Annotated in this window: 45 protein-coding genes and 2 pseudogenes (1 of these 47 running past the window's edge); 19 read left to right on the plus strand and 28 right to left on the minus strand. The window is 69.7% G+C overall.

Annotated features, from left to right (window positions below; translation table 11 throughout):
- Positions 1–645: 645 nt before the first annotated feature.
- The 3 genes and pseudogenes from AB0I94_RS06570 to AB0I94_RS06580 form a co-directional block, all read left to right on the plus strand.
- A pseudogene (locus AB0I94_RS06570) lies at positions 646–2,532 on the plus strand (glycoside hydrolase family 48 protein); the annotation flags it as partial.
- A gap of 8 nt (positions 2,533–2,540) precedes the next feature.
- Positions 2,541–4,832 (plus strand): xyloglucanase, encoded by a 2,292-nt coding sequence (locus AB0I94_RS06575; RefSeq protein WP_363308326.1) that lies wholly within the window; start codon positions 2,541–2,543, stop codon positions 4,830–4,832.
- A 119-nt stretch (positions 4,833–4,951) separates the two neighbouring features.
- Positions 4,952–5,965 (plus strand): LacI family DNA-binding transcriptional regulator, encoded by a 1,014-nt coding sequence (locus AB0I94_RS06580; RefSeq protein WP_363308327.1) that lies wholly within the window; start codon positions 4,952–4,954, stop codon positions 5,963–5,965.
- Positions 5,966–6,039: 74 nt separating this feature from the next.
- On the opposite strand, the gene AB0I94_RS06585 is transcribed toward AB0I94_RS06580, so the two are convergent.
- On the minus strand, positions 6,040–6,165 hold the full coding sequence (locus tag AB0I94_RS06585; RefSeq protein WP_363308328.1) for a hypothetical protein: 126 nt from the start codon (positions 6,163–6,165) through the stop codon (positions 6,040–6,042).
- 546 nt (positions 6,166–6,711) lie between these two features.
- On the opposite strand from AB0I94_RS06585, the gene AB0I94_RS06590 reads away from it, so the two are divergent.
- Complete coding sequence (locus AB0I94_RS06590) at positions 6,712–7,146, plus strand: DUF4352 domain-containing protein (protein ID WP_363308329.1); 435 nt, start codon at positions 6,712–6,714, stop codon at positions 7,144–7,146.
- Between the two features lie 105 nt (positions 7,147–7,251).
- Here the strand turns inward: AB0I94_RS06590 and AB0I94_RS06595 are convergent, their stop codons facing one another.
- The 3 genes from AB0I94_RS06595 to AB0I94_RS06605 all read right to left on the minus strand — a co-directional run bounded on the left by AB0I94_RS06595 (position 7,252) and on the right by AB0I94_RS06605 (position 8,938).
- Positions 7,252–7,431 carry a hypothetical protein gene (locus AB0I94_RS06595; protein WP_363308330.1) on the minus strand — a complete coding sequence of 60 codons (180 nt, stop codon included), beginning with the start codon at positions 7,429–7,431 and terminating at the stop codon, positions 7,252–7,254.
- Positions 7,432–7,449: 18 nt separating this feature from the next.
- Positions 7,450–8,238 carry a hypothetical protein gene (locus AB0I94_RS06600; RefSeq protein WP_363308331.1) on the minus strand — a complete coding sequence of 263 codons (789 nt, stop codon included), beginning with the start codon at positions 8,236–8,238 and terminating at the stop codon, positions 7,450–7,452.
- 226 nt (positions 8,239–8,464) lie between these two features.
- A complete protein-coding gene (locus AB0I94_RS06605) occupies positions 8,465–8,938 on the minus strand; it encodes a hypothetical protein (RefSeq protein WP_363308332.1) in 474 nt (157 codons plus the stop codon).
- A 37-nt stretch (positions 8,939–8,975) separates the two neighbouring features.
- Here AB0I94_RS06605 and AB0I94_RS06610 point away from each other — a divergent pair, with 37 nt between their 5' ends.
- Positions 8,976–9,158, plus strand: a complete 183-nt coding sequence (locus tag AB0I94_RS06610) for a hypothetical protein (protein ID WP_363308333.1) — start codon at positions 8,976–8,978, stop codon at positions 9,156–9,158.
- The gene (locus AB0I94_RS06615; protein WP_363308334.1) at positions 9,155–9,325 is read left to right on the plus strand and encodes a hypothetical protein; all 171 of its coding nucleotides are present in this window, start codon (positions 9,155–9,157) and stop codon (positions 9,323–9,325) included. Before AB0I94_RS06610 ends, AB0I94_RS06615 begins: the two co-directional genes overlap by 4 nt.
- A gap of 71 nt (positions 9,326–9,396) precedes the next feature.
- Here AB0I94_RS06615 and AB0I94_RS06620 read toward each other — a convergent pair whose 3' ends face one another.
- Positions 9,397–11,304 (minus strand): rhamnogalacturonan lyase, encoded by a 1,908-nt coding sequence (locus AB0I94_RS06620; RefSeq protein ID WP_363308705.1) that lies wholly within the window; start codon positions 11,302–11,304, stop codon positions 9,397–9,399.
- Between the two features lie 324 nt (positions 11,305–11,628).
- On the opposite strand from AB0I94_RS06620, the gene AB0I94_RS06625 reads away from it, so the two are divergent.
- The 3 genes from AB0I94_RS06625 (at position 11,629) to AB0I94_RS06635 (ending at position 13,974) form a co-directional block, all read left to right on the plus strand.
- On the plus strand, positions 11,629–12,162 hold the full coding sequence (locus AB0I94_RS06625; protein ID WP_363308335.1) for a SigE family RNA polymerase sigma factor: 534 nt from the start codon (positions 11,629–11,631) through the stop codon (positions 12,160–12,162).
- The gene (locus tag AB0I94_RS06630) at positions 12,162–13,037 is read left to right on the plus strand and encodes a hypothetical protein (RefSeq protein WP_363308336.1); all 876 of its coding nucleotides are present in this window, start codon (positions 12,162–12,164) and stop codon (positions 13,035–13,037) included. The genes AB0I94_RS06625 and AB0I94_RS06630 overlap by 1 nt, the downstream gene beginning before the upstream one ends.
- A gap of 94 nt (positions 13,038–13,131) precedes the next feature.
- Positions 13,132–13,974 carry a pectate lyase gene (locus AB0I94_RS06635; RefSeq protein WP_363308337.1) on the plus strand — a complete coding sequence of 281 codons (843 nt, stop codon included), beginning with the start codon at positions 13,132–13,134 and terminating at the stop codon, positions 13,972–13,974.
- Positions 13,975–14,041: 67 nt separating this feature from the next.
- On the opposite strand, the gene AB0I94_RS06640 is transcribed toward AB0I94_RS06635, so the two are convergent.
- Positions 14,042–14,731, minus strand: a complete 690-nt coding sequence (locus AB0I94_RS06640) for a TetR/AcrR family transcriptional regulator (protein ID WP_363308338.1) — start codon at positions 14,729–14,731, stop codon at positions 14,042–14,044.
- Positions 14,732–14,953: 222 nt separating this feature from the next.
- Between AB0I94_RS06640 and AB0I94_RS06645 the strand changes: the two genes are divergently transcribed.
- Complete coding sequence (locus AB0I94_RS06645; protein WP_363308706.1) at positions 14,954–16,714, plus strand: ABC transporter ATP-binding protein; 1,761 nt, start codon at positions 14,954–14,956, stop codon at positions 16,712–16,714.
- Entirely contained in the window at positions 16,711–18,441 is a 1,731-nt protein-coding gene (locus tag AB0I94_RS06650) for an ABC transporter ATP-binding protein (RefSeq protein ID WP_363308339.1), read from the plus strand. The genes AB0I94_RS06645 and AB0I94_RS06650 overlap by 4 nt, the downstream gene beginning before the upstream one ends.
- On the opposite strand, the gene AB0I94_RS06655 is transcribed toward AB0I94_RS06650, so the two are convergent.
- From AB0I94_RS06655 to AB0I94_RS06715, 13 genes are all read right to left on the minus strand, one after another.
- Positions 18,402–19,514 carry a pectinesterase family protein gene (locus AB0I94_RS06655; RefSeq protein WP_363308340.1) on the minus strand — a complete coding sequence of 371 codons (1,113 nt, stop codon included), beginning with the start codon at positions 19,512–19,514 and terminating at the stop codon, positions 18,402–18,404. The two genes, AB0I94_RS06650 and AB0I94_RS06655, sit on opposite strands and share 40 nt — an antisense overlap.
- Positions 19,515–19,567: 53 nt before the next feature.
- Positions 19,568–20,845 carry a polysaccharide lyase family 1 protein gene (locus AB0I94_RS06660; RefSeq protein WP_363308341.1) on the minus strand — a complete coding sequence of 426 codons (1,278 nt, stop codon included), beginning with the start codon at positions 20,843–20,845 and terminating at the stop codon, positions 19,568–19,570.
- A gap of 17 nt (positions 20,846–20,862) precedes the next feature.
- Positions 20,863–21,675, minus strand: coding sequence for a rhamnogalacturonan acetylesterase (locus AB0I94_RS06665; RefSeq protein WP_363308342.1), 813 nt, complete (start codon positions 21,673–21,675; stop codon positions 20,863–20,865).
- On the minus strand, positions 21,672–23,033 hold the full coding sequence (locus AB0I94_RS06670) for a sugar ABC transporter substrate-binding protein (protein ID WP_363308343.1): 1,362 nt from the start codon (positions 23,031–23,033) through the stop codon (positions 21,672–21,674). The genes AB0I94_RS06665 and AB0I94_RS06670 overlap by 4 nt, the downstream gene beginning before the upstream one ends.
- A 64-nt stretch (positions 23,034–23,097) precedes the next feature.
- Positions 23,098–24,639, minus strand: a complete 1,542-nt coding sequence (locus tag AB0I94_RS06675; RefSeq protein ID WP_363308344.1) for a family 43 glycosylhydrolase — start codon at positions 24,637–24,639, stop codon at positions 23,098–23,100.
- Entirely contained in the window at positions 24,636–25,490 is an 855-nt protein-coding gene (locus AB0I94_RS06680; RefSeq protein ID WP_363308345.1) for a PmoA family protein, read from the minus strand. Before AB0I94_RS06680 ends, AB0I94_RS06675 begins: the two co-directional genes overlap by 4 nt.
- A 7-nt stretch (positions 25,491–25,497) precedes the next feature.
- Positions 25,498–26,727: a Gfo/Idh/MocA family oxidoreductase gene (locus tag AB0I94_RS06685; protein WP_363308346.1), complete on the minus strand. Its 1,230-nt coding sequence runs from the start codon at positions 26,725–26,727 to the stop codon at positions 25,498–25,500.
- Positions 26,724–28,061: a pectate lyase gene (locus tag AB0I94_RS06690; RefSeq protein WP_363308347.1), complete on the minus strand. Its 1,338-nt coding sequence runs from the start codon at positions 28,059–28,061 to the stop codon at positions 26,724–26,726. The genes AB0I94_RS06685 and AB0I94_RS06690 overlap by 4 nt, the downstream gene beginning before the upstream one ends.
- Positions 28,058–28,933 (minus strand): carbohydrate ABC transporter permease, encoded by an 876-nt coding sequence (locus AB0I94_RS06695; RefSeq protein ID WP_363308707.1) that lies wholly within the window; start codon positions 28,931–28,933, stop codon positions 28,058–28,060. Before AB0I94_RS06695 ends, AB0I94_RS06690 begins: the two co-directional genes overlap by 4 nt.
- A 32-nt stretch (positions 28,934–28,965) precedes the next feature.
- Positions 28,966–29,922 carry a sugar ABC transporter permease gene (locus AB0I94_RS06700; protein ID WP_363308348.1) on the minus strand — a complete coding sequence of 319 codons (957 nt, stop codon included), beginning with the start codon at positions 29,920–29,922 and terminating at the stop codon, positions 28,966–28,968.
- A gap of 99 nt (positions 29,923–30,021) precedes the next feature.
- Positions 30,022–31,737, minus strand: coding sequence for an L-arabinonate dehydratase (gene araD / locus AB0I94_RS06705; RefSeq protein ID WP_363308349.1), 1,716 nt, complete (start codon positions 31,735–31,737; stop codon positions 30,022–30,024).
- Positions 31,734–32,660, minus strand: coding sequence for a dihydrodipicolinate synthase family protein (locus tag AB0I94_RS06710; RefSeq protein WP_363308350.1), 927 nt, complete (start codon positions 32,658–32,660; stop codon positions 31,734–31,736). The genes araD and AB0I94_RS06710 overlap by 4 nt, the downstream gene beginning before the upstream one ends.
- Positions 32,657–33,301 (minus strand): GntR family transcriptional regulator, encoded by a 645-nt coding sequence (locus AB0I94_RS06715; RefSeq protein ID WP_363308351.1) that lies wholly within the window; start codon positions 33,299–33,301, stop codon positions 32,657–32,659. The genes AB0I94_RS06710 and AB0I94_RS06715 overlap by 4 nt, the downstream gene beginning before the upstream one ends.
- 311 nt (positions 33,302–33,612) lie before the next feature.
- Here AB0I94_RS06715 and AB0I94_RS06720 point away from each other — a divergent pair, with 311 nt between their 5' ends.
- The 5 genes from AB0I94_RS06720 (at position 33,613) to AB0I94_RS06740 (ending at position 40,199) form a co-directional block, all read left to right on the plus strand.
- Positions 33,613–34,914: an extracellular solute-binding protein gene (locus AB0I94_RS06720; protein ID WP_363308352.1), complete on the plus strand. Its 1,302-nt coding sequence runs from the start codon at positions 33,613–33,615 to the stop codon at positions 34,912–34,914.
- The gene (locus tag AB0I94_RS06725; protein WP_363308353.1) at positions 34,890–35,915 is read left to right on the plus strand and encodes a sugar ABC transporter permease; all 1,026 of its coding nucleotides are present in this window, start codon (positions 34,890–34,892) and stop codon (positions 35,913–35,915) included. The genes AB0I94_RS06720 and AB0I94_RS06725 overlap by 25 nt, the downstream gene beginning before the upstream one ends.
- Before the next feature lie 68 nt (positions 35,916–35,983).
- Positions 35,984–36,799, plus strand: a complete 816-nt coding sequence (locus AB0I94_RS06730) for a carbohydrate ABC transporter permease (protein WP_363308708.1) — start codon at positions 35,984–35,986, stop codon at positions 36,797–36,799.
- A 7-nt stretch (positions 36,800–36,806) separates the two neighbouring features.
- Complete coding sequence (locus AB0I94_RS06735) at positions 36,807–37,388, plus strand: hypothetical protein (RefSeq protein ID WP_363308354.1); 582 nt, start codon at positions 36,807–36,809, stop codon at positions 37,386–37,388.
- Positions 37,389–37,472: 84 nt separating this feature from the next.
- A complete protein-coding gene (locus tag AB0I94_RS06740) occupies positions 37,473–40,199 on the plus strand; it encodes a Tat pathway signal sequence domain protein (RefSeq protein ID WP_363308355.1) in 2,727 nt (908 codons plus the stop codon).
- On the opposite strand, the gene AB0I94_RS06745 is transcribed toward AB0I94_RS06740, so the two are convergent.
- From AB0I94_RS06745 to AB0I94_RS06765, 5 genes are read right to left on the minus strand one after another with little or no spacing between them, the layout of a single operon-like run.
- Complete coding sequence (locus AB0I94_RS06745; RefSeq protein ID WP_363308356.1) at positions 40,196–40,909, minus strand: hypothetical protein; 714 nt, start codon at positions 40,907–40,909, stop codon at positions 40,196–40,198. The genes AB0I94_RS06740 and AB0I94_RS06745 overlap by 4 nt on opposite strands.
- Entirely contained in the window at positions 40,906–42,942 is a 2,037-nt protein-coding gene (locus tag AB0I94_RS06750) for a beta-galactosidase (protein WP_363308357.1), read from the minus strand. The genes AB0I94_RS06745 and AB0I94_RS06750 overlap by 4 nt, the downstream gene beginning before the upstream one ends.
- 8 nt (positions 42,943–42,950) lie before the next feature.
- A complete protein-coding gene (locus tag AB0I94_RS06755) occupies positions 42,951–43,877 on the minus strand; it encodes a carbohydrate ABC transporter permease (RefSeq protein ID WP_363308358.1) in 927 nt (308 codons plus the stop codon).
- Positions 43,874–44,905: an ABC transporter permease subunit gene (locus AB0I94_RS06760; RefSeq protein WP_363308359.1), complete on the minus strand. Its 1,032-nt coding sequence runs from the start codon at positions 44,903–44,905 to the stop codon at positions 43,874–43,876. Before AB0I94_RS06760 ends, AB0I94_RS06755 begins: the two co-directional genes overlap by 4 nt.
- 1 nt (position 44,906) lies before the next feature.
- Positions 44,907–46,583 (minus strand): extracellular solute-binding protein, encoded by a 1,677-nt coding sequence (locus AB0I94_RS06765; RefSeq protein ID WP_363308360.1) that lies wholly within the window; start codon positions 46,581–46,583, stop codon positions 44,907–44,909.
- Positions 46,584–46,889: 306 nt separating this feature from the next.
- Between AB0I94_RS06765 and AB0I94_RS06770 the strand changes: the two genes are divergently transcribed.
- The 3 genes from AB0I94_RS06770 to AB0I94_RS06780 are packed head-to-tail and all read left to right on the plus strand — an operon-like array spanning position 46,890 to position 52,903.
- Complete coding sequence (locus AB0I94_RS06770) at positions 46,890–49,772, plus strand: glycoside hydrolase family 3 C-terminal domain-containing protein (protein WP_363308361.1); 2,883 nt, start codon at positions 46,890–46,892, stop codon at positions 49,770–49,772.
- A complete protein-coding gene (gene yicI, locus AB0I94_RS06775) occupies positions 49,769–52,063 on the plus strand; it encodes an alpha-xylosidase (protein ID WP_363308362.1) in 2,295 nt (764 codons plus the stop codon). Before AB0I94_RS06770 ends, yicI begins: the two co-directional genes overlap by 4 nt.
- A 9-nt stretch (positions 52,064–52,072) precedes the next feature.
- On the plus strand, positions 52,073–52,903 hold the full coding sequence (locus tag AB0I94_RS06780) for a pectate lyase (RefSeq protein WP_363308363.1): 831 nt from the start codon (positions 52,073–52,075) through the stop codon (positions 52,901–52,903).
- A 61-nt stretch (positions 52,904–52,964) separates the two neighbouring features.
- Here AB0I94_RS06780 and AB0I94_RS06785 read toward each other — a convergent pair.
- The 4 genes and pseudogenes from AB0I94_RS06785 to mmsA form a co-directional block, all read right to left on the minus strand.
- A pseudogene (locus AB0I94_RS06785) lies at positions 52,965–53,969 on the minus strand (glycoside hydrolase family 43 protein); the annotation flags it as partial.
- 39 nt (positions 53,970–54,008) lie between these two features.
- Positions 54,009–55,157, minus strand: coding sequence for an aldose epimerase family protein (locus AB0I94_RS06790; RefSeq protein WP_363308364.1), 1,149 nt, complete (start codon positions 55,155–55,157; stop codon positions 54,009–54,011).
- 39 nt (positions 55,158–55,196) lie between these two features.
- A complete protein-coding gene (mmsB, locus tag AB0I94_RS06795; RefSeq protein WP_363308365.1) occupies positions 55,197–56,426 on the minus strand; it encodes a multiple monosaccharide ABC transporter permease in 1,230 nt (409 codons plus the stop codon).
- 10 nt (positions 56,427–56,436) lie between these two features.
- Positions 56,437–57,671: the 3' portion of a multiple monosaccharide ABC transporter ATP-binding protein gene (mmsA, locus tag AB0I94_RS06800; protein ID WP_363308709.1), read on the minus strand. Its footprint extends 304 nt past the window's final position; 1,235 of the gene's 1,539 nt are visible here — the last part of the coding sequence; its start codon lies off the right edge, out of view; its stop codon occupies positions 56,437–56,439.

The following is a 57,671-nucleotide window of genomic DNA, read 5'->3' on the forward strand; positions in this document are numbered from 1 at the left end:
GGGAACAGCCGTCGAGCGCGGCCAGATGGCCGCGGAGGCCGACGCCGAACGGGGTGGGCGCGGCGTCGTAGAAGCTGCGGATGGTGGGGCCCGACGAGCGGTTCCAGGTGCTCCAGGTCCACCCCGGGCAGGAGGCCTGGCGGGCGTCGAGCCACTCCATGACGGAGCGGTCGACCCCGAGCGCGGCAAGGGTGCCGAGCAGACGCGGGGACGGGCATGAGCGACTCCTCGGACGGAACCGGAATCGCTCCCACTGGTGCCGTGGAAGCTAGCAGGAAGTCGCCGCCGAGAACAGAAAGGTTGGCGGGTCTTTCAGATTCTTCGGATCGCCGCTGTCGAATTCATTCGACAACTCCCTTTCCTGTGCGGGCTCTTGACATCCGGCCCGTCCGGCCTGAATTTTGGGAGCGCTCCCACTTGCGCTCTCACCGGTTACCCGGCTCCCCGAGCGGAGCTCGCCCCCATCGAGCCGTCAGGAGACACCCCCGCATGCCCGCATTCCCCCCATCCCCCCGCTCCGGCCCCTCCAGACCGGAAATCAGCCGCCGCAACCTGCTGGCCCTCGGCGCCGGAGCCGCACTGGCCCCGGCCATCGTGGCACTCAACCCAGCAGGTCACAGCGCCCATGCCGCCCCCGCGGCCACCGAGTACGAACAGCGCTTCCTCGACCTGTACGCGAAGATCACCGATTCCGCGAACGGCTATTTCTCGCCGGACGGTATTCCCTACCACTCCGTCGAAACCCTCATTGTCGAAGCCCCCGATCACGGGCACGAGACGACATCCGAGGCATACAGCTATCTGCTCTGGCTGCAGGCCATGTACGGCAAGGTCAGCGGCGACTGGACACGTTTCAACGCGGCCTGGGAAACCATGGAGAAATTCATGATCCCGTCCCATGCCGACCAGCCGACGAACAGTTTCTACAATGCGGCGAAACCAGCCACGTACGCCCCCGAACACGACCAGCCGTCCCAGTACCCCGCCCGGCTCGACCCCTCGGTCCAGGCAGGCGCCGACCCGATCGCCGCCGAGCTGAGGAGCGCCTACGGCAGCGACGACATCTACGGCATGCACTGGCTCCAGGACGTCGACAACGTCTACGGATACGGCGGTGACGCCGCGGGGCCCGTCTACATCAACACCTTCCAGCGCGGCTCCCAGGAGTCGGTCTGGGAGACCGTCCCGCACCCCACCCGCGACGAGTTCACCCACGGCGGCAGGAACGGCTACCTCGACCTGTTCACCGGCGACGCCTCCTACGCCAAGCAGTGGAAGTACACCAACGCCCCCGACGCCGACGCCCGCGCCGTCCAGGCCGCCTACTGGGCGCACATCTGGGCCTCGGCCCAGGGCAAGGAGTCCGAGATCGCGGCGACGGTCGCCAAGGCGGCCAAGATGGGCGACTACCTCCGCTACGCCCTGTTCGACAAGTACTTCAAGACCATCGGCAACTGCACCGACCCGTCCGGCTGCGCACCGGGCAACGGCAAGAACAGCTCGCACTACCTGCTGTCCTGGTACTACGCCTGGGGCGGAGCCACCGACACCTCCGCGGGCTGGGCCTGGCGGATCGGATCGAGCCACAGCCACGGCGGCTACCAGAACCCCCTGGCCGCCTTCGCCCTCAGCGCCTACGCCCCTCTCGCCCCCAAGTCGGCGACGGGCAAGGCGGACTGGACCAAGAGCCTGACCCGGCAGATCGAGTTCTACCGCTGGCTGCAGTCCGCCGAGGGCGCCATCGCGGGCGGCGCCACCAACAGCTGGCAGGGCCGGTACGCCAAGCCCCCGGCCGGCACCCCCACCTTCTACGGCATGGCCTACGACGAGAAGCCCGTCTACCACGACCCACCGTCCAACCAGTGGTTCGGCTTCCAGGCCTGGTCGATGGAGCGCGTCGCCGAGTACCTCCACGAGACCGACGACCCGGCCGCCAAGAGCGTCATGGACAAGTGGGTGAAGTGGGCCCTGTCCGAGACGAAGATCGCCGCCGACGGCACCTACACCTTCCCCTCGACCCTGAAGTGGTCCGGTCAGCCCGACACCTGGAGCCCCACGAGTCCCGGCGCCAACGCGGGACTTCACGTGTCCGTCGTCGACCACACCAACGACGTGGGCGTGGCCGGCGCCTACGCCAGGACCCTCACGTACTACGCCGCGGCCACCGGCCACACCGAAGCCGCCACCACGGCCAAGGCACTCCTGGACGGCATGTGGAAACACCACCAGGACCGCCTCGGAATCGCCGTGCCCGAGACCCGCGCCGACTACAACCGCTTCGACGACGCGGTGTACGTCCCCAGCGGCTGGACCGGCACCATGCCGAACGGCGACACGATCGACTCCGGATCCGACTTCACCTCCATCCGCTCCTTCTACCGCGACGACCCCGACTGGCCGAAGGTCGAGGCGTATCTCGCCGGGGGAGCGGCGCCGCGGTTCACCTACCACCGCTTCTGGGCGCAGGTGGACATCGCGCTCGCCATGGGCGCCTACGCGGAGCTCCTCGAACCCGGGCCGGGATCGCGGTGACCGGCCGTATGACGCGCGGCGGGAAACTGCTCGGCGCCCTCGGCCTGATCCCGGGGCTGCTGCTGGCGGCCGCCCCGTCCTCCGGGGCCGACGACGCCAGGAAGAAGCCGGCGGCCGCGTACACCTGGAAGAACGTCCGCATCGACGGCGGCGGCTTCGTCCCCGGCATCGTCTTCAACCGCGCCGAGAAGAACCTCGCGTACGCGCGCACCGACATCGGCGGCGCCTACCGCTGGAAGGAGTCGACGCGGAGCTGGACCCCGCTCCTTGACTCGGTGGGATGGGACGACTGGGGCCACACCGGGGTCGTCAGCATCGCGTCCGACACCGTCGAACCGGACAAGGTGTACGCCGCCGTCGGGACGTACACCAATGACTGGGACCCCGGGAAGGGCGCCGTCATGCGCTCGGCCGACCGGGGCAAGACCTGGAAGAAGACGGACCTGCCCTTCAAGCTCGGCGGCAACATGCCGGGCCGCGGCATGGGCGAACGCCTCGCCGTCGACCCGCACGACAACCGCGTGCTCTACCTCGGTGCGCCCAGCGGCCACGGCCTGTGGCGCTCCACCGACTCCGGGGCCACCTGGTCCGAGGTGAGCGCGTTCCCCAATCCCGGCAACTACCAGCAGGACCCGGGCGATTCGACCGGCTACGCCTCCGACAACCAGGGCATCGCCTGGGTCACGTTCGACGAGTCCACGGGAGCCTCCGGCAGGCCCACCAAGACCATCTACGTGGGCGTCGCCGACAAGGAGAACGCCGTATACCGCTCGACCGACGCGGGCGCCAGCTGGTCACGCCTGGCGGACCAGCCCACGGGCTACCTCGCCCACAAGGGTGTGCTCGACGCGGAGAACGGCTATCTCTACCTCGCCTACAGCGACAAGGGCGGCCCGTACGACGGAGGCAAGGGGCAGGTGTGGCGGTACGCGACCCGCACCGGTGAGTGGAAGAACATCAGCCCCGCCTCCGAAGCCGACACCTACTACGGCTACAGCGGGCTGAGCGTCGACCGGCAGCGTCCGGGCACCGTCATGGTCACCGGCTACAGCTCATGGTTCCCGGACACCCAGATCTTCCGCTCCACCGACAGCGGCGGCAGCTGGACCGGTGCCTGGAACTACGGCGCCTACCCCGAGCGCACCAACCGCTACACCATGGACGTCTCGTCCGTGCCCTGGCTGTCGTGGGGCGCGAACCCCGCACCTCCCGAACAGGCCCCCAAACTGGGCTGGATGACCGAGGCCCTGGAGATCGATCCCTTCGACTCCGACCGCATGATGTATGGCACCGGGGCCACCGTCTACGGCACGCACAACCTGCGGCAGTGGGACAGCGGCGGCAATTTCACCGTCACACCGATGGTGAAGGGCCTGGAGGAGACCGCCGTCAACGACCTCGCCGCGCCGTCCTCCGGAGCGCCACTGCTCAGCGCCCTCGGCGACATCGGCGGCTTCCGGCACACGGACGTCACCAAGGTGCCGCCCCTGATGTACACCGAGCCCAACTTCACGACCACCACCAGCATCGACCACGCCGAGTCCGACCCGGACACGGTGGTGCGCGTCGGCCAGCTCGACAGTGGGCCGCGCATCGCCTTCTCCGGTGACAACGGCGCCACTTGGAAGGCGGGCAAGGAGCCATCGGGGGTCTCCGGCGGCGGCACGGTCGCCGCGTCGGCCGACGGCAGCCGATTCGTGTGGAGCCCGGACGGCACGGGCGTGCACACCAGCGGAGACCGGGGCGCCTCGTGGACGGCGGCCACCGGCATCCCGCAGGGCGCCGTCGTCGAGTCCGACCGGGCCGAACCGAAGACGTTCTACGGCTTCAAGTCCGGGACCTTCTACGTCAGTACGGACGGCGGAGCCACCTTCACCGCGAAGGCGTCCACCGGCCTTCCGGCCGAAGGAGCGGTGCGTTTCAAGGCCGTACCGGGAGAAGCGGGCGACATCTGGCTCGCCGGCGGGAAGGCCGGAGGGACGTACGGTCTGTGGCACTCGACGGACTCGGGCGCGAGCTTCACCCGCGTCGACGGCGTCGAGGAGGCCGACACGATCGGCTTCGGCAAGGCCGCCCCCGGCTCCGCACACCAGACCCTCTTCACCAGCGCGAAGATCGACGGGGTGCGCGGCATCTTCCGCTCCACCGACGCTGGAAAGAGCTGGGTGCGCGTCAACGACGACGCCCACCAGTGGGGCTGGACCGGAGCCGCCATCACCGGCGACCCCCGCATCTTCGGGCGGGTGTACGTGGCCACGAACGGCCGTGGCATCGTGTACGGGGACAAGTCCCGCCGGTGACAAGCCAGTCGAAGCGCTTCGACACATCTATGGACAGCACATGGGTGTCCCTCTAAGGTCAAGACGGCATCCAGTCGAAGCGCTTCGCCACCGCCTCCAGACCTGTCCAGGAGAGCCGCATGGTCACCCTCGCCGAGGTAGCCCACCACGCCGGAGTCTCGGCCAGCACGGTGAGCTACGTACTCAGCGGCAAGCGGTCCATCTCCGCCTCGACCAAGGACCGTGTCGAGCGGTCCATCCGCGAGCTCGGCTACCACCCCAACGCCGGCGCCCGCGCCCTGGCCAGCAGCCGATCCAACATCATCGCGCTGATGGTCCCGCTGCGCACCGACATGTACGTGCCGGTGATGATGGAGATAGCCATCGCCGTCGCCACCACCGCACGCACCCACGGATACGACGTGCTGCTCCTGACCGGTGAGGAGGGCCCCGAGGCGGTCCGCCGCATCGAGGGCAGCGCGCTCGCCGACGCGATGATCCTGATGGACGTGGAGCTGCACGACGAGCGGCTCCCGCTGATCCGCGAGACCGACCGGCCCACGGTCCTCATCGGCCTCCCCGCCGATCCCACGGGCCTGACCTGCGTCGACCTCGATTTCACGGCGACCGGCGCCCTGTGCGTCGAGCACCTCCACGGCCTCGGCCACCGGGAGATCGCCGTGATCGGCGAGGCGCCCGCCGTGTACGAGCGGCACACCGGGTTCGCGGAGCGCACCCTGCAAGGACTGCGCACGCGGGCCGGAGAGCTCGGTGTGCGGGTGCTCCACCGGCCCTGCGAGGGGACGTACGACGCGCTGGCCGCGACCCTGGCCCGGATATCCGACGAACGCCCCGGCACGACGGGGTTCGTCGTGCAGAACGAATCGGCCGTGGAGCCGCTCCTGAGCCTCCTGCGCCAGCAGGGTCGCGCCCTGCCGGAAGACGTCTCCGTCATCGCCGTCTGCCCCGACCAGGTGGCCACCCAGGCATCGGTGCGACTCACCTCCGTCGCCATCCCCGCACAGGAGATGGGGCGACAGGCGGTGGAGCGCGTCGTCGCGAAGCTGCGGGGGCAGGTCACGGACGAAGTTGTTTTGCTGGCACCAGAGTTGACGGTACGGGCCAGCACGGGTCCGGCGCCGGCGACGGGCTGACCCGCGGGCGCGGGGGTTGGGCCCGCGGAGGGTTGCCAAGTTCCTGCTCGTGTATCTCTTCCGGCGCTGTTGGCCTACCGCCTACGCCGAAAGTGCAGCCACAGCCGGGCGAGGAACAGGCCAAGGACCACGACGCCGACCGTGATCTGCACCCAGCGAGGGAGGGCGTCCGCGCCGGGGAGGTACAGGGCGATCTGCATCGAGAACGTCATTCCTCACGGTTGAGCCCTCGTGACCGGAGAGACGAGGTGACGGTCATTCTCCTACGCGCGGCGTGCGGACACCTGTAGTGACGTCCCGCGCGGGGCGTACGGCTGTCAGGAGTCCACGGGATGTTCGAAACCGTGAGCCGTCAGGAAGCGCACCGCGTTCGGATAGCCCGTGAGCCATTCCCCCGCACACGTGCCACCTGCGCCGGGAATCAGAGAACTGGACCGTCACGACAGCGATGGGAATGTTCAGGCAGTCGCCCTTGGTGCGCACCGAACAGAACACCTTTCCGGTTCGTGCGACCGGAGCGAGGGGCTGGATCGACAGAATCGGCGACGTCATTTCAGGCAACTTCGACGTGGTGGTCCACGGTGCGAGCTTCTGGTCCCGGTGCGGTGGCCGGGCCACGGATCGCTCCGGTCGACCCAGCTCTATGGTGGGCGGATCCTGGAGGTATGAACGGCATACGCACCCGCGCGGTGGCCCGCCTATCGGTCGCTGCGATGACTGCATGCCTCCTGGGAGCCGGAAGCAGTGTGGCGGCAACAGCCCCTTCGCTGTCACCTACAGCTGAGAAGGCGGGCGCCTGGGGAGACACGAAGAAGTGGGATGGCGGCCTTGAGGTCACCGTTTCCAAGCCGAGCAAGTTCACGCCCGGCGACTACTCGATCGGTCACGAGTCCGGCAATCAGGCCGTGAAGTGGCGGATCAAGGTACACAACGGCACGGATGAGGCGTTCCAGGGGGCGCTGATGAGCGTGTACGTGAAGTCTGGAAGCGACGGCGACACCTGCGAGCAGATCTTCGACGGGGATCTCGGCGCGGGCATCGCGGGCAGCGTGTCGCCCGGATCTTCAGGCGCGGCCGACTTCGCGTTCGACGTACCGCGGGGCCAGCTGAACAAGATTGACCTGGAGGTGCGCCCCGACTTCGACAAGGACGGGAAACACTGGGTTGGCGAGATGAAGTAGATCAGGCCGCTGGCCGAGCATGCCGAGTTCAGTGCCCGGGCGAACTGCTGCCGTGAGGTGCGGTCCAAAGAGCACCCAGGAGGCAGGGAGAACGGCGTACTCCGTTCACGTGCCGAGGATGTCCATCAGGTGGTAGTCGAGGTCAACGACCCAGTCCTCGCGCCGCCACGGCCGCAACTCCTGACGGGCCCGCCGTAACCGGATCGCAGGTACCCGGCCGCCCGTCGGCGAGACGGCGCCCACGCACTCGTGCAGGAGGTCCGCCGCCTCCCGAGGCGACCCCATACGGATACGGGCCAGAGCCTAGCCGCTCGACGACGGATCCCCTGCATGGTCGCGCTCCATGTCGTACCAGGCCAGTCCCAACGCGGTCCGAACCTGACGTACCAATTGAGCGCGGGCCGCAACCTCTGCCTGCAGTGCGTGCGCACGCGCACGGACCAAGACGCTGTCGCCCGTCCTGGCCGCCCGCACCGCAGCCTCGACCAGGACCCGTGGGCGCTCAAGGCCGTCCTGCGCGTACATGGTCACGAGGGCGTGTGACATGTGGACGTCAGCTTGCCGCCACGGCTCCGACAGCCGCCCAGCCTGCTTGGTAGCTGCGGCATACAGGGCACGGGAGGCCGTGTCGTCGTGGGTCTCGAAAGCCAGCCGGCCAGCGAGTGTGGATGCCGCTACCGCGGTGGAGCGCAGCTGCGGTAGAAGGGGCTCAGGTGCAGGTCCGGCCAGCAGGATGCGGCAAGCCTCGACGGCGGGGGCCAGCATCAACTGCAGCCGCACGAACGGCAGGGAGCCTACCTGGGTGTTCACACCGTCGACCATTGCGGCCAGGTCGTCGATCACCGCGTCTTCCGCGCGGGAGGGGTCCGTGAGCGCTGAGACGAGAGCGTGGTGACAGCCGGGCGTCAGGAATGCCAGCAGGGACGACGCCCCGCGATCCGTGAGATGCCGGATCACCATGGTGCGCGTCTCGCCGATCTGCCGCTCGCCCTGACCGAGCAGGCTCAGCGCGTTCAGGAGTTCCGCGAAGTCTGAGCCGGATCCGAGAGAGATCTGTCCGCTTGGCGTGGTCGCGTACACATAGGCCAGCAACAGCAGGTAGCGCTCGTCTGGGACGGCTTTGCCTGCCTCTCAACGGGATACCGACCGCTGCACGTTCACGGCGGTCGGCATGTGCAGGATGTGCAGGTCACGGCCGGCATCCACCAAGGAGTGGGCCAGGACAGACAAGGACCAGCCACGACGCGTTCTTAGCCGTGCCAGCGCCGCCGATCCGCCTGTCCTCTCAACCACTCGGCCAGCATGTCGCAAAAGCTGCCTACACGGGGACGATGAGACGCGGAAGCCCCAATCCAGCGGCGTAGTTGAGGGTCTGCCATGTTCCCGAAGTTGACTCATCGTGATGTGGGAGACCGATCACCATTGATGACCGGTCGACCATGTGCCGGTTGCGTTCGTGGTAGGCGGGCGAATTCAGCTCGACAGCCTTCAGCTCGACGACGTCGTTGATGCGGTCCTGGCTGTGGACGATGGCTTGCCGGGCTTCGGCGGGCTGCTGGTCGAGGCGGCCCGGCACGACGATGGTGATGCGGGCGGCCGTGTTCCCGGCCAGCCACAACAAGGTGAGGGAGTCGATGCCCCGGGCGCCGCCGATGTAGAAGTGGCTGTCGGCGAACGGTGCGAGGTAGTCGACGAAGAGGGCCGTGTACTCGCCCGGTGGGCGATGACTCGTGTTGCGCGTGCCCGTGATCGCCACCGTCCGCATGATCCACTCCGTGTCATGGGTTGTCATATCCCGCACTCATCAGCGGAACTGAGATCGTCACAGCGTGGACATTGACGACCTGCACCGCCTCGGCAGGCTCGCCGAGGAGATTCTGCTCACCGGCGGCCGGTACATCACCGGCTTCGCCTACGAAGTCGGTGAGCGCGGAGCTGAGCCCGATTGTGCCGAACGTATCGCCCGCATCCTGGCAGTCGGCAGCGAGCCCAGGACGGAGCACCCCGCATGAGCACCCCCAAGTACGCGCGACCGGTGGCTGGCGTCCTTTGCTGGGACGAGAAGCCGGGCGACGTCTTGCATTGCACGCTCGGGCAGGACCACGGCGGTGACCACTTCCACGCGTACGCCAAGGCCCGCCGGCCGAATCGCACGCGACAGAAGCAGTCCCAGCGTTGAGAAGGAAGGCCGCCGCTAGGCAGCTCACCCAACTACCCCAAATCACCAGTTGGGAGCCGCACTTGCCCAGCTCAGGGAGTGGACACCACCGGGCGCGGCGCCTTCGCCATGCCGGAGCCGATGAAGAAGCTCGGGTGCGGGGGCTGGTTGTATGCCGTGTTCTGCCAGGCGAGCGCCGTGCGGTACTGGATGTCGTGGAGCAGCGTGGTGATCTTCGTCTTCGTCTCGTGCGGGGTGGAGTAGATCCGCAGCGCCTTGTTGTCCGAGGTGCGCCACACCACCTCCTCGCGCCAGTCGCCGAGGATGTCGCCCGAGAGCGCGGGGGTCGCCTTCGTGCCGTTGCCGGACGCGACGGAGGCCCCCGTCAGGAGCCGGGTGTCGCCGCCCGTGCCGTACTTGTCGATCCGCGTGCCGTCGAGGAGTTCGCGGGTGGTGTCGCCGTCCCACCAGTTCACGAAGTTGACGCTGGACGGCTCGCGGCCCACGGACGCCCCGGACGGCGAGCGCAGGGTGCTGTCGGCCGCGGACCACGACTCGGCGCCCGGCGAACCGGCGTAGACGTCCGCGGAGACGCCTCGGCCGTTGTCGGAGCCGGACGCCGTGGTCCACAGCCGCTGCCCCGTGCGGGCGTCGGCCATCCAGGACCCCGGCTTGGAACTGTCCTCGGAGACCTTGAAGTACTCCAGGCCCGCGCGCGAGGGATCGAGGTCGCCGACGTGTCCGGCGTCGCCGTGCCCGAGCTTGGTCGTCCACAGGCCGCTGCCGTTGTCGTCGACGGCCATCGCGCCGTAGACGATCTCGTCCTTGCCGTCGTCGTCCACGTCCGCGACCGAGAGGCTGTGGTTGCCCTGGCCGTCGTATCCCTTGCCGGTGTTCGTCGAGGAGTTGGTGTCGAAGGTCCAGCGCCGGGTGAACGCACCGTTCCGCCAGTCCCAGGCGGCGATGACGGACCGCGTGTAGTAGCCGCGCGCCATGATGAGGGAGGGCCTGCTGCCGTCGAGGTAGGCGGTCCCCGCGAGGAAGCGGTCCACGCGGTTGCCGTAACTGTCGCCCCAGCTTGCGACGTTGCCGCGCGCCGGGACGTAGTCGACCGTGTCGAGCGCGGCGCCGGAGCGGCCGTCGAACATGGTCAGGTACTCGGGCCCGGCCAGGACGTAACCGCTCGCATTGCGGTGGTCGGCCGAGGAGTTGCCGATCACCTTGCCCGCGCCGTCCTTCGTGCCGTCCGCGGTCTTCGTCGCGACCTCGGCCCTGCCGTCACCGTCGTAGTCGTACACCTGGAACTGCGTGTAGTGCGCGCCCGAGCGGATGTTCCTGCCCAGGTCGATCCGCCACAGCCGGGTGCCGTCCAGCTTGATGCCGTCGACGATCGTGTTGCCGGTGTAGCCGGACTGCGAGTTGTCCTTGGCGTTGGTGGGCTGCCACTTCAGGACGAAGTCCAGGGCGCCGTCTCCGTCTAGGTCGCCCACGGACGCGTCGTTGGCCTCGTACGTGTACGCCACGCCGTCCGGAGTCGTGCCCCCGGCGGGCGGAGTGATCGGCACGTCCTTGTACCCGGCGCGGAACTGCACCGCGTGCACGGAGTCACCCTGCTCGGCGCCGTCGACCACCGCGCGCACGGTGTAGTCGGCGCTGTTCGGGGCGCCCGCGTGGAAGTAGTTGGTCGAGCCGGTGACCGGGGACGAGTTGACCTTCGTACCGCCTCGGTAGACGTTGAAGGCCACGTCGTCGTCATCAGTGCCGAGCCAGCGCCAGCTGACCAGGTTCCCGGCGTCGGTGTGCACGCTGACCACGCCCCGGTCGAGCGCCTCGGCCTGGCGGGCGGTGGCCGCGGACGAGGTCGACGACAGGGCGATGAGCCCACCGGCGGCGAGGGCGCCCGCGACGACGGCGGTGATCAGGACCCGGCCGCGGGCCCGCCGTGCTCTTCGGCCCCCGAGGCGGTGGCGGTGACGGTCGGGGTGCGGGTGCTCGGCCATGGAGTACGCGGGCATGGGTGCTCCTGCGGGGAGAGGGACAGTGCCTCGGCTGAGTCGCCGCGGAGCGTGCGGAAGGTTGCCGCTCGTACGCATCCTTCGACCGGAGTCCGGGAGTTCGGGAGTTCCCCGAGTTCCGGAGTTCCGTCCCGCAGTGCCTGAACCGGGCCGGATGACCCCATACCGCTTGGCTCAGACCTGCCTGGGATTCCGGACGTTGTTCGATCTCTCGCACAGACGTTGCTATGCTCGCGCACCGCGCTTCGGCGGCACGGGGGGCCACCCAGCGCGCGGGCAGAGCCGCGCAGCACAGAAGAGAGGTCACCCGTGGGGACAGCCGTCGATGACGCCGCCGCCGCGGAGTTCCATGACTTCTTCGAGCGGCACTACAACGAACTCGCCCGTCTCGCGCACATGCTGACCGGCGAGAAGGACGCCGCGGACGATCTGGCGGCGGACGCCCTGGTCGCGCTCTGGAACCGCTGGGACCGGGTCAGGGCCGCCGACCACCCGGCCGCGTACGCCCGTGGTGTCGTCGCCAACATGGCGCGCAGCCGCATCCGCAGCGCCGTCCGCGAGCGTCGCCGCGTGGCCCTGTTCTGGGGGCAGCGTCCGGAGGGCGTCGACGACCCCGACGTACCGGCGGTCGTCGACGTCCAGGAGGCGTTGCGTACGCTGCCGTTCCGTAAGCGGGCCTGTGTGGTCCTGCGGCACGCCTTCGATCTGTCGGAGAAGGACACCGCGCTCACCCTCGGGATATCGGTCGGTACGGTGAAGAGCCAGACGTCCAAGGGGATGGCGGAGCTGCAACGGCTCCTGGGGCAGCGGGTCGCGTCGCAACTCGTGGGAGGGAGGCAGTGATGGACGACGTACGCAAGCAGCTGCGCGATGCCGCGGCCGAGCACCGCCCCGACAGGGAACGGATGCTCGCCCGCGTCGAGCGCGGCATGGAGCGCGACGCCGTCGACCTCGGTGCCTCCTCGCGCGGCAGGCCGCCGCGGCCCGCCCCCTGGCTGCGGATCGCCGGCGCGACGGCCGCCGTGGCCGGGGTCTTCGCGCTCGGCGGATACGCCGTCGCCTCGGTCGTCCAGGGCGAGGAGCCGCCGCCGCGCACCGTGGGCACGCCTGCCGCCCCCGATTCCCCCTCCGGACCGAGCCCCTCCGCCTCCGCGCCGGACGACGAGAACGCCGGACCCAGCTCGCCGGCCGAGCCCGCACAGCCGTCCGGCAAGGCCACGAAGGGCCCGCCCGGCAAGGACGAGGACCGGGGCGCGAACAAGCCGCCGAAGAAGTCCGGCCCCCCGCCCTCCACGCGGCGCCTGGCCCCGGACGCCGAGGCCGTCGAGGACGGCTACCTCTGGAGTGACGGCTCCATCGACCCGCAGAGCAACGACTTCTGGGCGCAGAGCACCCTGACCTTCAAGACCGGCAAACCGCTCACCGCGCTCACCGTCGAACTGCGTGTCGCGCAGACCGGCGGAGTCACCGACACGGGCAACTGGCGTTCCCTGCCCGCCGACGATTTCACCGTCTCCGTACGGGAGGAGGGCGGTGAGCTGGTCTACCGCTGGACGCTGAAGGCGGGCCGGACCGTCCCGGAGGGCGAGCACGTCTTCGCGGGCCAGTACAACCACGCCGAAGGCGGCAGGGACGCGGGGCAGGACACGTACGCGGCGGAGGCGACCGCGTCGGGCCAGGAGGCCGCGGTGCGCGGCGACTTCGCGCGTACGTCGTAGGCCCGCGGAAATCTCACGCACCCCGGCAACCTTCCGCACCCGGGCGGAGACCAGCAGACGCAAGGTCATCCCCCCAGCGAAAGAGCGGTCCCCCATGACCACGCAACGAGCCGAACTGCGCCAGAGCCGCAAGCGCCGCCTGACGCGCCGCCGCGTCGCGGGCGCGGCGGGCGGTGCGCTCCTGCTGACCGGCGCCACCCTCGGCGCCAACGCGCTGCTCTCCCCGGCGGGAGCGGCGACCACGGCTGCCGCTTGGCCGACCCCCACCGGCGACAAGCCCGTCACCAAGACGATCGAGGTGTCCGGCACCTACGACGGCGGACTCCAGCGCTTCTACGGCAGCGGAGACCTCGGTGGCGACGGGCAGGAAGAGGGCCAGGACCCGGTCTTCAAGCTGAAGGACGGCGCGGTCCTGAAGAACGTCGTGCTGGGCAGGCCCGCCGCCGACGGCGTGCACTGCTCGGGCAGCTGCACCATCCAGAACGTGTGGTGGGAGGATGTCGGCGAGGACGCGGCCACCTTCAAGGGCACCTCGTCCGGCTCGACGTACAACGTCACCGGTGGCGGCGCGAGGAAGGCCGACGACAAGGTCCTCCAGTTCAACGGCGCGGGCAGGCTGAACATCAGCGGCTTCCAGGTCTCGGACTTCGGCAAGCTGGTCCGCTCCTGCGGCAACTGCTCCAAGCAGTACAAGCGCACGATCGCCGTCAACGACGTGGACGTGACCGCCCCCGGCAAGTCGCTGGTCGGCATCAACACCAACTACGGCGACACCGCGACCCTGAGCAAGATCCGCATCCACGGCGACTCAGGCAAGAAGATCAAGCCCTGTATCCGCTACACCGGCAACAGCTCGGGCGACGAGCCCGAGGAGACGGGCAGCGGCCCTGACGGCACGTACTGCAAGTACAGCGCGTCCGACATCAGTTACCAGTAGGCGCGGGCCTGCCTCCAGCGACCGGCCGGTCGCTGGAGGCCGCGTCTTTCACCCCCGACACCCCCGGTCATGAGGGTGTGGCCGACGTGGCCTGGGCGAGCAGCCCGTCGACGAACGTGCGAAGTCCCTGGGGGTAGATGTCCCGTGCCGCAAGCGCGGCCCATCGGACGCCGATGGCGGCCAGGTGGGGCACCTGGGACGGGTCCAGGTCGTCGCGGTAGGCGAAGGGCCGGCCGGCGGCGTGCCGGCGGGCGGAGTGGGCGCGGACGAGCACCTCGCCGACGGTGTAGTACCAGAGGCTGCGGAAGATGTCGACGCTCTGCTCGGGTGTGCATCCGTGGTCGTCGGCTCCGGCCACGATGGCTTCGACCATCCACATCGCCGACTCGTCAAGGAGGCCGACGAAACCGTCGGCCGACAGGACTTCCGCGGCCCATGGCCAGGCCGCGAGCGCGTTGTGCAGCGCGGTGGTGGCCACGACGATGCGCTCCCTCGGGTCGCTGGGCAGGCGGGGGCGTTCGACCTGGGCGACGTGGTGATTGAGCAGCAGGAGCAGGAGATCGTCCTTGCTCCGGATGTGGTGGTACAGGGTCGTCGCGCCGATGCCGAGCTCGGCGGCGAGCCCGCGGATGGTCAGCTTCTCCCAGCCGTCCCGGTCGATCAGCCCGCGGGCCGCCGTCAGGATCTGTGCACGGGACGTCACGGGCGGCCGGCCGGTGCGGCCCTGTGGTGCGGGAGAGCGGGGCGATGCGGGCATGGCCCCATCATGCCGTCCCGCCGCCCCACGCCGTGCGGCCGGTGCAGGGCCCACTCCCTTTCGAGGTCGACAGAGGGCACCCTCGATGCTACTTTCGGAACGCGTTCGGAAAGTCGGGGAGCAGTGCCGAGAAACGGGGGCCGTGATGACGAACAGAGCGAGAAGAACGGGGAGTTACCAGGGCTCCGCTCCGCCGGCAGAGGCGGGGGAACGATGAGCGGCATGACCGGGCTGCTGCGCCCGCACGCCCGAAGTTTCGCCGCCGTGGTGATTTTGCAGGTCATCGGCGCCGTCGCGGGCCTTGCGCCACTGTTGGCGGTCGTCGAGCTGGGCCGGACCCTGCTGGGGCCGGCCCTCATCGACCACGGCCATGTCTGGAGCGTCGTCGGCGCGGGCGCGGCCGGCTTGTTCGTCCGGTTGCTGTTCACGGCCGCGTCGTCCGGGATCGGCCATATCGTGGACGGCCAGGTGCAATTGTCGTTCCGGCGGCAACTGGCCGCGCACCTCGGCCGCGTGCCGATCGGCTGGTTCTCCCGGCGCCGTACCGGCGAACTGGCCAAGGTGGTGGGGGAGGACGTCGGCGCCGTCCACCCGTTCATCGCCCACACTCCCGGCGAGCTCGTCTCCGCGTTCGTGGTGCCGTTGGTGTCGCTGATCTACCTGTTCACCGTCGACTGGCGGCTGACCCTGATCACCCTGATACCCGTGGTGCTCGCGGTGGCGCTGGTTCCGCTGATGATGACGCCGACCCGGCTGCGCGAACAGGAGGATTTCGACGCGGCCATGGGGCGGATCTCCAGCTCTGTCGTCGAGTTCGTGCAGGGCATCGCGGTGGTCAAGGCGTTCGGAGGGGCCGGACGCGCCCACCGCAAGTTCCTCGACGCCACCGACGACTTCGTGGGGACGTTCAACCGCTGGGTGCACGGCATCTCCCGGATCGCCGCGGCCATGCAGCTGGTGCTCTCACCGCCGTTCGTCCTGCTCGTCGTGGTGACCGGCGGCGCTGTCCGCATCACCGGGGGCGGCCTGGCCCCCGCCGACCTGCTGCCCTTCCTGCTGCTCGGCCTCGGCCTGACCGCCCCGGTGGCGGCGCTCGGCCACGGCTTCGACGAGACGCAGGCCGCCCGGCGCGCGGTCGGCCGCATCCGGGACGTGCTGGACGTACGGCCACTGCCGGAGCCCGCACGCCCCGTCGCCCCACAGGGGCACCGGGTGGAACTGCGCGACCTCCGCTTCGGGTACGAGGCCGGTCACGAGGTGTTGCGCGGGATCGACCTGGTCCTCGAGCCGGGGACGGTCACCGCGCTCGTCGGGCCGTCGGGAAGCGGAAAGTCCACGCTGGTGCGGCTGTTGCCGCGGTTCTTCGACCCCACGCACGGGTCGGTCGCCATCGGCGGCGTCGATCTGCGCGAACTCGGCAGCCAGGAGCTCTACCGCCTTGTCTCCTTCGTCTTCCAGGACGTCTCCCTGCTGCGTACCTCGGTCGCGGACAACATCGCGCTCGCCGTGCCGCACGCCGACCGCGAGGACGTGGTCCGCGCCGCCCGTCTCGCCGACATCCACGACCGGATCCTCGAAATGCCTCGCGGATACGAGTCGGTGATCGGGGAGGACGCCGGGCTCTCGGGCGGCGAGACACAGCGGATCTCGCTCGCCCGCGCCCTCCTCGCCGACACGCCCGTCCTGGTGCTCGACGAGGCGACCGCCTTCGCCGACCCGCAGACCGAACTGGCGGTGCGCGAAGCCCTGGCGACCCTGAAGGGCGAGCGGACCATCCTGGTCATCGCCCACCGCCCGGAGACCATCACGGACGCCGACACCGTGGTGATGCTGGACAACGGGGCGGTCGTCGAGCGCGGGAGCCCCGCCGAACTGCTCGCACGCGGCGGCCGCTTCGCCGCGTTCCGGCCATCCCACCGACCGAACCCCGCCGATGAGGCCGAAGCCCGCAGTGGCGTGGCGCAAGGAGACGAGCCCCGATGATCCGCCTGCTCCTGCGCGTCCTGGGACGCGAGTACGCCCGGCCCGTGCGACGCACCGTGGCCCTGATGACCGCGACCGCGATGGCCGAGGGCCTGTCCTACGTGCTGCTCGTGCCGGTGTTGCGCGCCCTCTTCGGCAGTGCTCCCGAGGACGCCTGGCCCTGGCTGACCGCGTTCGGCGCCGCGATCGCGCTCTACGCGGTCCTGCGCTACCTCAGCGACCTGTCAGGTTTCCAGGTCGGGACCACGATGTTGCGCGGCATGTACCACCGGCTCGGCGATCACCTCGCCCGACTGCCCATCGGCTGGTACGAAGCGGGCCGCCTCGGGGAGGTGTCCGTCCTGGCGGGCCGCGGGGTCCTGCAGGCGATGAGCGTGATCGCGCATCTGCTCGCACCGTTCATCTCCGCGAGCGTGACGCCGCTGACGATCGTCGCCGTGATGCTGGCCTTCAACTGGCAGATGGGTCTTGCCGCGCTGGCCGCCGTACCGATCGTGGCCGCGATCCAGCTCTGGACGGCACGGTCGACGGCGGCAGGCGACGCGGAGCGGGCCGTGCGCGACGAGGAGTCCACCGCGCGGGTCATCGAGTACCTCCAGGCCCAGCCGGTGCTGCGGACCGGTGGCCGCACGGCCGAACGCTTCCGGCTGCTCGACGACTCGCTCCGGGACGTCGAGCGGGCCTCGCGCCGCTCCACGCTGTCGGCGTTGCCCGGCGCGGTGGCCCTGACGCTCACGGTGCAGGCGATGTTCACCGGGCTGCTCGTCCTGGGCGCCTACCTCGCGCTCGACGGCGACACCGGTGTAGTGCAGATCCTCACGCTCCTGGTGCTCGCGGCGCGCTGCGCCGATCCGCTCCTGTCCCTGTCGGACATCGGAGGCAGGCTCCGCGGCGCGCGCTCCGTGCTGGCGAAACTCGACGCGGTCCTGCGCACCGAGCCACTGCCGGAGCCCGCCGAACCGGTCCAACCGACCCGCCATGACCTGGAGTTCGCTTCCGTCACCTTCCGCCGAGGGGAACGCACGGTCTTCGACGACGTGTCGCTGTCCGTGCCGCAGGGAAGACGGATCGCCGTCGTCGGACCCTCGGGCGCGGGCAAGAGCACCCTGCTGCAACTGCTCGCCCGGTTCCACGACGTGGACGCGGGCGCGGTCCGCGTGGGAGGCGTGGACGTACGCTCCATCGACACGGAGGTGCTCATGGCGCGGATCGCCGTCGTCTTTCAGGACGTGTACCTCTTCGACGGCACCATCGAGGAGAACATCCGCGTCGGCCGGCCCGACGCCGACGAGGCCGAGGTCCGTGCGGCGGCCACCGCCGCACACCTGGACGAGGTGATCGAGCGGCTGCCCGGCGGGTGGGCCGCCCATGTCGGTGAGGGCGGCGCAAGACTGTCGGGCGGCGAACGCCAGCGCGTCTCGATCGCACGGGCGCTCTTGAAGGACGCGCCCATCGTGCTGCTCGACGAGGTGACCTCCGCACTCGACCCGGCGAACGAGGCCGCCGTCCACGAGGGCATCGAGCGTCTGATGGCGAACCGGACGGTCGTGATGGTCGCCCACCGCATGCGGACCGTCCGGCGCGCCGATCACGTCGTGTTCCTGGACGGCGGCCGGATCGTGGAGCAGGGCACTCACGATGAACTGCTGAGCCGAGGCGGCTGTTACGCCGACTTCTGGAACATCGCTCAGCGGCCCCCGCGGGTCGGCGTCCAGTCCCTCAGGTAGGCGGAACGCGTCGCGAACCTGGCCTGGGCGCGGGCGAGTTGGGGGCGGTTCTCCGGGACTGCGACGTCCGCGCCCGGGCCCGTGTTGCGGTACTCGGCGAACCGCTGGGCCTGCCAGGGATGGGCGTCGCGCATGTTCGCGTACGGGGCCACCGCGTCGATGCCGGGCCCCAGGTGGGTGTCGCGCACCGTCAGCATGGGGCGGGCCGTCGTGTCGGAGCTGGGGACCCACGGGCGGGCCAGCTTGAAGTACGCGTCCGGGGCGCCGCTCGTCACCCGGCTGCGGGTGACCAGATATCCGCGCGGGTTGGCGACGGCGGTGGACGGCGCGAAGACGAAGCCGTACGGCGCCGCGGCCAGGTCGCTGCGGGTGAGGGTGTGGAAGCGGCAGTGCTCGAAGACGGCGGTGGCCCGGCCGAAGACGAAGTCGACGTCGCCCTCCACGTAACAGCCGCGGAAGTACTGACGGGCGAAGGCGCTCAGATCCACCGTGTCGGCGTAGAGGGTGTCCTGGTGGCCCAGGAACCGGCAGCGGAAGAACGCCGAGCGATCGCCCGTCACCTTGAGGGCGACGGCCTGCGTCCCGGTGTAGTCCGGGTGGTCGGCGCGCAGCCAATCGTTGGCGAACGTGAGGGCGTGAGCGGTGAAATCCGCCGCGCGCACGGTCGTGGTGGCCGAGCCGCTGGTGCCGTAGGTGCCGGACCCGTCGGGCTTCGGGGTGCCCGCCGCGTTGTCGTACACGATGACCGTGTCGCGCGGGTCGCCGCTCGCGCCGATGAGCGTGAGCCCGGTGCTCGTCTCGGGCACGCTCACCGTCTCGCGGTACGTGCCCGGGGCGAGGACCAGCGTCCACCCGGGGCCAAAAGCGGCGTTCACCGCGGCCTGCACGGTGGTGTGGTCGCCACCGCCCGCCGGATCGACATACAGCGTCCGGCGGGTGGGACGGCGCTCGGCGGCATGGGCGAACGGCGTCCGGCCGAGGGCGAGAGCGGCCCCGGCACCCGCCCCTGCGGTGAGCAACGCACGTCTGCTGACGGGGAGTTGGCGGGCAACGGGGGAGTGGTGCGGGGGCATGGCTGCTCCTTCGCCGTGCGGATCGGAAAGGAAGGTGATCGGGGGAGGGCGGCTCAGTGGCGCTTGCCCGCGCCCGCGTGCCGCGCGAGCAGGCCCGGCAGTCTGCGCGGGTCGTCCACCCGCGTCCGGAGGTCCGGCGTCCAGCCCGCACCCGACTGGAGGGTCTCCTGCGGCATCTCCGCGTTGTGCACGGCGATGAGATCGACGCGCTTGCCGTTGACGTAGTTGGCGTCAGCGGTGACCGGTGCCTCCTTCCACTTCTTGAGGATCTTCGCGGCGCTGACGCCGCGCGGGAGCGTGAACGCGTTCTTCTGGGCGACCAGCCGGGATTCCTGACCGATGCCGAACGAGTACTGATAGCCGCCCGCGGGGACCACGTAGTGGTTGTTGTAGACGTCGACCTGCCCGAAGCGGACGCGCGGCGCACGCTCGACGATGTCCCTGAAGACGTTGTGGTGCAGGGTGACCCGCAGCTTGCCGCGGTCGGTGGCGCCCGCACTGTCGCTGTTGCCGATCATCAGGGTCTTGTCGTGGTCGGCGAAGACGTTCCAGGAGGCGGTGACCAGGTCCGCGCCGCGTACGATGTCCAGCTCGCCGTCGTGCTGCTGGTAGATCTCGCCGTAGTAGGAAGGCAGGGAACTGTCGGGGTGCTCGCCGTCGGTGAACGTGTTGTGGTCCACCCACACGTGCGTCGAGCCGTGCACGACCATGCTGTCGTACTCGGAGTTCCAGGCCCCCCTGTCCCCATCGGTGGGGTCCCACTGCGGGAAGCAGTCCAGCGGGCTCTCCAGGGTGAGGTCGCGGACGACGACGTTGTCCACGCCCTGGATCTGCAGGCTGCCGCCGACGATCCCGGCGTTCCGGCCGATGCCCACGATGGTCGTGTCGGCGGGGACGTACGCCTTGATCGCCGCGGCCTGCCGTGTCGCCGACGCCGCCCGCAGGTCCTCCTGCACGCCGCTCACGGGCGTGTCACGTCCCCATACGGCGGGGTCGTAGTCGGCGAGATAGCGGTCGAAGTCGTAGCCGTCGGCCTCGAACGCGGCGCAGCCCGCGGCCGTCGCGTTCAGCGTGCCCTTGACCTTGATGAACCGGGGAGCGCCAGCGTCCTCCGCCAGCGCGGCCCGCAGCTCCTCCCAGGTGGTGACCGTGTAGGTGTGGGCGGCATCGGCCCCGGCGCCGCCGGTGGTCCCGCCGTCGGCGGACGCCCACCCGTCGCGGGGCGGCAGCACGTCGCGTGCGCCGCCCGCCGCCGAGGCCGGGGCGGCCGTGACCGCCATCACCAGGGCGGTGCACCCCGCCAGTGTGGCGAGGGATCTGCGTACAGCCATGCTCGTCGTCCTCATCGTCATGGTCCTTCCGGCCAGGTGATCCAGGATGGGGGTATCGCGCCGTCGAGCCGTCGCACGTCCCGCGGCGCGAGCACCCCGCGGCGCAGCAGCTCGGCCGCCACCAGACGTGCCACTTCGATCGCGCCCGGCGGATTGAAGTGCGTGTTGTCCTGCTCGGTGGCGGTCCAGTTGAAGTACGCCTTGGTCGCCTCGACGCCGAGCTTGTGCCACAGGTCGATGGAGAGCGCCTGGACGTCGAGCAGCGGCACGCCCTCGGCCTCGGCGAGCGCGCGCATCGCCGCCGGATACTCGCCGTGGGTGGGCAGCGCGACGCCGTCCGCGTCGAACTTCCTGCGCTCCACGGCGGTCACGAGCACCGGTCGCGCGCCACGGGACCTCGCCCCGTCGACGTACTGCTTCAAGTAGTCCTGGTACGTCGACCAGGGCTCGGTGTAGCGCGTCGGGTCGGCGCTCTTCTCGTCGTTGTGCGCGAACTGGACCAGGAGGCGGTCGCCGGGTCTGAGCGCCTGAAGGATCACGGCGAGGCGGCCCTCGTCGACGAAGCTCTTCGAACTCCGGCCGTTCATCGCGTGGTTGGCGACCTTCAGGCGTGCGCGCAGGAAGAAGGGAAGAGCCATGCCCCAGCCGGTCTCGGGCGCCGCGTCCGTGTACTTCTGTGCGGCGGTGGAATCTCCGGCGATGTAGAGCGTGGGCGTGGTGCCTGCCGGGCGGGCGAACGCCGCCGGCGCAGCGGCCGCCGCGAGCGGAAGGCTCGCGAGGGCCGCGACCGCACGGCGTCGGCCGACGCCGTGCGCGGGGCGCGCTGTCACTTGTTCTGTTCGTTCCACTCGGCCTGAGCCTTGTTGAGCTGCTCGGCGAGGGTGTCGAGGAAGTCCTTCGCGGACATCTTGCCGAGCAGGACCTTCTGGTAGTTCGGCTCGTTGTCGGCCTTGCTGATGGTGTTCCAGTCGGGCAGGTAGTAGGGCAGCTGCACGACCTTCAGGGATCCGTCGTTGAGAGCGGCGGCGGCCAGCTTGGTGGGCTCGGCCGCGTTCACCCAGGCGTCCTTGGAGGCCGCGATGTTGGCGGGGATGGCGCCCGCCGACTTGTTCCACTTGCTGTTGGACTCGTGCGACGCGGCGAACTCGATGAACTTCCAGGCCGCCGCCTTCTTCTTGCTGGACTTGAACAGGCCGAGCCCGTCGACCGGGTTGGAGACCTGGACGCGGACGCCCGCGTCCGTCGTCGGGTTGGGCAGACCGCGGAACTTGCCCTCACCGAGCGCCTTCACGTGGTCGGTGTAGGAGCCGAGGTTGTGGCTGAGCATGCCGATCTGGCCCGTGTCCCACTGGGCGTTCATCTTCTTGAAGTCGTTGTTGACGTCGGCGGCGGGCGTGTTGTTCTTGTAGAGCGCGACGTACTTCTTCAGCGCCGCCACGTTCTTGGGGTCGTTGACCGTGGTCTTCTCGCCGTCCCAGAACGATCCGATGCCGGACTGGCCGTACGCCGCGTCGAGCGCCTGCGCGATGGAACCCTCGCCGCCGCGAATGGTGTACCCGAACTTGTTCGCGTCCTTGTCGGTGAGCTTCTCGGCCGCCTCGTAGAACTTGCCCCAGGTGGTGGGGGCGTCGAGCCCGGCGGCCTTGAACAGGTCGGTGCGGTAGTACAGCACGCCGTTGCTCGCGGACGTCGGCACCGTGAAGAGCCGGTTGCCGCCGCCCGCCGCCCGGACGCTGTCGATCATGCCCGGGTTCAGCTTGCCCTCCAGGGAGCTCTCGCTCAGCCGGTTGTCCAGCGGCTCCAGGGCGTCCTGCGCCGAGATCCCGGCGAGCATCGCGGCACCGACGCCGCCGACGTCGGGCAGGCCGCCGCCCTGGATGGCCGTGTCGTACTTGGACTGGACGCTCTCGGCGGGAATCGGCACGTACTTGACGTTGATGTCCGGGTTCTTCGCCTCGAAGTCCTTGATGATCTCCTTCCAGACGTCGGTGCGGACACCGCCGTTGTTGTCCCAGAAGGTGATCTCGCCCTTGCCGGAGCCCTCGTCGCCCTTGTCCCCGCCGGCCCCGCTGCCGTCGTCGCCGCAGGCGGTGGCGGTCAGGGCGAGCGCGGCGGTGAAGGCGACCGCGGCCACCGCGCGACGGGTTCTGTTTCCGTTTCCGCTGTTTCGGCGGATGGTGAGGTTCATGTCGGCTCTCTTCGTCGGATTACGGGTGGTGCGAGGTGATGTGGGGTTCAGGGGAGGTCCGGATTCAGTGGGTGGTGATCCGGAAGTGCGTGAACAGGGCCGTCCCGGCTCCGTTCGGCCCCGCGGGAGCCGTGGCGAACAGGCCGAGGAGTGCGCCCACCCATCGCCATGGCGTCGCGGCGAAGACCTGGCCCGAGGGGCGGAAGCCGTCGCCGGTGTCGGCCGAGAAGCGGCAGCGGGCGCCCGCCGCGATGTCGATCCGAAGCCGTGCGGTGCCGTCGGGGGCGGGACGCGGGTACTCGGCGTCACGCTCGCGTTCCGCGACCGACTCCGCGAACCGGTGGACGAGGCGGACCGTGCCGTCATCGCCGCGTTCGAGGCCGATCCAGTTGAAGGCGTCGCCGAGTACGGCGAGCCCGGCCCTGGCCTCGGCCGCGGTGCTGTCGAGCCGAAGCCCGACGTCGACCGCACACGGCGCGAGCGGCAGCCGCTGGGTCAGGACGTGCGGCAGGCGGCGCAGGTCGTGGGCTTCCGTGGACCGGACGCAGGTCAGCCGCAGACCGTCCGAGCCGTGCGACGTCGCCCACCCTTCCCGGGGGTTGGCGGACCACTGCCACTGGCGGCCGTGGCGCCCGCCGGGGAAGTCGTCGTCGGTGGCGGGCGCGGACAGGGGCTGCGCGGGCAGGTCGGGCTTCTTGTGTACGGCGACGGGGGCGCCGTCGTCCCCGATCACCGGCCAGCCGTCCGCGCCCCAGCGCAGCGGCTGGAGGTGGACGACCCTGCCGTACGCGCCGCGCTGCTGGAAGTGCAGGAACCAGTCGTCGCCGGACGGGGTGCGCACCCAGCCGCCCTGGTGGGGGCCGTTGACGCCGGTGTCACCCTGCTCCAGGACGATCCGCTCCTCGTAGGGGCCGTGGAAGGCGCGTGAACGGAAGGCGCCCTGCCAGCCGGTCTCCACTCCGCCGGCGGGGGCGAGGATCCAGAACCAGCCGTCGTGGCGGTACACCTTGGGCCCCTCCAGCGTGAACCAGCCGGGGAGCCGGTCGGCGTCGACCAACACCCGGCCCTCGTCGAGCAGTTCACGGCCGTCCGGGCTCATGCGATGACCGGTGAGCCGGTTCTTGACGCCGGAGCGCGACTTGGCCCAGGCGTGCACCAGATACGCCTCGCCGCGCTCCTCGTCCCACAGCGGGCAGGCGTCGATGAGCCCCTTGCCCGCCTTGACGAGGTGCGGCGTACTCCAAGGCCCTCGGATGTCGCGGGAGTTGACCTGAAAGATGCCGTGGTCCGGGTCGCCCCAGAAGATCCAGAACCGCCCCTCGTGGTGCCTGATCGACGGCGCCCACACCCCGCAGTCGTGCCGTGGCGAGGCGAACGACTCCGCGGGCTCGAGACGCTCGAGGGCGTGCCCGACCAGGGTCCAGTTCACCAGGTCGCGGGAGTGCAGGAGCGGCAGCCCCGGGGCGCGCCCGAAGCTGGACGCGGTGAGGTAGAAGTCGTCGCCGACCCGGACGACGTCGGGGTCGGACCAGTCGGCGGCGAGGACGGGATTGCGGTAGGTCCCGTCACCGAGGTCACCTGTGCGGCCGGGGAGAGGCGCGCTCACGCGGTCACCGCCTTGCGGACGAGTCCAGCGGCCTCGCCACGGCTCGGACGGCCGTCGGAGACGACGGTGATGACCCGGCGTACGACGGTCTCGCCGGGGCCGATCGGCAGGCGCCGCGTGTGCGCCAGCGAGGAGCCGATGCCCGGATATTCCGCGGTGCGCACGAACCACGGGTCGCGCCGCGTCTCGGGCGTCGCCCCGGCGAAGACGAGCGTCCAGCCCTGGCCGGAGAGGGCCACCCAGTCGGCCGTGGCGCCGTGGACGGCGGCCTCGCCGTCGGTGTCCGCGGTGAACACCTCGGGGGGCCGTGTCTCCTTGGGGGCGCGCCAGAAGAAGCCTCCGTAGGCGGCGCCGGGGCGGCCGTTGGTGGCGGGGCTGCCGATCGAGATCTCCCTGGCGGCCGGGTTGGTGAGGGAGAACGTGAAGTCGAGGGCCCAGGCCGACGTGGTGAGGGGCGTGACGGCGACGGTGCGCCGCTCGCGCAGCAGCTCGCACTCCCCGTCGAGCCAGCCGATCTCCTCGACGAACCCGTCGGGGTCGCGCAGCTTGAACTCCAGGTGGCGCTGCTCACCGTGGTTGTCGAGCTCGGTCGGGCCCTGGTCGCGTACGTAGGTGCGCCCGCCCCAGAAGTTGCGGCCCGCCGCGTCGGGCACGGCGACGCCCACGCCGAGGTGGTGCGGGTGGTCGGCCGGCCCGTACTCGGTGACGGTCAGACCGCCGAAGGTGCGGACGGGGTGGAGATAGGGGCGGGGCGCCAGCCGCGGTTCGGCCGAGGGATGGATGACGTAGCGGCCGACGGGGCGGCCCGAGCAGCGCAGCATGAGCGCGGTGTCGGTCGCGGTTCTGTTCATGGCGTACTCACCTCGGTGGGGTCTCGGCGGTAGGGGAGTGAGCGGTGGAGAGGGCGGGGCCCGGCGTGCCGGGCAGCGCCCAGAACGCGCCGAGCTCCGCGTAGCCGCACAGCGTGTCGGCGCTCGCCGTGACGAGCCCGTCGATGCCGTGCACGACCCGGCGCCGCACGCCTTCGCGCTCGCCGGGCACGCCGCGCCAGGCCTCGGCCGGCAGGGGGAGCGGATCGGGCGCCGTGCGGACCGCCTCGACCACCTTCATGAAGGCGCCTGTCGACGCCGGCGGAACCAGCAGTTCGGCGTCGCCCGCGAGATGGCCGACGAGGTTTTCGAGGAGGTCCGTCCGCCCGTGAAGGACCTCCTCGGGCCCGTGCCCGGCGCGCTGCACGAGCACCCGGTCCTGCTTGTACCAGAACGTGATGCGGCCCCGGGTGCCGTGGACGATGACGTACGGCTCGTCGGGACGCTCGGCGCAGAGGGTCGCGGCGACACCGACGCGGCCGCCGCGCGCGGTGGTGATCCCGACGAACGAGGTGTCGTCCGACTCGATGGCGTTGGCGCGGAACAGCTCCGTGTCCACCCGGGTGATGTCCTCGGCCCGCGTGGACCCGTCCACCGCCAGGGCGGTGGCGACGGCGTGGGCGAGGGGGTTGGTCAGGACCCCGTCCACGACGTCCACGCCGTCGAGGCGGCGCCGTCCCGCCCAGGGCGCGCGCCGGTAGTACGCCTCGTCACGGGCCCAGGCGCCCGCCGCGCCGACGCCCGTCGGCTCCCCGACCGCGCCTTCGGCGACCAGGGCGCGGATGGCGGGCACGGCGTGCGAGCCGAGCGACTGGAACCCGACCTGGCAGGCCACGCCACCGGCGGCCACCGCGTCGGTGATCCGCCGGAACGCGGCGTACGAAGGGGCGGGCGGCTTCTCCAGGAGCAGGTGCACGCCTCGCGCGGCGGCGGCCACGGCCAGGTCGGCGTGGGTGGGGATGGGCGTGCAGATGACGGCGACGGCCGCTCCGGTGGCGTCGAGGAGTCCTGCGAAGTCCGCCGACTGCGCGGGTTCGCCGAGCCCGTCGAGTTCGGCGCCGGTCAGCGGTGCGAGCTCACAGATCCCCACGAGACGTACGCGCCCCGCCTGTTGGAGGCGCCGGATGTTCTCCAGGTGCCATCTGCCGTGGCCGCGCGCACCGGCGAGGACCAGCGGCAGCGGGCCGCGGGTCGCTGTCCGCGCCGTGCCGGGGCTCATCGGATTCTCCCGGCGCCGGCGCCGCGCCTGACGTCGTGGTCGGCCCGCTCGGCGCTGTCCACGCGGCCGTGCGAGGTGGGCACCCAGCCGACGTCGGCGGTCAGGTCGCGCTCGCTGCCGGAGTTGTACGCGTTGTTGATCGCGAGCAGGTCGACGGGATAGCCGTTGAACAGCGAGCCCTTCGCGTGCAGCGCGCTGCCGTTCCAGCTCTTGACCAGGTCGGCGGCCTCGACGTGGCCCGGAGTGGTGAAGGCGTTGTTCTCGGCGTAGACGGCGGACTCGGTGGAGACACCGATCGAGTAGCGGTAGTCGTGAACGTCGTCGGGCACGACGTAGCGGTTGTTGTAGAGGTGGACCTGCCCGAAGCGGACCCGGGGGGCGCGCTGCACGACGGACTCGAACTCGTTGTGGTGCAGGGTGACGCGCAGCTTGCCCCGGTCGCCGGTGGCCGTGTCACCGTTGCCGATGAGCATCGCCTTGTCGTGGTCGGCGAACCGGCTCCAGGAGACGGTGATCAGGTCGGAGGCGTTGGTGATGTCGAGGAGACCGTCGTGGCGCAGGTAGTTGCGCCCAAAATGGGTGGGCTCCTTCACGTCGGGACGGTCGCCGTCGGAGGCCGTGACGTGGTCGATCCACACATGGGTGGCGCCGCGCAGCCAGAGGTTGTCGTACGCCGTCTTCCAGTCGCCGAGACCGCCGGTGTTGGGCTGCCAGAGCGGAAAACAGTCGTAGGCGTCGCGCAGTTCGAGGTTGCGGATGATGACGTTGTCCGCGTTCTCGACCTGGAGGCTGCCGCCCTCCAGTACGGCGCTGCGGCCCAGACCGACGATCGTGGTGTTCGGGCCGACCTTCAGTTCGACGCGTTCGGCCTGGCGGGCGGCCGACGCCTTGCGGGCCTCCTCCTGGGGTCCCGCGGGCTTGGCGGCGCCCCAGGTGCGCGGGTCGTAGGCGGCGAGGTACCGGTCGACGCGGTAGCCGTCGGTGGCGTAGTCGGCGCAGTCCAGGCGGCGGCCGTCGTCAGCGGTGTTGGCGTCGATGCTCCCGGCGATCTTGATGATCTTCGGGGTCGCGCTGCCGCCGTCCAGGGCGCGGACGAGCCCGGCCCGGTCGGTCACGGTGAAGACGTGGTCGTCGTCCGCGGCCGCGCCCCCGGTGGTGCCGCCTGCGGTGGCCGCCCAGCCGTCGCCGGCGGCCAGGGTGTCGCGGCTGATGTCGCGGGCCGGTTCGGTGCGCGCCTGCGCGGAGGGTACGGCGAGACCGGCCAGCAAGGTGAGGGCGGCGACCAGCTGAAGGGTGCGGCGGCTGCGCCGCGCGGGCGATGGCAGTCGGCTCATCCCTTCACCGCCCCCGCGCTGAACCCCGTGACCAGCCACTTCTGGATGAAGGCGAAGATGATGACGACGGGCAGGGCCGCGATGACGCCTCCCGCGGCGAGCGCGCCGAGATCGACGCTGTCGGCGCCCATCAGGGTGGCGAGGCCGACCGGGATCGTCTGCTTGTCCTGGTTGGAGAGGAACATCAGGGCGAACAGGAAGTGGTTCCAGCTGTGCACGAAGGCGAAGGAGCCGACCGCGATCAGACCGGGCCGCAGCAGCGGCAGCACGACGGCGCAGAAGGCGCGGAAGCGCCCGCAGCCGTCGACCCAGGCGGCCTCCTCAAGTGAGTACGGCACGTTCTTGATGAACCCGCTGATCAGGATCATCGACAGCGGCAGCTGGAAGACGGTCTCGGCGATGATGACGCTGCCGAGCGAGTTGATCATCTGGAGGTTGGCGAAGATCTGGAAGAGCGGCACCAGCATCAGTGCGCCCGGGATGAACTGCGAGCAGAGCAGCGCCAGCATGAAGCCGTGCTTGATCTTGAAGTCGAAGCGGGCGAGGGCGTACCCGCCGGCGAGGGCGACGAGCGTCGTCATCAGCATCGACAGGGCGCCCACGATCAGGCTGTTCTGGAAGAAGAGCCCGAAGCTGCGCTCCGTCCACACCTTGTCGAAGTGTTCGAACGTCAGCGGCCACGGCAGCAGCGAGGTCGAGCCCGCGGGCCGGACCGCGAAGAGCAGCATCCAGTAGAAGGGGATGAGCGTGAAGAGGAGGTAGATGCCGAGCGGCAGGTAGATCTGCCAGCGGGGTGCCTCGTCCCAGGCGCGCCGCTTGGGCGCGCGCGGTCGGCGGTCGGTGGCCTTGGCGGACGCGATGGTCTCCACCATGTCGGTGTCCCTGTCGGCTTGCTGAGTGGTGCTCACTTCTCCTGCCTCCCGAACTTGCTGATCCGCAGATAGACCATCGAGCAGAAGAGGAGGATCACGAACGCGATGGAGGTCAGCGCGGAGGCGTAGCCGAAGTCGTGCGAGTCGACGGCGATGGACGCGATGCGCAGCGGCAGGGTCGTCGTCTCGCCCGCGGGTCCGCCGCCGGTGAGGGTGTAGAGCAGGTCGACGTTGTTGAACTCCCAGACCGCGCGAAGGAGCGTAGAGAGGATGATCGCGTCCTTCAGGTGCGGCAGCGTGATGTGGAAGAACTGCCGGAAGCGGCTAGCGCCGTCCACCTCGGCCGCCTCGTACAGATCCTTCGAGACGGACTGCAGGTCGGCGAGGATGAGGATCGCGAAGAAGGGCACGCCGCGCCAGAGTTCGGCGATGACGACGGCGGGGAAGACGGTGCTGGTGTCCGAGAGCCAGGACGTTCCGTACGAACCGATGCCCATGTCGGCGAGGTAACGGCTGATGCCCGTCTGGGAGTTGAAGATCAGCAGCCAGATGGTCGAGGTGAGCACTCCGGAGACGGCCCACGGTGAGAAGACCAGGGCGCGGGCCATCGCCCGTCCGATGAAGGTCTGGTTGACGAGCAGCGCGAGCGCGAGGCCGAGGAGCAGCTGCAGGACGACCTCGACGGCCACCCACTGGAGGCTGAAGCCGAGCGTCTGCCAGAACTGCGGGTCGTCGGTGAACGCGGTGACGAAGTTGTCGAAGCCCGCGAAGCCGTTCCGCCAGGGCTTGGTGGGGTTGTAGTGCTGGAGGCTGTAGTAGAAGACGCTGATGACCGGGTAGGCGATGAAGCCCAGCATCAGAAGGCCGGCCGGTGCGATCAGCAGATACGGGAGCCGGCGGGGGGTCGCCCCCGTGCGGCGCCGGTGCACACCCGTCGCGCGGCGGCGGGGCGGCGGCTGCGGTGGCGCTTTCGCCACAGCTGAGGCCATGTCTGCTTCTCCGTTCTCAGGGTCTGCTTCACAGTCCGCGAGATGAAGCGCTTCGCAGACGTCGTTCGAAATCACGTACAAAGGTGGAGCGGCGGGAGCTCAGCCCACGTAAGGGTCGGGGACCTCGCCGTCGCGGGCCAGGAAGGCGAAGTCGCAGCCGGTGTCGGCCTGGGTGATCTGCTCGTCGTAGAGCGCGCCGTAACCGCGTCCGAAGCGGGTGGGCGGCGGCGTCCACGCGGCCCTGCGCCGCGCCAACTCCTCCTCGTCGACGTCGAGATGGAGGGAGCGCTGCTCCACGTCCAGGGTGATCAGATCCCCCGTACGGACCAGGGCGAGCGGCCCGCCCACATGCGACTCGGGCGCGATGTGCAGCACGCACGTGCCGTACGACGTACCGCTCATCCGCGCGTCGGAGATGCGCACCATGTCGCGCACCCCCTGCTTGAGCAGGTGGTCGGGGATCGGCAGCATGCCGTACTCGGGCATCCCGGGGCCGCCCCGCGGGCCCGAGCCGCGCAGCACGAGGACGTGGTCGGCGGTGATGCCGAGCTCCGGGTCGTTGATGGTGCGCTGCATCTGCCGGTAGTCGTCGAAGACGACCGCGGGGCCGGTGTGGCGCAACAGCTGCGGCTCGGCGGCGATGTGCTTGATGACGGCGCCGTCCGGGCAGAGGTTGCCGCGCAGGACCGCCACTCCGCCCTCGTCGGCCAGGGGCTTCGTGCGGGGCCGGATGACCTCGGGGTTGTGCACGGTGGCGCCCGCGAGCTGCTCGCGCAGGCTGTCGTGGGCGACAGTGGGCCGGTCCAGGTGGAGCACGTCGGTCAACTGGGCCAGGAAGGCCGGGAGTCCGCCCGCGAAGTGGAAGTCCTCCATGAGGTACTGCCCGCCGGGGCGCAGGTTGGCGAGCACCGGCACGGTCCGCGCGATCCGGTCGAAGTCGTCAAGCGTGAGCCGTACGCCGCTGCGTCCGGCCATCGCGATCAGGTGGATCACGGCGTTGGTGGAGCCGCCGAGCGCGAGGACGGTGGCGACCGCGTCCTCGTACGCCTCCGCGGTGAGCAGCTTCGACAGCTTCAGGTCCTGGCGGACGAGTTCGACGATCCGCAGCCCGGACGCGGCCGCCATCCGGTCGTGCCCGGAGTCCACCGCGGGGATGGAGGAGGCACCGGGCATCGTCACGCCCAGGGCCTCGGCCGCGGCGGTCAGCGTGGAGGCGGTGCCCATGGTCATGCAGTGGCCGGGAGAGCGGGCCAACCCGTTCTCCAGCTCGGCCAGTTCACAGTCACCGATGAGGCCGGCGCGCTTGTCGTCCCAGTACTTCCACATGTCGGTGCCCGAGCCGAGGACCTCGTTGCGCCAGTGTCCCGGAAGCATGGGTCCGGCCGGTACGAACACGGTCGGCAGGTCGGCGCTGGCGGCGCCCATGAGCAGGGCGGGCGTCGTCTTGTCGCAGCCGCCCAGCAGTACGGCGCCGTCCACCGGATACGACCTGAGCAGCTCCTCGGTCTCCATGGCGAGGAGGTTGCGGTAGAGCATCGGGGTCGGCTTCTGGAACGTCTCCGAGAGCGTGGAGACGGGGAACTCCAGGGGGAAACCGCCCGCCTGCCACACCCCGCGCTTGACCGCCTGGGCGCGATCGCGCAGGTGGACGTGGCAGGGGTTGATGTCGGACCAGGTGTTGAGGACCGCGATGACGGGCTTGCCCAGGTGCTCCTCGGGCAGATACCCGAGCTGCCGGGTGCGTGCCCGGTGGCTGAAGGACCGCAGGCCGTCCGTGCCGTACCACTGGTGGCTGCGCAGTTCGTCGGGGTTCATATCGCCCACGCCTTCACCAGCGCCGCTACCTCGTCGCGCCGCTCGTCGGGCAGCACCCGGCTCGGCGGGCGTACCTCGCGACGGCACAGTCCGAGCGCGGCCAGGGCTTCCTTGACGACGGTGACGTTGTCCGCGGACTGGTCGGCGGCGCGCAGTTCCTCGAAGCGGCGGATCCGCTCCCAGACGTCCATGGCCGCGGGATAGTCACCCGACCGCAGGGCTTGGAGCATGCTCAGCGACACCTCGGGGGCCACGTTGACCAGGCCCGAGGTGAAGCCGGTGGCGCCGACGGCCCAGTAGGCGGGCGCGTACAGCTCGGCCAGTCCCGCCACCCACACGAAACGGTCGAGCCCCGCGTCCCGGGCGAACGCGGCGAAGGCGGCGGCGTCCGGCGTCGCGTACTTGGCGCCGATCACATTGGGGCACAACTCGCCCAGGTCCGCGAGGCGTTGCCCGGTGAGGCGCGCGTTGCGGATGTACGGAACGACACCGAGTTCCGGCACGGCGTCGGCGACGGCACGGTGGTAGTCGACCCAGCCGTCCTGGGACACGTACGGATGCACCGGCTGGTGGATCATCACCATGTGGGCGCCGACGTCCCGCGCGTGGCGGGCCGCGGCGACCGCGGTCGGCAGGTCATGGCCGACGCCCACGAGGACGATGGAGCCGCTGCGTCCAGCCTCCTCCATGGTCAACTCGGTGACCAGACGCCGCTCGTCGGGGCTCAGCGCGTAGAACTCGCCGGTATTGCCGTTCGGGGTCAGCGTGCGCACGCCCCCGTCGGTGAGCCGCCTGACCAGGAGACGGTAGGTGTCCCGCGCCACGGAGCCGTCCTCGGCGAACGGCGTCACCGGGATCGCGACCACATCGGCGAGCGCGGAACGCAGCTCGCCGAAACGGGAGTCGAGGTTCGGGCCGGTCATGAAAGCTCCCCCTCCGGGAACGCCCGCCGCACGAACGAGGCGATGTGGTCGTGGAGTCCGCGTGCCGCCGCGTCGGCTTCCCCCGCGAGCGCGAGCCGCAGGATCTCCCGGTGCTCGGCCGCCTCCCGCTCCCAGGAGGGCAGCGTCGCCCAGGCGACGGCGGAGACCAGGGCCGCCTGGTCGCGCACCTCGTCGAGCATCCGGGACAGCAGCGGGTTGCCGCACGGGACGTAGAGAGCGCGGTGGAACTCCCGGTTGGCCAGCGAGCGTTCGGCCGCGTCCACCGCCGAGTCCGCCCGCTCCAGGGCGTCGCGCGCCTCCTCCAGGAGGGCGCCGCTGCGGACGGTGCGCCGCAGGGCCTCCGGTTCGAGCAGCAGGCGTACGTCGTAGACCTCCTGCGCCATGGCCGCGTCCACCGTGCGCACGGTGGCGCCCTTGTACTGGCTCATGACGACGAGACCGGTCCCGGCGAGTGTCTTCAACGCTTCCCGTACGGGCGTCTTGGAGACCGCGAACTGAGCGGCGAGCTCGGTCTCGACGAGGGGCTGGCCGGGCGCCAACTGCCCGGTGAGGATGCGGTGCTTGACCGCCTCGAGCACGTACTGCGTGCGCGAGGGGATGGGGTGGGGCGCAAAGTTCATCGATGCTCTCAGTCGTCGTGCGGCCGCCGTGCGGTCATCGCTCACAGCCGTCGTGCAGTCATCGCGTATCGCGTCTCATATATGACGTACGAAGTACGACGCGATGAAGCTAGGGCGCCGATCCGTCCGCGTCAACGTTTCGCGCAGGAAAACTCGTTCGAAATATCGGAGTTGGACGCCGCGGGTGCGAAGCGCTTCGACCGTTACCGTCCGAACCGTTGACGCACACCCTCCAGCTCCCTACCTTGTCCCGGCAAGCGCTTTCCTAAAACGATTCAATCGCCGACTGACGTACTGACGGAGGACGAACTGTGCCGACAAATAGGGATGTTGACAGGCGTGGCCTGTTGAAGCTGGCCGGCGGCTCGTTGGCGGCACTCGGACTGACCGCGGCGGGCTGCGGCGGCGGAAGCGGGTCGGGGAACGGGACCGTCACCATCCGGTACGCGTGGTGGGGCTCCGACGACCGCGCCAAGCGGATCAACCGGACCATCGAGCTCTTCGAGAAGAAGTACCCGAAGATCAAGGTGGAGACGGACTTCCAGCCCTACCTCGACTTCTGGAAGAAGTTCAACACCCAAGCTTCCGGCGGCAATCCGCCCGACGTCTTCCAGAACGCGATCGGCTTCCTGCGCAAGTACGACAAGCGCAACGTGCTGCTCGATCTGAACGCGCAGGCCAAGGCGGGGAACCTGCGCATGGACGGATTCCGGGCGGGCCTCGAGAAGTTCGGCGAGGTCGACGGCAAGCTGCTCGGCGTCCCGGTGGGCAGCAACTCCATGGCCCTGGTGATCGACAAGCCGGTCTTCGAGAAGGCCGGTGTCAAGCCGAAGATGGGCTGGACCTGGGACGACTTCCACACCGCGATGGAGAAGATCCGTAAGCAGGGCAGGGCCGGCGACAGCGGACTCTACGGCGTCATGTACCTCTACGACCCCTACCTGCGCCAGCAGGGCAAGGCCTTCTTCACCGAGGACGGCCTCGGCTTCACCGAGGCCGACCTCAAGGAGTGGTGGACCAAGGGGTACGACGGCGTGAAGTCGGGGATCTACGCCGACCCGAAGAAGGTCGCCCAGATCAAGCCCAAGTCGGCCGTCTCCGCCGAGATCGCCGCGTCCGAGTTCACCTGGGACAACTTCACCGTCCGCTACAGCGCCGAGGGCAAGAGCGAGTACGGCCTCGCGCCGCTCCCGACCACCGACGGCAAGAAGACGGGCCAGTACCTCGGCTCGCTGATGCTCAGTGGCTCCAAGCGCACGCAACACCCCAAGGAAGTAGCCCAGTTCATCGACTTCATGGTGCACGACCCCGAGGTCGCCAAGATCATGGGGTACGACCGCGGTGTGCCCACCACGACCGCGCAGTACGAGGCGTACAGGCCGGCCGAGGAGAAGGACAAGGTGATCGCCTCGGTCAACAAGGAGATCGCCGCGTACGAGGAGCAGCTGGTCGACTCCGGTGTCCTCGGGGCCATCACGCCGCACCCGGCGGGCGCGGACGTGTGCGAGGCCGCGTTCCTGCGCATCGCCGAGGAACTGGCTCTGGGGGAGCGGTCGGTGGACGAAGCGGTGAAGCAGTTCTTCACCGAGTGCAAGACCGCGCTCGGTTCCTGATGGGCGGCACGATGGCGTCACCGCGGACACCCGTGGCCCCGCGCGCGCCCGAGAAGCCGGGGCCGCCGCGCGGCCAACGCCTCCCCGAGGGCCTCAAGCGGCGACGGCGGGGCGAGAACATCGCCGGGTTCCTCTTCATGTCACCGTGGCTCGCGGGCTTCCTGCTGCTTACGGCCGGGCCCATGGTCGCCTCGCTGTATTTCGCGTTCACCGACTACAACCTCTTCGACGCCCCCAAGTGGATCGGCCTCGACAACTTCACCGAGATGTTCGGCGACCCGCGCTGGCGCAAATCGGTGGAGGTGACGCTCTGGTACGTCGTCGTCGGCACCCCGCTCAAGCTGGCCGCGGCCCTCGGCGTGGCGCTGCTGCTCAACCAGAAGCGGCGCGGCCAGGCCTTCTACCGGGCCGCGTTCTACGCGCCGTCCCTGATCGGGGCCAGCGTCTCGATCGCCGTCGTCTGGAAGGCGATCTTCTCCGACGACGCCATCGTCGACCGTACGCAGCGGGCGATCTTCGGCATGGACGTCGGCGGCTGGACCGGTGACCCGCAGTGGATCATCTACAGCCTGGTGGCGCTCACCGTCTGGCAGTTCGGCGCACCGATGGTCATCTTCCTGGCCGGTCTGAAGCAGGTGCCGCGCGAACTGTACGAGGCGGCGGAGGTGGACGGCGCGGGCACCTTGCGGCGGTTCTGGAACATCACGCTGCCGATGATCTCCCCGGTCCTCTTCTTCAACGTCCTCCTGGAGACCATCCACTCCTTCCAGATCTTCGCCTCGGCCTACATCGTCGGCGGCGGGGCGGGCGGCAACGCCTGTGGCCCGGCGGACGGTTCGCTCGTCTACACCTGCTATCTCTACGTCCAGGGCTTCGAGAACAGCCGGATGGGCCTCGCGTCGGCCATGGCCTGGATGCTGCTGCTCGCGGTGGCGCTGGTGACGGCGGTCCTCTTCTGGTCCCAGAAGCGCTGGGTGCACTACGAGGAGGCATCCCGTTGAGCAGCGCAGTACGCGGTCTTCACACCGATCCGTCCGCCCGCCGTCGTCGCGGGACCGGGGCCGGGTCGCTGGCCTGGCACCTCGGGTCCCTGGCGGTCCTCGCCGTCGTCCTGTACCCGGTGATCTGGGCCATCGGCGGCTCGTTCAAGCCGAACGACGAGATCGTCGGAAGCCTCGACCTGTTCCCGACCGACCCCATCGTCGCGAACTACGCCGGTCTGGCGGACGGCATCGCCGACATCTCCATCGCCACCTTCTTCTCCAACTCCCTCTACCTGGCCCTCGGTTCGGTGGTCGGGGTGCTGATCTCCTGCTCCCTGGCGGGTTACGCCTTCGCGCGGATCAGGTTCGCGGGCCGCAATCTGCTGTTCGCGCTGATGATCGGCACCCTGCTGCTTCCCTACCACGTGCTCCTGATCCCGCAGTACGTGCTGTTCCAGAAGATGGGCCTGATCAACACCTATACGCCGCTGCTGCTCGGCAAGTACCTGGCGGTCGACGCCTTCTTCGTCTTCCTCATGGTGCAGTTCATGCGGAACCTGCCGAAGGAACTGGACGAGGCGGCGCGGCTTGATGGCTGCGGGCACCTGCGGATCTACTGGTCGATCGTGCTGCCGCTGTGCAGGCCCGCGCTCATCACCAGCGCGATCTTCACCTTCATCAACTCCTGGAACGACTTCATGGGTCCGCTGATCTATCTCAACGACCCCTCGAAGTACACCGTCTCGCTCGGCCTGAAGATGTTCGTCGACCAGGAGGGCGTGGCCAACTACGGCGGCATGATCGCCATGTCCATGGTGGCACTGCTGCCCGTCCTGGCGTTCTTCCTGGCCTTCCAGCGGTACCTGATCGACGGTATGGCCACGTCGGGTCTGAAGGGCTGAGTTGACCATGAGTGGCCACGCGCGCACGAAGTCCGTCTTCCTGGACCGCTTCGGCGCCTTCGCGGAATGCCTGCTGACCGGCGTGTGGATCGCGCTGGCCGCCCTGCCCCTGGTCACGCTGCCCGCCGCCTTCGCGGCGGGGTCCCGGCACCTGAACCGGCATCTGGCCCACGAGACCTCCGGGTGGCGGGAGTTCACCGCCGATCTGCGCGCGGCGGCCCGGCGCGGCTGGCTGGTGGGGCTCGCCGGCTGGGCGGCGCTCGCCCTGCTCCTCGCCGACATCGCGTTCGTACGGGCGGGTCTGCCCGGCGGCGCGTTCGTCGGGGCGGTCGGGGTCACCGCCCTGTTCGTCCTGGTCGTCGCCGGGCTGAGGGCTGCTGCGACCTGGGGCCCCGGGGCGTCGTGGCGCGCGCTCCTGGCCGGGGCGGTGCGCCGCACGCTGCGCGATCCCGCCGGCTCACTGGTGATCGTCTGCGGTTTCGCCGTGGTCGTGGCGTCCGCCTGGTTCGCCCTGCCGCTGGCGGCTCCCGCGCTCGGGATGGTCGCGGCGGCCGCGCTGGCGGTCGAACGGCGCGGTGCGGCGGGCTGACGCCCGCGCGCCAAGAGGGCGGCCCGGAGACGAGGCCGCCCGAACCTCCTCTATGTCATGCCCATGCAAAGAGAAAGGACCGAGATGTCTCCGATCCCCCGCAGGTCCCTGCTCAAGGCCGCCGCCGTGGCCGGTGCCGCCGCGCAGTTCAGCTGGGTGCTCGGCCGAGCCGACGCGGAAGCGGCTCCCCGCGCGGCGGCGGACGAAGGCCCCGTCGGCATCGGCTGGCTGGAGAAGGGCGGCCTCGGCGCCGCCCCCGGTTCCACCTTCGGCGTCCCGTGGCCCAAGGGCGCCCACCCCGCAGGCCAGAAGTTCGCCCTGGCCACCGCCGACGGCAAGGACGTCCCCGTACAGACCTGGACCACCGCCCACTGGCCGGACGGCTCGGTCAAGTGGACGGCGCACGCGGTGGGGCCGGCGGCGGCAGGCACCGAGAAGTTCACCCTCAAGGCCGGGGAACCCGCCGCACCGGACGAGAAGATCAAGGTCACCGAGACCCGCAGGGCCATCACCGTCGACACCGGCGTGATCAAGGCCGTCATCGCCAAGGACGGCGAGAAGCTCGTCGAGTCCGTCACCCGCGACGGCGTGAAGATCGCCACCGACGGGCGGCTCGTCCTCCTGCGCCAGGCGGACCTCGACGACGGCGACCACGGCGACGCCAAGTGGCAGCGGTTCGACGGCGAGATCAGCGGCGCGAAGACCGAGCAGGACGGCCCGGTGCGCGCCGTGGTCCGCATCGACGGCAAGCACCGCAAGGGAAGCCGCGGTTGGCTGCCCTTCAGCGTGCGCCTGTACTTCTACGCGGGCGCCGACTCCTTCCGCATGGTGCACACCATCACCTACGACGGCGACGCGGAGAAGGACTTCATCCGCGGCCTGGGGGTGCGCTTCAGCGTGCCGATGCGCGACGCGGCGTACGACCGGCACATCCGCATCGCGGGCGAGGGCGAGGGCTTCCTGACCGAGGCGGTCAAGGGCATCACGGGCCTGCGCCGCGACCCGGGCGCCGCGATCCGCACCGCGCAGGTCAAGGGCGAGAAGCTGCCGGACCCGGCGACCTGGGACCAGCGCGTCACCACGCGCCTCCAGTACATCCCGACGTGGGGCGACTACACCCTCTCCCAGCTCTCGGCCGACGGGTTCACCCTGCGCAAGCGGACCAAGCCGGGGCACACCTGGATCACGGCCGGAGGCGGCGGCCGGGCGAGCGGATTCGGGTACGTGGGCGGGGTCGGCGGCGGTTTCTCCTTCGGCCTCCGGGACTTCTGGGAGAAGCACCCCGCCCAGCTCGACATCCGGGGCGCCGCCGGTGACACGGCCGAGGTCACGCTCTGGCTCTGGTCGCCCGAGGCACAGCCGATGGACCTGCGCACGTACCACGACGGCATGGGGCAGGACACCTACCCCGAGCAGATCGAGGGCCTCAACATCACCTACGAGGACTACGAACCGGGCTTCGGCACCCCGTACGGCATCGCCCGCACCAGCGAGCTGATGTTCTGGGCCAACGCGGCAACGCCCTCCGCGGCCACCCTCGTCGGCCAGGCCGCCGCCGTGCGCACCCCGCCCCAGCTGGCCGCCGCCCCCGAGCACGTGACGAAGGCGGGCGTCTTCGGCGGGCTCTTCTCACCCGTCGACCGCTCCACGCCCGCGAAGGCGACGATCGAGGACCACCTCGACTTCCTCTTCACCTACTACAAGGACCAGGCCGAACAGCGCCGCTGGTACGGCTTCTGGGACTACGGCGACATCATGCACACCTACGACGAGGACCGGCACCATTGGCGGTACGACGTCGGCGGCTACGCCTGGGACAACTCCGAGCTCTCGCCCGACCTGTGGCTCTGGTACGCCTATCTGCGCTCGGGCCGCGCCGACATCTTCCGTTTCGCCGAGGCCATGACCCGCCACACCGGCGAGGTCGACTCCTACCACCTCGGCAAGTGGGCGGGCCTCGGCACCCGGCACGGCGTGCAGCACTTCGCGGACAGCGCCAAGCAGCAGCGGATCTCCACGGCCGTCTACCGCCGCCCCTACTACTTCCTCACCGCCGACGAGCGCGTCGGCGACCTGATGCACTCCCTGGTCGACTCCGACGAGACGTTCCTCGTCCTCGACCCCCTGCGCAAGATCCGCACCGAGCCCTACGAACCCGACCGCAACGCGCTGTCCATCGGCTTCGGCACCGACTGGAGCGGACTCGCCGCGGCCTGGCTCACCGAATGGGAACGCGGCGGCCCCAAGGCGGAGAAGGCCGAGGCCCGCCTTCGCTCCACCATGGAGACCATCGCCGCCCAGCCCAACGGCTTCGTCCAGGGCAGCGGCCTCTACGACCTGGACACCGGAAGGTTCGCGGTGGCCGCCGAGCCCGCCGTCAACGTCTCCCACCTCTCCGCGATGTTCGGCCTGGTAGAGATGTGCGCCGAACTCATCGACCTCGTCGACCAGCCGAAGTTCAAGGAGGCGTGGCTGGACTACTGCCGCTACTACAACGCGACCAAGGCCGAGCAGAAGGAGCGCTACGGCAAGGACTTCGGCAGCCTGCTGCTCTTCCAGGGGCACTCCCGCCAGGACGCCTACGCCGCCGCCCAGTCGAAGGACGAGAAGCTCGCGGCGCGCGCCTGGCGGAAGTTCCACGACAGTGACGGCTATACGAAGTCGATGAGCTGGGCAAAGACGGAGGTGGAGGGTCCCGCCGTGCTGGAGCCCGGCTACGAGAACCTGCGGATCAACACCAACGAGACCGCTCTCTTCGGGCTCGCCGCCATCCAGAACCTCGCCCTGGTCGGCGACGCGCTCCCCGGCTAGCCGCCGGACACCGTGAGGGAGTTGGTGGTGAAGTCGAGCCCTCCGGCCGAACCGCTGATCTCGTAGCCGAACTGCACGTCACCGATGGTCTCGTTGCCCATCCAGCCCTTGGTGTTCTTGATCCACTTGAGGATCGGGAGGATGTCGACGGTCCCGGCGGAGGAGTCGGAGGTGCGCAGGAAGGAGAAGACCTCGTTGGCGCCGTTGGTGCCCTTGTAGACCGCCCAGGTGTGGCCGCCCAGGCTGACGGTGCCCTGGGCGGTGCCGAGCGGGCCGACGTTCCCGTTGTAGTTGACCCAGAGCATGATCTCGTAGTCGTAGTCGGTGTCCCAGATGTCGTACGAGGAGTTGTAGTCGCCCGCGGCGGGGACCTTGACGTTGTACGAGCTCTGCAGCGAAGACAGCGAGTCGACCGGCTTGCCGATGACCTTCTTGGAGTTCGGGTAGGACTTGATGCCGCTGGTGTTCGGGTGGTCGGCGCGCACGCTCCACTTGGTGCCGGAGTCCGCCGATATGCACTGGCTGCCCGCGCCCGAGCCCCAGATGTTGTTGTAGAGGGTGTAGCCGCCCAGGCTGGTGTTGCCCCACTGGTCGCAGGAGCTCCAGACGGCGGCCTGGGCGGGGGCGGAGGCGAGGCCGAGCGCCGCGCCCGCCGCCAGGGCCGGGGCGAGCAAGAGGCGGGTCAGGGTGCGGCGGGTGTGTCGTGTCATGTGTCGTCTCCAGGGTGGGGGGAGAGCCGCGGGTCCGGGGCGGAACCGCGGTCGTCGTCGGTGGCGCGGCGCAGGACGGCCACACCGTGGCGGCCGAGGGTGATCGCGTCCTCGACCGCGCGGCCGGTCAGCAGGTCGAGGTGCCGGCCCGGCACGGGCACGGTCACCTCCTCGCGGCCGTGGTGCAGGAGGAACAGGAGATGGCCGCGGCGTACGGCCTCCACTGCGCGGGGGAGGCCTGCGAGCGGGGGCCGTACGCCTGCTTCGGTGGCCACGCGCGCGAGCAGGTCGCGCAGGGCCTCGGGCTCGGGGAGCGTGGACAGGTACCAGGCGCTGTCGCGACGCAGCAGGGCGGGAAGCCCGTCGAGCTCGCCGCCCCGGTAGGCGGCGACCGTCTCGGCGCTGTCGTCGGGCAGCAGTTCCTCCGACCAGAGGGTGCCGGTGAACGCCCCGCAGTCCACGCTCTCCCCGGCCTCCAGCGGCCACCATTCGTGGACGGTGCGGATGCCGAACAGCGCGCGAAGCCGCGCGTCCATGCCGCCGGGCCGTACCCGGTCGTCCGCGTCGGCCACGCCGGTGAGGAAGCCGCAGACGAGGGCGCCTCCGTCGCGTACGTATGTCAGGAGGTTGTCGATCGCGGCGTCGGTGAGGAGGTAGAGGTGCGGGACGACGACCAGGCGGTACGGGGTCAGGTCGTGCTCGGGGTGGGCGAAGTCGACGGGGGTGTTCGCCTCCCACAGGGCGCGGTGCCAGGCGCCGAGCACCTCCGTGTAGTCGACCAGGGAGGAGGGGCGGCCCTCCTGCCCGCTCGCCCACCAGGAGTCCCAGTCGTGCAGGACAGCCACCTCGGCCGTGACGCGCGTACCCACCACCTCGGGCCCCACCCGGGCCAGTTCGGCACCCAGCTCCTTGACCTCCTGGAAGGTGCGGCCGTGCTCGCCCGCGTGGCTCACCATCCCGGAGTGGAACTTCTCCGCGCCCTGCCGGGACTGGCGCCACTGGAAGTAGCAGACGGCGTCGGCGCCGCGCGCCACCGCCTGCCAGGACCAGAGGCGATTCAGGCCGCGTGGCTTGGGGTGGTTCACGCCGCGCCAGTTGACCGGTCCCGCCGCCTGCTCCATCAGCATCCACGGACCACCGCGCGCCTGAGAGCGCGTCATGTCCTGTACCAGCGCTCCCTGATGGGCGCCGAGCGGATTCTTGGGGTCGGGGTAGAGGTCGACGGAGACGACGTCCTCCTGCGTGGCCCACATCCACGCGTCCTGCCCCGACCACAGCGGCATGAAGTTGGTGGTGACCGGCAGGTGCGGGGTGTGTGCGGTGACGATGTCCCGCTCGGCGCGGTAGCAGTCGAGGAGGGCGTCGGACGTGAAGCGCTTGAAGTCCAGGACCTGGGTCGGGTTCTTCAGATAGTGGGCGCGGCGGGGTGGCAGGATCTCCGCCCAGGCGTCGTAGCCCTGTCCCCAGAAGGCGCTTCCCCAGGCCGTGTTGAGCGCGTCGAGCGAGGGGTATTTCGCCTGGAGCCAGCGGCGGAACGCGGCCGCCGCCTCGTCGCCCCAGTCGTAGGTGCAGTACTCGTTGTTGATGTGCCACATGGTGAGCGCGGGGTGGTGCGCGTACCGGGCCGCCAGGTCCTCGGTGATCGCGGCGGCGTACCTGCGGTAGACGGCGCTGGAGTGCGCGAAGTGCTGGCGCGACCCCCACCACTCCACCTGCCCGTTCTCGTCCCTCGGCAGCGTCTCGGGGTGCAGGCGGCCGAGCCAGGGCGGGGGAGCGGAGGTCGGTGTGGCGAGGACGACGCCGATGCCGTGCTCGTGCAGCAGCTCCATCAGCCGGTCCAGCCAGCCGAACTCCCGCACGCCCGGGCGCGGTTCGAGCCGCGCCCAGGAGAAGACGCCGACGGTGACGGAGTTGACCGCGGCCTCGCGCATCAGGCGTACGTCGTCGAGCCAGACCTCCTCGGGCCACTGCTCGGGGTTGTAGTCGCCGCCGAACAGGATCCGGCCGCGGGTGGCGTCGTCGAGGGAAGGCATCGGTGAGGTCAGCCCTTCACTGCGCCGGTGAGCATGCCCTGCTTGAAATGCCGCTGCACGAACGGCGACAGGACGGCGACCGGCAGGAGCGCGAGGACCATCACGGCCATCTGGATGGCGAGCGGTGACAGGTGACCCGTATTGATCGCCTGGGCCAGGCCCGTCGGCCTCTGCTGCTTGATCACGAGCTGCTGCATGACGTTCTGCAGGGGCATCATGTCCGGGTCGCTGAGATAGATCGACGCGTTGAACCACGCGCTCCAGTACCCCACCGCGTAGAAGAGGGTGATCACCGCGATCACCGCGCGGGACAGCGGCATGACGATCCGCCACAGGATGCGCAGGTCCCCGGCCCCGTCGATGCGGGCGCTCTCGATCAGTTCCTGTGCCGTGCCCATGAAGAAGGCCCGCAGGACGAGAATGTTGAAGACGTTCAGGGCGCTCGGCAGGATCAGTGACAGATAGGTGTCCGTGAGGCCGAGGCCCTGCACGACGAGATAGGTGGGGATGAGCCCGGCGCCGAAGAACATCGTGGCGACGATGACGAGCAGGATCGGGCGGTGCAGGACCGATCCCGGGCGCGAGAGTCCGTAGGCGCACAGGACGGACACCACCATGCTGAAGAGCGTGCCGACGACCGTGACACCCACGCTGACCAGCGTGGCACGCGACACCTGGCCGCCGCCGAGCAGCTCCTGGTAGTGCACGAAGGTGACGCCCCGGGGAATCACCACCAGACCGCCCGTCTCGGTGATCGTCTTCACCGAGGAGAGGCTGGTGACGACCACCACCCACACCGGGAAGAGGACGGCCAGACAGACCAGGGTCAGTGTGACGCCCTTGGTGGCGAGGCCGGCCCGGGTCGGGGGCTCCTCCCACACCGGGCGCAGGCCGGACCTGCTGCCCGGCTTGATGCCGAAGTTCAGCACGCTCATCGCTTGTACACCCCCTGCTCGCCCATGAGGTGGGCGGCCTTGTTGGCGCCGAGCACCATCAGGAGGCCGAAGACGCCCTTGACGATGCCGATGGCGGCGCCGTAGCCGAAGTTGCCGTTGTCCAGGCCGGTGTTCCACACATAGGTGTCGAGGACCTCGGAGGCCGAGGGGCCCACCGCGGTGCGCTGGAGCAGGATCTGCTCGAAGCCGACCGTCAGCGCGTTGCCGACCTGGAGCACGAGGAGCAGGGCCACCACCGGGCGCAGCGCGGGCAGCTGGATGTGCCACATGCGCCGCCAGCGGTTCGCGCCGTCCATCGCCGAGGCCTCGTACAGGTCGGGGCTGACGGCGGCGAGCGCGGCGAGGAAGACGATGACGCCCCAGCCCGCGTCCTTCCAGACCATCTCGAAGGTGACCAGGAACTTGAAGAGGCCCGGGTCGGTCATCAGGTCGAAGCCCTCGTGCCCGTGGTCCCGCAGGACCTGCGCGACGAGGCCTGCCCCGCCGAACATCTGCTGGAAGACCGTGATGACGAGGACCCAGGAGAAGAAGTGCGGCAGATAGAGGATCGCCTGGGCGACCGCCCGCACCCGGGGCCGCACGAAGCTGTTGATGAACAGCGCGAGCGCGATCGGCAGCGGGAAGAACAGCGTCAGCTGGATCGCGAAGATCGCGAGGGTGTTCCTGACCGCCTGCCAGAACAGCCGGTCATCGACCATGCGCTGGAAGTGCTCGACACCGACCCAGGGGCTCTGCGTCATCGCCTGGAACGCGTTGTCGGCGATGTAGGGGTCGTAGTCCTGGAAGGCGACGACGTTGCCGACCAGCGGGACGTAGTTGAAGACGAACAGGAGCAGCAGCGCGGGCAGCACCATCAGGAGCAGGACGCGGTCGCGGCGCAGCCGGTGCCGCAGGGGGACGCGGGGCGGTGCCTTCTTCTTCGGGGGCGGGGTTTCGGCGGGCGCGGCGGCCCCGGAGGGTGCCCGCCCGGGGGTGGTGTCGCGCGCGTGAGTGGTGCTCTGCGCCATGTCAGGACGCCGAGTCGCCGGTCTCGTCGAGCAGCTTCTTGTACCAGTCGCGCAGCTTGTCGCCGCCGCCCGACTTCCAGTCCGACGCCGCACGCTGCATGTCGGAGACCTTTTTGCGGCCCCGCACGATGTCCTTCTCCAGGTCCTCGAACTCGGCGTTCAGCTCGGTGTACCGGGTCGGTTCGATGATCATCATGCCGTGGAAGAGCGGCTTCCTCGTGTGCGCGCCCTGCCGCTGCTGCCACCCGACCATGCCCTCGGTGACGTCCGGCAGGTCGGGGTAGGCCACGAAGGGCGCGGGCGACGCCAGGTACTCGTACGTCGAGAAGACCTCGTTGTTGCCCTTGCCGTTCTTGGTGAGGACGCCGTCCTCGTACGTGTGGTGGACGCCCTCGACGCCGTACATGCGAAGGCGCTGCTCCTTGGAGCCGTAGGGCGCGGCCGTGTAGTTGGCGAGGGCGAGGATGTCGCGAACGGTCTTCTCGTCGGCCTTCTCACTGATGAACGTCCAAATGTCGGCCGGCGGACGCGCGTACAGCGTGGGCTCGCCGCCGTCGGCGGAGAAGTAGTCGAACGCCTCCATGCGGAACTTCTTGTTGTCCACGCGCTGCACGGCCGCCTTGCCGTACCAGTCGGAGAGGTCCTGGCAGTACATCCAGACCTTGCCCGCCGCGCACAGGTCGCCGATGCTGCCCGTCTCCGCCTTCGCGTCCGGGTGGACGAAGCCCGCCGAGTAGAGCTTGCGCGACCACTCCAGGGCTTCGAGGTACTCGTCGGTCTCGTAGCGGTTGACGAGCTTGCCGCCGACGCGCTTCCAGTAGTACGGCTTCTCGGGGAGCACTCCGAAGATGTTCCAGGCCGCCCAGCTCATGTCGCCGCACGCCCACACCTTGCTCTTGGGTGCGTTGAGCTGCTTGCACAGGTCGTAGAACTCCTGGGCGCTGGTGGGCGCTTCGAGTCCCTCCTTCTCGAAGAGGTCCGTGCGGTAGAACGGCGCGATGTTCGGAGTGGTGGCGGAGGGCATCGGCAGGCCGCGCAGCTTGCCGCCGAAGATGGAGCGCTGCCAGGCGCCGCTCGGGATCGCCGCGAGGTTCGGGTACTCCTTGACCTTGTCGCCGCTCAAGTACGGTCCGAGGTCGGCGAACTTGTTGGCGATGGCGCTCGGTATCTTGCCGGTCAGCTCCCAGCCGGGGATGACCACGGCGTCCGGAACACCGCTGGAAGCGAGGACGGCCCCCAGCTTCTGGCCGTACGTGTCGCCCTGCTGGTTCTGCCACTTGACGCGGACACCTGCTGCTTCGTCCATCGCCGTCCAGTAGGGGTTGCTCTGCTTGGGCACGTTCCCCCAGATCGGCGCCATGACGGTGAACTCGCCGCCCTTGCCCAGCTTCTTGGGCACCGACTCCTTCAGCCGGGAGGCGGGCAGGGCCTTGGTGAAGCCCGCCGCCGAGCCGTTCTTGGCGGGGATGTCCGGGCTCACGACCTCCGACGCGGTGTACGCGGGGAGCAGGTCCTTGAGCTTCTTCCCCGTCGTGGTGCCCTCGTTCTTCGACCCGCTGCCTCCGCAGGCGGTGAGCAGAGGAGCTCCGCCGGCCACCGCGAGCGCGGCGAGGCCCGAGGAGGCGAGGAAGGTTCTCCGGCTCGAACGAGAGCTGCTGGAGAGAGAGTTCGGCGTCATTGCGTCAACCCTTCGTGGCGCGTGCCCGGACACACGGCGGTCACCGCCGGTCGGCTTTCGAAGCGCTTCGATGTTGCAGCGAGGTTAAGTGAAGGCACGGCCCGTCACAAGAGCCGGTCCCGAATTCCTCGCAACCGTGCGCCAGTTGCACGACAGCCCAGGGTTAGGGGGTCGCGCGGTGACACGTGACCGTTGCCTTGACATCGGCTCGGACTGCACAGAGCATCGAAGCGCTTCGAAGAACGTCGAGGTGTACGCGAACGATTTGCCTCCTCCGTGCCCGCCGCTCGCCAAGGGGATCCGCACGTGACCGCAAGCCCGCCACCGCTCCGCGACCCGGAACCGCTGCCGTTCCACGACCCCGAACTGCCCCTGGTCCAGCGCGTGGACGACCTCCTGTCCCGGTTGACCACCGGCGAACGCATCGCGCTCCTGCACCAGTTCACGCCCGCCGTCGAGCGGCTCGGCATCGCCCCGTTCCGCACCGGCCAGGAGGCCCTGCACGGCGTCGCCTGGATGGGTCCCGCCACCGTCTTCCCGCAGGCGGTCGGCCTCGGCGCCACCTGGAACGACGACCTCGTACGCCGCGTCGGCGAGGCCGTCGCCACCGAGGCGCGAGCCATGCGCGCACGGGACGACCGCGTCGGCCTCAACCTCTGGGCGCCCACGGTCAACCTCCTGCGTCATCCGCTGTGGGGCAGGAACGAGGAGGGCTACTCGGAGGACCCCAGGCTCACCTCCGCCATCGCCGTCGCGTACACCCGGGGGCTGCGCGGCGACCATCCGCTCCACTGGCGCACCGCCCCCGTGCTCAAACACTGGCTGGCCCACAACAACGAGACACGCAGGGACACCTCGTCCGCGTCCGTGCGCCCGCGCGTCCTGCACGAGTACGACCTGCGGGCCTTCCGTACCGCCGTGGAGGCGGGTGCCGTGGCCGGGGTGATGCCCGCGTACAACCTGGTCAACGGCCGCCCCAACCACCTCTCGCCCTACCTCCGCGAGCATCTGCGCACCTGGACCGACCAGGAGCTGCTCGTCTGCTCCGACGCGGGCGCGCCCAGCAACCTCGTGGACTCCGAGAAGTACTTCGACACCCACGAGGAGGCGACCGCGGCGGCGCTCGTCGCGGGCGTGGACAGCTTCACCGACCACGGCACCGACGCGAGCCTCATCACCGGGCGCATCCAACGCGCCCTGGAACGAGGTTTGTTGACAGAGGCCGACATCGACACGGCGGTCCGCCGGCACCTGTCCGTCCGCTTCCGGCTCGGCGAGTTCGATCCCGGCCAGGGGCCGTACGCGGACCCGGCATCGCACGCCTTCGACACCCCCGGACACCGCGCGCTCGCCCAGGAAGCCGCCGAGCAGGCCGTCGTCCTGCTGAAGAACGACGGGCTGCTCCCGCTGGACGAAGGAACCCGGATCGCGGTCGTCGGACTCCTGGCCGACGAGTGCAAGACCGACTGGTACAGCGGCACCCTGATCCACCGCAGCACCCCCCTCGACGGAGTGCGCGAGCGGTTCGGCGCCGACCGCGTGACCTTCACCGAAGGCGCCGACCGGGTGCGCCTGAAGTGCCCGGCCGGATGGCTCCGCGTGCCGCACTCCGAGGAGGACGACCGGGAGCGGGCCGCCGAGATCGCCCTGGACCCGGCGCTGCTCGCGGGCCGCACCGATCTGCCGCCGCTCACCTGCGGCCCCGAGCCGACCGAGTTCGCCCTCGTCGACTGGGGAGGCGGCACATGGACGCTGCGCGCGCCCGGCGGCCGCTACCTGTCGGTCGCCGACGACGGCTTCGTGCGCGCGTCGGCGGACCAGCCCGGCGGCTGGGTCGTACAGGAGACATTCGCGCTGGTCGACCACGGGGACGGCTACCTCATCGCGCACACAGGGACGGGTGGGTACGTCTCTGTCGCCGCCGACGGCGTGAAGGTTGCCGACGAGCCCGAGGTCTTCACCGTGGAGTTCGTGGAGCGCGGCGAGGACGCCGTGGCCCGCGCCGCCGCCCAGGCCGACACGGTCCTCGTCCTCGCCGGGAACGACCCCCACATCAACGGCCGCGAGACCGAGGACCGCGCCACGCTCGCCCTGCCACCCCACCAGGACCGCCTCTGGCGCGCGGCCCGGGCCGCCAACCCCCGCACCGCGCTCGCCCTGGTCTCGGCCTACCCCTACGCGGTCACCGACGCCCAGAGCGAGCTGCCCGCACTGCTGTGGACCGCGCACGGCGGCCAGGCCGCGGGCACCGCGCTCGCCCGGGTGCTCGCGGGTGACGTGTCCCCGGCCGGACGCCTCCCGCAGACCTGGTACGCGGCCGACGCCGACCTGCCGGACCTGCTCGACTACGACGTCATCGGCTCCCGGCAGACCTACCTCTACTTCGACAAGACCCCTCTCTACCCCTTCGGGCACGGCCTGGGGTACTCCTCCTTCGCGTACGAGGACCTGGTGGCCGAGCGCGAAGGGGACTCGCTCCGCGTCGCGTTCACGCTCACCAACACCGGGCGCCTTCCCGCGGACGAGGTGGCCCAGGTCTACACCCGGGCGCCTCGGGAAGCCGCCGCGCTCTTCGACCTGCCGCACCGGCAGCTCGCCGCGCACCGCCGCGTCCACCTCGCGGCCGGCGCCTCCTGCCGCCTGGAGTTCCAACTGCCGCTGGCCGACGTGGCGTTCTGGGACGTGCGGCACGATCTCTGGGCCCTGGCACCTGGCGCGCACGAGATTCTCGCCGGGGCCTCCAGCGCCGACATCCGGCTCACCGGGACCGTGGACGTCGAAGGCGACCCGATCCCCGCGAGGCCGATGTGGCGGACCGGCGGCCTCCGGGCGAGCGGCTACGACGAACAGAACGGCACAGAGATCGTCGACCGAACCAGGACGGCAGGCGACTGCGTACGCCCCCTGGACGACGGGACAGGTGAACTGCTCTTCCGCGCCTGCGACTTCGGCGACGGCGTGAGCGGCGTGTCGGTCGAGGCCGCGGGCTCCGGAGCCGTCGACCTCATCTCGGGCAGCACCGCCACCACCGTCACCGTCCCGGCGACCGGCGGCATCTACGACTACGCCACCCTCACCTCCGGCTTCACCGCCTTCGGAGTACGCGATCTGCGCGTGCGGCTGCGCGGCCCCCTGCGGCTCGCCCGGCTCACCTTCACCACCACTGACCGGCCGAGGGAGACCGCATGAAGTTCACCGACGGCTTCTGGCTGATGCGTGACGGGGTGCGCGCCTCGTACGCGACCGACGTGCGCGACGTGCGGGCAGGGGAGGGGCGGTTCACCGCGTACGCCGCCGTCCACCGGGTCCGCGAGCGCGGCGACACCCTCAACACGCCGCTCGTCACCGTCGAATGCTTCTCGCCCGCCGAAGGCGTGATCGGCATCCGGACGACCCACCACGCGGGAAAGGCCGCCCCCGGACCGGAGTTCGGCCTCAACGCCACCGAAGGCACCGGACTCCTCAAGCGCGAGGGCACGGTCACCGAACTCACCAGCGGACCGCTCACCGTCCGCCTGGACAGCGACAAACCCTGGGGCCTCGAATTCCTCGACGCCGACAGGCAGCGGCTGACGGCCGTCGAGCGCAGAGGCACCGGCTTCGCCACCGCGCCCGACGGCAGCCACCACATGCTCGGCCAACTCACCCTGGGAGTCGGCGAGTACATCTACGGCCTCGGCGAACGCTTCACCCCCTACATCAAGAACGGCCAGAACGTCGACATCTGGCAGGCCGACGGCGGCACCAGCAGCGAGCAGGCCTACAAGAACATCCCCTTCCACCTCTCCTCGCGCGGCTACGGGGTCTTCGTCAACCACCCCGGCAAGGTCTCCTACGAGATCGGCTCCGAGTCCGTCGGCCAGGTCCAGTTCAGCGTCGAGGACCAGTCGATCGAGTACTACGTCATCGCCGGGCCCACCCCCAAGGACGTCCTGCGCCGCTACACCGCGCTGACCGGCCGCCCCGCGCTGCCGCCCGCCTGGTCCTTCGGCCTGTGGCTGACGACCTCCTTCTGCACCCCCTACGACGAGGAGACCGTCACGGCCTTCGTCGACGGCATGGCCGAGCGCGACATCCCGCTTGGCGTCTTCCACTTCGACTGCTTCTGGATGCGTGAGTACCAGTGGACGGACTTCCGCTGGGATCCGGAGGTCTTCCCCGACCCCGAGGGCATGCTGCGCAGGCTCCGCGAGCGCGGGCTCAAGGTCAGCATGTGGATCAACCCCTACATCGCGCAGAAGTCTGCGCTCTTCGCCGAGGCGGCCACCGAGGGGTACCTCGTACGCCGCTCGAACGGCGACATCTGGCAGTGGGACCTCTGGCAGCCCGGCATGGCGCTCGTGGACTTCACGAACCCGGCCGCACGCGAGTGGTACTCGGGCCACCTGCGCAACCTGCTCGACCAAGGAGTCGACAGCTTCAAGACGGACTTCGGCGAACGCGTCCCCACCGACGTCGTCTGGCACGACGGCTCGGACCCCGCACGCATGCACAACTACTACGCGCAGCTCTACAACAGCACGGTCTTCGAACTGCTGGAGAAGGAGCGCGGCCCGGGTGAGGCGGTGCTCTTCGCCCGCTCGGCAACGGCCGGCGGCCAGCAGTTCCCCGTCCACTGGGGCGGCGACTGCTTCGCCTCGCTGGGCGCGATGGCCGAGTCGCTGCGCGGCGGCCTGTCCCTCTCACTCTCCGGCTTCGGCTTCTGGAGCCACGACATCGGCGGCTTCGAGGGCACCCCGGACCCGGCGGTCTTCAAACGCTGGCTCGCCTTCGGGCTGCTCTCCTCGCACAGCCGCCTGCACGGCAACGTCTCCTACCGGGTGCCGTGGGCGTTCGGTGACGAAGCGGTCGAGGTGGCCCGCAAGTTCACGCGGCTCAAGCACCGCCTCATGCCGTACCTGTACGGAACCGCCGTCGAGGCCCACCGCACGGGCGTCCCCGTCATGCGTCCGATGCTCCTGGAGTTCCCGGCCGACCCCTCCTGCCGCACCCTGGACCGCCAGTACATGCTCGGCCCCGACCTCCTGGTCGCCCCCGTCTTCACCGCCGAGGGGGACGTCGAATTCTACCTGCCCGAGGGCACCTGGACCCATCTCCTGACCGGCGAGAGGGTCCAGGGCCCGGGCTGGCGCCGGGAGACCCACGGTTTCGACAGCCTCCCCCTGTACGTGCGTCCCGGTGCGCTGCTTCCCCTGGGCGCCGACGAGCAGCGCGCCGACGGTGACTGGCTGCGGGACCTCACGCTCCTGGTCACCCCGGACACGGAGAACGGCACCGAGATCACCATTCCCGACCTGGAGGGGCGGCCCGCGGCCGTCTTTTGCGCGGTACGGGACGGCGACGAGGTCCGAGTGACCGCGGAGGGGACCACACGGCCCTTCGAGGTGCGGACGGCGGCGGATTGGCCGGAACAACAGCGGCAACCTTTTGGCGGGCGGCGGCGACAAGGACATGCAAGCTGTCCACCACCGAAGGAATGATTCGGGAACATGACCCCACGAGCGACCAAGCGCGTCCGTCATCGCCGAGGTCTCACCAAGCGCCGCGCCGTAGTCGGCGGCATCGCCGCGCTCGGCATGACCGGCGCCGCTCTCGTCACCAGCACCATGATGTCGACCGCGGGTGCGGCCACCGCCTGGCCCGGGGCCAAGGGCGAGAAGCCGACGTCCAAGACCATCGAGGTCTCCGGCACCTACGACGGCGGCCTCAAGCGCCACTACGGCACCGGCGACCTGGGCGGCGACGGCCAGGACGAGGGCCAGGACCCGGTCTTCAAGCTGAAGGACGGCGCGGTCCTCAAGAACGTCATCCTCGGCTCCCCGGCCGCGGACGGCGTCCACTGCCAGGGCAGCTGCACGCTGCAGAACGTGTGGTGGGAGGACGTCGGCGAGGACGCGGCCACGTTCAAGGGGACGTCGGCGGGCTCGACGTACACCGTCTACGGCGGCGGCGCGAAGAAGGCCGACGACAAGGTCTTCCAGTTCAACGGCGCGGGCAAGCTCGTCGTGACGAAGTTCCAGGTCTCCGACTTCGGCAAACTGGTGCGCGCCTGCGGCAACTGCTCCAAGCAGTACCAGCGGAACATCATCGTGAACGACGTCGACATCACCGCCCCCGGCAAGTCGATCGTCGGCATCAACACCAACTACGGTGACACGGCCGCGCTGCGCAACATCCGCATCCACGGCGACGGCAACAAGAAGATCGCCACCTGCGACCGCTTCACCGGCAACAACACCGGTGCCGAGCCGCGCAAGACGGGCACGGGCCCCGACGGCAAGTACTGCAAGTTCACTGCCGCGGACATCAGCTACAAGTAGCGGCACACACCACTGCGGCACGGCCACCCCCCGGCCGTGCCGCAGTGCTGTTTCAGCTGCCCAGCAGCCGGTCGTACTCGGCCTGCGTCACCGGCAGGACCGTGCCGTGCCGGGCGCCCGGTGGCAGGACGGCGTTCTTCGTCTGCGTCCACTCGCCCGACGCGAGGTCCTGCGTCTCGAAGAGGACGTAACCCCGCCCGCCGAACTCGTCGATGAGCATGTACCACGTGTCCCCGGTGTTGGACCTGAACACCGCGGGCCCCTCGCCCCGGTCGATCACACCCTTCCCGATGCAGTCGGCCACGAAGGCGTACGACGTGTCCGTCAGCTTCCTCGACTTCTCCGCGGTGATGAACTTCGAGCAGGGAGTGCCCGAAGCCGGGTCCCGCTCGTCCTTGGTGAAGCGGTAGTAGTCGCGGCCGTCCTTCACCACGGTGGAGTCGATCACCGAGTAGCCCGGATCGTTCCAGACCTTGGGCTCGCTGAAGGTGCGGAAGTCCTTCGTCGTCGCGTACAGCATCTTGTTGTACGTCGAGCCGGTGTGGTCCGGATCGTCGGCGCCGTAGACCTTGGAGGCCCAGAAGACGACGTACGACTTCAGCTTCTTGTCGTAGTACGCCTCCGGGGCCCAGGTGTTGCCCGCCGTGTCCGGGGCGACCTTCACCAGGCGCTGGTCGGTCCAGTGGACCAGGTCGGTCGACTCCCACACCATGATGGACTTGCTGCCGGTGCGCTGGACCTGGTCCCAGCTGCCGCCACTGCCGCCGTGCATCCGCAGGTCGGTGGCGATCTGGTAGAACTTGTCGCCCTTCGGGGAGCGGATGATGAACGGGTCGCGCAGCCCCTTGGTGCCGAGCTGCGAGGTCAGCACCGGCTTTCCGTCGTTCAACTCCCGGTACTGGGTCGGGTCGTTCCCTCGGCTGAGAGCCATGCGGATCTGCTCGCCGTCCGCTGTGCCCTCGCCGGTGAAGTAGCTGAAGAGGTAGCCCGCGTACTTCTGCTTGGCATGGGCCGGCTCGGCATGGGCCGGCTCCGCGTGCGCGGGAGTCGCGAGCAGACCGGCCATCAGGGCAAGGAGCGGGAACAGAATTTTTGCCCGCACGGCTCAGCGCGCCGAAAAGCTGTGGACCGTGCTCGACCGGTAGGTCTGGCCGGGCCGCAGCACCGTCGAGGGGAACTTCGGCTGGTTGGGGGAGTCCGGGAAGTGCTGGGTCTCCAGGCACAGGCCGTCACCCTGCCGGTAGGTGCGCCCCGAAGGCCCGGTGAGGGTGCCGTCCAGGAAGTTCCCGGAGTAGAACTGCACGCCCGGCTCGGTGGTGGCGATCTTCATGGAGCGGCCCGACTCCGGGTCACGCAGCGTCGCGAAGTGTTCGGGGTGCTTGGTGATGCCCTTGTCCAGGACCCAGTTGTGGTCGAAGCCCTTGGCGGTCACCAACTGCTCGTGCGAGACCCTGATGTCCTCGCCGACGGTCTTGGCGCGCCGGAAGTCGAACGGAGTGCCCGCCACCTTCGCAAGCTCGCCTGTTGGGATGAGACCGGAGTCCGTGGGCGTGAACCGGGAAGCGGCCAGGCTCAGTTCGTGGTCGTAGATGCCGCCGCTGCCCTCGCCCGCGAGGTTGTAGTACGTGTGGTTCGTCAGGTTCACCACGGTGGCCTTGTCCGTGGTCGCCGCGTAGTCGATGCGCCAGTCGCCGCGCGCGGTGAGGGTGTACGTCACGGTCACCCGCAGCGTGCCGGGGTAGCCCATCTCCCCGTCGACGCTCGTGTAGTGCATACGCAGGCCTACGCCGGAGGAGTCCGTGAACGGCTCCACGTCCCACACCCGCGTGTCGAAACCCTTGGCCCCGCCGTGCAAACTGTTCTCGCCGTCGTTCACGGAGAGCTGATGGGTCTTGCCGTCAAGCGTGAAGCGGCCCTTGGCGATGCGGTTGCCGTAGCGGCCGATCGTCGCGCCGAAGAACGTGGTTCCGGCGACGTACGCCTCGATGGTGTCGTACCCGAGGGAGACGTTGGTGTACCGGCCGCGGCGGTCCGGCAGTTCGAGGGACTGCACGATGCCGCCGTACGAAAGCACCTTCATGCGGGTGCCGCCGTTGGCCAGTGACCAGCGGTACACCTTGGTGCCGTCGGCGAGCTTGCCGAAGAGTTCCTTCACGGGCTTCTTGCCTTCCGCGGCGTACGAGGTGCCCGCGACGGCGGCGGTGAGGCCGACGGCGGCAGCCGAGGCGAGGACGGTGCGTCTGCTCGTTTCCATGTGCGGCTCCTATAAGGGAAGTTGACCGGGAGGGTGGTGCTAACGACCGACCTTGCGTTTGTTCCATACGTCGAACCCGACGGCGGCCAGCAGGACGAGACCCTTGATGACCTGCTGGTAGTCGGTGCCGATGTTGACCAGGGACATGCCGTTGTTCAGGACACCGAGTACCAGGCCGCCGATCACGGCGCCCATCACCGTGCCGACGCCGCCGCTCATCGACGCGCCGCCGATGAACGCGGCCGCGATCGCCTCGAGTTCGAAGTTCAGGCCCGCCTGCGGAGTGCCCGCGTTCAGGCGCGCCGCGTACACACAGCCCGCGAGCGCGGCGAGGACGCCCATGTTGACGAAGATCAGGAAGGTGACGCGCTTGTCCTTGACGCCGGACAGCTTCGCCGCCGCCTTGTTGCCGCCGAGGGCGTACACGTGGCGCCCGACGACCGCGTTGCGCATCACGTAACCGAGGGCGATCAGGAGGCCGCACATGATGAGCAGCACGACGGGTACGCCGTGGAAGCTCGCCAGGGTCAGCGTGAAGGCGATGACCGCGGCGCTGATCGCCACCAGCTTGGTCACCCACAGGCTCGTCGGCGTCACGTCGAGGTCGTAGGCGAGCTGCTGCTTGCGGCTGCGCCATTCGCGGAAGAGCAGGAAGGCGACCGTCACGAATCCGAGGACCAGCGTCGGGTTGTGGTACTGCGTGTACGGGCCCATCTCGGGGATGAACCCCTTGGCGATGTTCTGGAAGCCCTCGGGGAACGGCGAGAGCGACTGGCCCTCGAGGACGATCTGCGTGAGACCGCGGAAGAGCAGCATGCCGGCCAGCGTCACGATGAACGACGGGATACCGACGTACGCGATGAAGAAGCCCTGCCACGCTCCCGCCACCGCGCCGATGAGCAGCGAGAGGACGAGCGCGAGCACCCAGGGCATGTCGTGTTTGACCATCATCACCGCCGACATGGCGCCGACGAAGGCGACGAGGGAGCCGACGGACAGGTCGATGTGGCCGGCGATGATGACGATCATCATGCCGATGGCCAGGATGAGGATGTAGCCGTTCTGCTGGATCAGGTTGGACACGTTGTTCGGCAGGAGCAGCGTGCCGTCGGTCCAGATCTGGAACAGGATGACGATGAAGGCCAGGGCGACGAGCATGCCGTACTGGCGCATGTTGGAGCGCACGCTCCGCAGGAGCAGAGCACCGGCGGAATCCTTGGCGGGCGGCGTGGACGAGGTGTCGCGTGGCGGCGTGGTCGTGGTGGTCATGGCGGATGCCTCAGCTTCTGTTCTTGGTCATGTGGCGCATCAGGAGTTCCTGGGTGGCGTCCGCGCGGTCGACCTCACCGGTCAGCCTGCCCTCGGCCATCGTGTAGATCCGGTCGCACATCCCGAGCAGCTCGGGCAGTTCGGAGGAGATGAAGAGCACCGCCTTGCCCGAGGCCGCCAGCTTGTCGATGACGGTGTAGATCTCGAACTTGGCGCCGATGTCGATGCCGCGCGTCGGCTCGTCGAGAATCAGCACCTCGGGGTCGGCGTGGATCCACTTGCTCAGGACGACCTTCTGCTGATTGCCGCCGGAGAGCCGCCCCACCTGCTCGAAGACGGTGGGAGCCTTGATGTTCATCGACTTGCGGTAGCGCTCGGAGACGGAGCGTTCGTGGTGCTCGTCGACGAAGCCGTCCTTGCGCCGCATGCCCGGCAGCGAGGCCAGGGAGATGTTGCGGTTGATGTTGTCGATGAGGTTCAGGCCGTACTGCTTGCGGTCCTCGGTGACGTACGCGATCCCGGCGTCGACCGCGGCGGGCACGGTCTTCGTCATGACCTCGCGCCCGCCCACGGCGACCGTGCCGGCGACGTAGTGACCGTAGGAACGCCCGAAGACGGACATCGCGAGCTCTGTGCGGCCCGCGCCCATCAGGCCCGCGATGCCGACGATCTCGCCGCGCCGCACGGTCAGCGACACGTCGTCGACGACCTTGCGCTGGTGGTCGACCGGATGCCGCACCGTCCAGCCGTTCACGGACAGCGCGAGGGATCCCGCGTCCTCGCCCTCGTAGGGTGTGCGGTCGGGGAAGCGGTGGTCGAGGTCGCGGCCGACCATGCCGCGGATGATGCGGTCCTCCGACAACTGCTGCTCGGACGACGGGGTCTCACGGACCGTCAGGGTCTCGATGGTCCGCCCGTCGCGCAGGATCGTCACCGAGTCGGCGATGGCCCGGATCTCGTTCAGCTTGTGCGAGATGATGATGCAGGCGATGCCCTGCTCGCGCAGCTCCAGGATGAGGTCGAGCAGCTTGGCGCTGTCCTCGTCGTTCAGCGCGGCCGTCGGCTCGTCCAGGATCAGCAGCTTCACCTCCTTCGACAGGGCCTTGGCGATCTCCACGAGCTGCTGCTTGCCCACTCCGATGTCGGCCACCGGGGTCTGCGGCTTCTCGTTCAGGCCGACCCGCTTGAGCAGCGCGCTCGCCCTGCGCAGCGTGTCGTTCCAGTCGATGAAGCCCCGGGTGCTCT

This window comes from Streptomyces sp. NPDC050147 (assembly GCF_040660195.1).
Taxonomy (GTDB): Bacteria; Actinomycetota; Actinomycetes; order Streptomycetales; family Streptomycetaceae; genus Streptomyces.

Bases quoted from the DNA above. Each gene is read 5' to 3' on its own strand.
- AB0I94_RS06680 (WP_363308345.1), bottom strand. From the start codon at position 25,490: ATGAACAGAACCGCGACCGACACCGCGCTCATGCTGCGCTGCTCGGGC.
- AB0I94_RS06655 (WP_363308340.1), bottom strand. From the start codon at position 19,514: ATGCCCCCGCACCACTCCCCCGTTGCCCGCCAACTCCCCGTCAGCAGA.
- AB0I94_RS06710 (WP_363308350.1), bottom strand. From the start codon at position 32,660: ATGACCGGCCCGAACCTCGACTCCCGTTTCGGCGAGCTGCGTTCCGCG.
- AB0I94_RS06645 (WP_363308706.1), top strand. From the start codon at position 14,954: ATGACCGGGCTGCTGCGCCCGCACGCCCGAAGTTTCGCCGCCGTGGTG.
- araD (WP_363308349.1), bottom strand. From the start codon at position 31,737: ATGAACCCCGACGAACTGCGCAGCCACCAGTGGTACGGCACGGACGGC.
- AB0I94_RS06760 (WP_363308359.1), bottom strand. From the start codon at position 44,905: ATGGCGCAGAGCACCACTCACGCGCGCGACACCACCCCCGGGCGGGCA.
- AB0I94_RS06630 (WP_363308336.1), top strand. From the start codon at position 12,162: ATGGACGACGTACGCAAGCAGCTGCGCGATGCCGCGGCCGAGCACCGC.
- AB0I94_RS06635 (WP_363308337.1), top strand. From the start codon at position 13,132: ATGACCACGCAACGAGCCGAACTGCGCCAGAGCCGCAAGCGCCGCCTG.
- AB0I94_RS06585 (WP_363308328.1), bottom strand. From the start codon at position 6,165: ATGCAGATCGCCCTGTACCTCCCCGGCGCGGACGCCCTCCCTCGCTGG.
- AB0I94_RS06695 (WP_363308707.1), bottom strand. From the start codon at position 28,933: ATGGTGGAGACCATCGCGTCCGCCAAGGCCACCGACCGCCGACCGCGC.
- yicI (WP_363308362.1), top strand. From the start codon at position 49,769: ATGAAGTTCACCGACGGCTTCTGGCTGATGCGTGACGGGGTGCGCGCC.
- AB0I94_RS06750 (WP_363308357.1), bottom strand. From the start codon at position 42,942: ATGCCTTCCCTCGACGACGCCACCCGCGGCCGGATCCTGTTCGGCGGC.
- AB0I94_RS06580 (WP_363308327.1), top strand. From the start codon at position 4,952: ATGGTCACCCTCGCCGAGGTAGCCCACCACGCCGGAGTCTCGGCCAGC.
- AB0I94_RS06780 (WP_363308363.1), top strand. From the start codon at position 52,073: ATGACCCCACGAGCGACCAAGCGCGTCCGTCATCGCCGAGGTCTCACC.
- AB0I94_RS06640 (WP_363308338.1), bottom strand. From the start codon at position 14,731: ATGCCCGCATCGCCCCGCTCTCCCGCACCACAGGGCCGCACCGGCCGG.
- AB0I94_RS06755 (WP_363308358.1), bottom strand. From the start codon at position 43,877: ATGAGCGTGCTGAACTTCGGCATCAAGCCGGGCAGCAGGTCCGGCCTG.
- AB0I94_RS06735 (WP_363308354.1), top strand. From the start codon at position 36,807: ATGAGTGGCCACGCGCGCACGAAGTCCGTCTTCCTGGACCGCTTCGGC.
- AB0I94_RS06790 (WP_363308364.1), bottom strand. From the start codon at position 55,157: ATGGAAACGAGCAGACGCACCGTCCTCGCCTCGGCTGCCGCCGTCGGC.
- AB0I94_RS06650 (WP_363308339.1), top strand. From the start codon at position 16,711: ATGATCCGCCTGCTCCTGCGCGTCCTGGGACGCGAGTACGCCCGGCCC.
- AB0I94_RS06715 (WP_363308351.1), bottom strand. From the start codon at position 33,301: ATGAACTTTGCGCCCCACCCCATCCCCTCGCGCACGCAGTACGTGCTC.
- AB0I94_RS06765 (WP_363308360.1), bottom strand. From the start codon at position 46,583: ATGACGCCGAACTCTCTCTCCAGCAGCTCTCGTTCGAGCCGGAGAACC.
- AB0I94_RS06700 (WP_363308348.1), bottom strand. From the start codon at position 29,922: ATGGCCTCAGCTGTGGCGAAAGCGCCACCGCAGCCGCCGCCCCGCCGC.
- AB0I94_RS06620 (WP_363308705.1), bottom strand. From the start codon at position 11,304: ATGGCCGAGCACCCGCACCCCGACCGTCACCGCCACCGCCTCGGGGGC.
- AB0I94_RS06595 (WP_363308330.1), bottom strand. From the start codon at position 7,431: ATGGGGTCGCCTCGGGAGGCGGCGGACCTCCTGCACGAGTGCGTGGGC.
- mmsB (WP_363308365.1), bottom strand. From the start codon at position 56,426: ATGACCACCACGACCACGCCGCCACGCGACACCTCGTCCACGCCGCCC.
- AB0I94_RS06740 (WP_363308355.1), top strand. From the start codon at position 37,473: ATGTCTCCGATCCCCCGCAGGTCCCTGCTCAAGGCCGCCGCCGTGGCC.
- AB0I94_RS06615 (WP_363308334.1), top strand. From the start codon at position 9,155: ATGAGCACCCCCAAGTACGCGCGACCGGTGGCTGGCGTCCTTTGCTGG.
- AB0I94_RS06745 (WP_363308356.1), bottom strand. From the start codon at position 40,909: ATGACACGACACACCCGCCGCACCCTGACCCGCCTCTTGCTCGCCCCG.
- AB0I94_RS06670 (WP_363308343.1), bottom strand. From the start codon at position 23,033: ATGAACCTCACCATCCGCCGAAACAGCGGAAACGGAAACAGAACCCGT.
- AB0I94_RS06685 (WP_363308346.1), bottom strand. From the start codon at position 26,727: ATGAGCCCCGGCACGGCGCGGACAGCGACCCGCGGCCCGCTGCCGCTG.
- AB0I94_RS06605 (WP_363308332.1), bottom strand. From the start codon at position 8,938: ATGACAACCCATGACACGGAGTGGATCATGCGGACGGTGGCGATCACG.
- AB0I94_RS06690 (WP_363308347.1), bottom strand. From the start codon at position 28,061: ATGAGCCGACTGCCATCGCCCGCGCGGCGCAGCCGCCGCACCCTTCAG.
- AB0I94_RS06575 (WP_363308326.1), top strand. From the start codon at position 2,541: ATGACGCGCGGCGGGAAACTGCTCGGCGCCCTCGGCCTGATCCCGGGG.
- AB0I94_RS06660 (WP_363308341.1), bottom strand. From the start codon at position 20,845: ATGGCTGTACGCAGATCCCTCGCCACACTGGCGGGGTGCACCGCCCTG.